The following is a 57516-nucleotide window of genomic DNA, read 5'->3' on the forward strand; positions in this document are numbered from 1 at the left end:
GGAAAAGCTGCACGTCGATCTCGGCGATAAAGTCGAAAAAGGCCAGCTGCTGGCGGAAATCGATGCCTCGGTGCAGGAGTCGCAGGTGCAGGCGGGCCTGGCGCAGCTGGACGCCCTGCGCGCGCAACTGGAACAGCAGCGCGCCGAGCTGGAACTGGCGCAGGTGCAGTTCGACCGCCAGGAGCGGCTGCGCCAGGCCGACGCCACCAGTGATGATGCCTGGCAGACCGCCAAGGCCACCCTGGCCACCGCCCGCGCCCAGATCAAAGTGCTGCAGGCACAGATCGACCAGACCCAGTCCGGCCTGGAGGGCGATCAGGCGACCCTCGGTTACGCCAAGATCTACGCCCCCCGCGACGGCACCGTGGTGACCCTGGACGCCCGCGAAGGGCAAACCCTCAACGCCAACCAGACCGCGCCGATTCTGATGCGCGTCGCCGATCTCTCCACCATGACCGTCTCCACGGAGGTCTCCGAGGCGGACGTGGATCGGCTCGAGGTCGGCATGCCGGTGTACTTCTCCACCCTGGGCAACAGCGGCGTGCGTTACGACAGCACGCTGCGCCAGGTGCTGCCGACCCCGGAAGTGGTCAACAACGTGGTGCTCTACACCGCCGAGTTCGATGTGGCCAACCCGGACAACGCCTTGATGTCGGGGATGACCGCCCAGGTGTTTTTCGTGGTGGAGTCCGCCGAGGGGGCGCTCAGCGTGCCCGCGTCGGCGGTGAAAAGCGGCGCCGGCGGCCAGTACGTGGAAGTGCCGGGCGCCAAGGGCCGGCTGGAAAGGCGCCCGGTGAAAACCGGCGTCACCGACCGGGTGCGCGTGCAGATCACCGACGGGCTCGCCGAAGGCGATACCGTGGTGATCGGTAAGGTGCAGGCGCAAACCGAGGACGAGCCGCGCCGCCGGGGTCTGTTCTGATGGCGGATCAGACGCCGCGGGCGCCGCTGATCGAGCTGCGCGACATTCGTAAACGCTTCCCCGGCGGTGATGAGGACGTGGAGGTGCTGCACGGCATTTCGCTGACCATCGAAGCCGGGGAATGCGTGGCGATCATGGGCAGCTCCGGTTCCGGCAAATCCACCCTGATGCATCTGCTCGGCTGCCTGGACCGGGCCAGCGAGGGCCAATACCGCTTCGCCGGCCAGGACGTGAACGCCATGGACCACCAGGAACTGGCCTGGCTGCGCCGGGAGATGTTCGGGTTCGTGTTCCAGAGCTATCACCTGATCGGCACCGCCAACGCCTGGGAAAACGTGGCGTTGCCGGCGATCTACGCGGGCATGCACCGCGACGAGCGCAAAGCCCGCGCCCAGGCCCTGCTCACCGATCTGGGCCTGGGCGAGCGCCTCGACCATCGCCCCAACCAGTTGTCCGGCGGACAGCAGCAGCGCGTATCCATTGCGCGGGCGTTGATGAACGGCGGCCGGGTGATCCTCGCCGACGAACCCACCGGCGCCCTTGACAGCCAGAGCGGCGAGGCGGTGATGGCCCACCTCACCGGGCTCGCCGACCGGGGCCACACGGTGATCCTGATCACCCACGATCCGGAAGTGGCGGCCCACGCGGACCGCATCATCGAGCTGCACGACGGCAACATCGTTGCCGACACCCGCCACCGGCCGGCCCGCGCCACCGCCGAGACCCCCACCGCCCTGGCGCCGCCGGCGGAGTCCGGCCTGCCGGAGCCCGGTGAGATCCCCGAGGCGGTGACCATGGCGCTGCGTTCGCTGCGCTCCAATTGGCTGCGCACCCTGCTGACGCTGCTCGGCATCGTGATCGGTGTGGGCGCGGTGGTGGTGATGCTGGCGATCGGCCAGGGCGCCAAACAGGATGTGGTGGCGCGCATCGGCGATATGGGCACCAACCTGCTGGTGATCCGCCCGGACCGGGGCCAGCAGCGTAGCGCCGACGGCGTGGTGGCGACCCTGGTGCCCGAGGACGCCAAAGCGCTGGAAAGTCTGCCCAATGTGCGGGTGGCGGTGCCGGAGATTTCCGGGTCCGCCACCGCCCGCGCCCTGGGCCGGGACGTCACCACCTCGGTGAAGGCGGTGTCTTCCGCGTACCCGACCCTGCGCGACTGGGAGCGCTCCGCGGGCATCTTCTTCAACGCCGACGACGAGGCGCGCTACGCGCCGGTGGCGGTGATCGGCGAAACCGTGCGCCAGAATCTGTTCCCGGACACCGACCCGCTGGGGCAGTTCGTGCTGCTCAACAGCATCCCGTTCCAGGTGATCGGGGTGATGGGCGAGCAGGGCGCCACCAACTGGGGCGACGACCAGGACGACGTGGTGTTCGTGCCGCTCTCCACCGGCACCCTGCGGCTGTTCGGCCAGAACTATCTGCGCTCGATCACCCTGGCCGTGGAGAACATGGACGCCATCGACGCCACCGAGCAGGCGGCGGTGGATCTGCTGGTACAGCGCCACGGCACCAAGGACGTGCGGGTGTTCAATATGGCGTCCTTGCTGGACATGATTTCCGACACCCAGAACACCCTTACCATGCTGCTCGGCTCGATCGCGGCGATCTCGCTGTTGGTGGGCGGCATCGGAGTGATGAACATCATGCTGGTGAGCGTCACCGAACGTATCCATGAAATCGGCATCCGCATGGCCACGGGCGCCCGCCAGCGCAATATTCTCCAGCAGTTCCTCACCGAGGCGGTGGTGGTGTCCGCGCTGGGCGGCATCATCGGCGTGCTCGGCGGCGTCGCCGTGGGCCTGCTGTTGAAGGTGCTCGGCCTGCCGATTCTGTTTTCCGCCACGGTGGCCGCGGCGGCCTTCCTGTGCGCCGCGGTGATCGGCCTGGTGTTCGGGTTCGCGCCGGCGTTGAAGGCGGCACGGCTCAATCCGGTGGAGGCGCTCTCCAATGAGTAAAACAGCCAGCAAGTTGAAAGTTGCCAGTTGCAAAGGGGCGGTCCTGGCGGTGGCCCTCGGCGCCCTGATGGTATCCGGGTGCGCGGTGCGGTCCGGGCTGGAGACCCCGGAACCGGAGGCGCCGGCGCAGTGGGAGAATCAGATTGCCGACAGCCGCGCGGCGGTGAGCAACCCGGCCTGGTGGCAGGGCTTCGGCAGCGATGAACTGAACCAGCTGGTGGCCCGCTCGCTGAGCGACAACACCGATCTGCGCGCCGCCGCCGCCCGCGTGCTGCAGGCCGAGGGCCGGTTGCAGCAGGCCGGTTCGTCGCTGTTCCCGAGCCTGTCCCTGGACGGCGGCGCGTCCACCTCCGGCACCTTCGGCGGCACCAGCAGCGACAGCTTCCAGCTGCGCGCCAACGCCAGCTACGAGCTGGACCTGTGGGGCCGGCTGCGCAACAACAAGGCGGTCGCCGAAGCCAACCTGGAGGCCAGCCGCTTCGACCGCGACAGCGTGCGCCTGACGGTGCTGGCCAGCGTCGCCAACACCTGGCTGCAGTGGCGCTATCTGGAGGAGCGCCTGGCCCTGGCCGAGGACAGCCTGGCGCTGGCCGAGCGGGTGCTGGAACTGGTCGAGGCCAAGGTGCGTTACGGCGCGGTGTCGCCCCAGGACCTGGCCCAGCAGCGCACCCTGGTGGCCAACCAGCGCGCCGCCCTGCCGGACCTGCGCCAGCAGGCGCGGGAAACCCGCTACGCGCTGGCGGTGCTGGTGGGCGACACGCCCCAGGGCTTTCTGCTGTCGGACGGCGGGCTGGATGAACTGACCGTGCCCGAGATCGAGCCGGGTCTGCCCGCCGAAGTGCTGGCGCAGCGCCCGGACGTGGGCCGGGCCCTGGCCAATCTGATGGCCGCCGACTACGGCGTGGCGGTGGCGCGCAGCGCCTACTGGCCGTCATTGAGCCTCACCGGCGGCGCCGGCTACGCCAGCAGCTCGTTGAGTGATCTGTTCGACGGCGACGCGGTCTACAGCCTGGCGGCCTCCCTCAGCCAGCTGTTGTTCGACGGCGGCCAGGTGCGCGGCGAGAACACCACCGCCCGCGCCGCCTGGCTGGAGCAGGTGGCCACCTACCGGGGCGTGCTGCTCACCGCGCTGTCCGAAGTGGACCAGAGCCTGGGCAGCATCAACGCCCTGGAACAACAGGACCAGTTCTTCCGCGAAGCGCTGGCCCAGGCGCGCCGCAGTTTTGAAATCGCCGAGGTGCGCTATCGCGAAGGCGACATCGAGCTGACCTCGGTACTGGATGCGCAGACCAGCCTGAACAGCGCGCGCCGGAACATGCTCGATCAGCGTTACAACGAACTGCTCGCAAGGGTGACCCTGTACCGGGTTCTGGGCCAGGGCCTGGCCGGCTTCCCCGAGGCGCCCTGAGGGGCGCCCGCCAACCGCCGCCGTTCCGCTATACTCCCGCCATGTCCGTACCGCTTGTCTATCATCCGTCCTACAGTTTTCCGTTTCCCGACCGGCACCGCTTTCCGATGGAAAAGTTCCGGCTGCTGCACGAACGGCTGCGCGACAGCGGCGTCGCCGGCGCGGCCAATCTGCACCGTCCGGGGCGGGCGCGTCCGGCGCTGCTGTCGCTGGCGCACTGCCCGGAGTATCTCGACCGCTTTCTCGGTAACCGGCTCGGCGAGCGGGAAGCCAAACGCATGGGCCTGCCCTGGAGTGAAGACCTGGTCCGGCGCACCTGCATCGCGCCCATGGGCACCCTGCTCACCGCCCAGCTGGCGTTGAAGCACGGCATCGCCTGCCACCTGGCCGGCGGCACCCACCACGCCCACTATGACTTCGGCTCCGGCTTCTGCATTCTTAATGATCTGGCGATCACCGCCCGGGCGTTGCGCGCCGGCGGGCTGGTAGAGCGGGTGCTGATTTTTGATTGCGACGTGCATCAGGGCGACGGCACCGCCGCCATCCTCGCCGGCGACCCGGACCTGTTCACCTGCTCGATCCACTGCGAGAAAAACTTCCCCACCCGCAAGAGCCGCAGCGATCTTGACGTCGGCTTGCCCGTGGGACTGGAAGATGACGGCTACCTGGCGGTGGTCGAGGAGACACTGTCCGACCTGCTGCGGCAGCTACAGCCGGACCTGGTGCTGTACGATGCGGGGGTGGACGTGTACGCCGGCGACCCGCTGGGCCGGCTCGCGGTCAGCCTGACCGGGCTGGCCGAGCGCGAACGCCGGGTGCTGACGCTGTGCCGGGAGCACGGCGTGCCCGTGGCCACGGTGATCGGCGGCGGCTACGACGACGACCGGCCGGCCCTGGCCCGGCGCCACGCCCTGGTCGTGGAAGCGGCCCACCAATTGTGGAGGCAGTAATGAGCAAAGCTCTGTTGATCATGGCCCACGGCAGCCGTGCCGAAGCCGCCAACGACGAATTCCGTTTGCTGGTGGAGCAGGTGGCCGAACAAAGCCACGACTATGTGGCGGTGCTGCCCTGTTTTCTGGAACTGGCGCGGCCGTCATTGATGGAAGCGCTGCAGCAGCTCGAACACCAACCGGTAGAGACCGTGCAGGTGTATCCGCTGTTCTTCAACAAGGGTAAGCACGTGGCCCGGGATATCCCCGATCAGGTGGAGGAGGCGCGCCAGCGTCATCCACACCTGCGTATCGAGCTGCTGGAATACTTCGGTAACGCCGGCGGGCTGGTGGCGCTGGTGCGCGACCACATCGACGCCCAGAGCTAGTGCGCTTCGGTTCAGAAGGTCCTGGCGATAATCAGGCCGCCCCAAAGCAGGTTGCGGTCCGCCGCCCCTTCGCGCACTTCCGACGTGTGGCCGCGCAGCACGTAGCTGAGCCGCCAGCCACTGGCGAACGACTGGGTATAGCCGAGCCAGGCCTCCACGATCATGTGGTTCAACTGATCGGAGTCGTAGGTCACTTCGCTGTCGCGGAACTGACCCTGAAGAAACACGTTGTAGCCCCGCGCCACCACGGCGGCGCCACCCCACAGATAGCTTTCCGCCCGCGCCGGTCCACCATTGCCGCGCGCCGCGCCGTCGCCGTAACTGGCCAGCTCCGGATTGAAACGCCACCAGGGGTCGGCGATGCGCCCGCCCCGGAAGCTCAGGCTCCAGCGCGCCTCGGTGAGATAGCCGGCGGACGCCTGCAGGGTGCTTTTCACTTCCAGGTTGGGTGAGGAGACCGCCAGGTATTTCTGCCGCGCCACCGTGTAGCGGGCGGTGGGTTCGCCGCCTTCGCTAACCTGATGCTTCCAGCCGTCGGCGTGTTCGCTGCCGATCACCTTGTGCACCGCGTTCTGGCCGTTACCGACGATTGCCAGGCCGAGGGCGCCGACGGTCAGGCTGCTGTGCCAGGCCACGTTTTCGCGCGGGTCGATGCGCACCCGCGATTGCGACAGGTAGATCAGGCTGGCGTAGGGGCGGTCGTTGTACACCGGCGTGGTCGCCGCCTTGTCTTCCGGGGTAAAGCCGAACAGCCCGAACTCGACGCTGTGGCCCTCGACGCGTTGCGCCGCGCGGCCATCCACGCCGAACAGACCGTCCAGGGCGCCCAGCACCGGGTTCAGTGAGTACCAGGCGTCGCGGGCGTCCCGGCCGGTGTAGGAGACGCTCAGGCCATAGGTGTAGTCCTGGTCCCGGTGCGAGGGCACCAGGGCGTCGTTGTCGAAGGCGAACGACCAGCTTTCCTTGTCCGCTTCGCGCTTCGGCTCGGGCCGGGGGCGGCGCGGCGTCCGTTCCTCGTGTTCCAGTAGCGCCAGTTGTATCCGGCCGGCGGGCTCCACGGCCGGGTCCGGGGAAGCCGTTTGGGGTTGCGCCAGGGCGGTGGGGGCCACGCCCAGGGCGATCAGGAAAACGGCCGTTCGCAGCAGGCCGTTGTCGGGGTGCGCGCCCCACCCTGGGGCGGCGTCATCAGATGCATTGTTCATCGTTCTCCGTTCCGCAGAAATTCGCCGTTATCGGGTCGCTACCCTAAGAGCGCGCCCCTTTTCAGCGGTAGGTCAAAACTGGCCCTTTCTTGCCTGTTTCTGCGGAACGGTTTTGTTTTTCTGCGTGGTTCTATCAACGCAGCCGATAGGTGATCGATACCATGCGCATCGATCACCCGAGCGGCTGGTTCCCGGAGGTTTAGCGGGGGGCCTGGTAGGTGCGGCTACGGTGGCCGGGCTTGCTGAACACCCACTGCCAGAGCTGGATGTTGCGGGCTCGGAAGGCACCGGCGCAGACGTTCAGGTAGTAGCGCCACATGCGGTAGAAGCGCTCGTCGTAGCGGTGTTGAAGCTGTGGCCAGCCGGTCTGGAAGTTGGCGTCCCAGGCTTTGAGGGTGCGCGCGTAGTCCGGACCGAAGTTGTGCAGGTCCTCGACCACCCAGCCGGGTTCGGCGGCGCGGGCGATCTGTTTTACCGACGGCAGTTCGCCGTTGGGGAAAATATACTTGTCGATCCAGGGGTCGTGGCTGTGGCTGCTCTCATTGGTGCCGATGGTGTGCAGCAGCATCAGCCCCCGGTCCTTCAGCAGGCCCAGGGTGGTGTCCATGAAGGTCTGGTAGTTGCGGCGGCCAACGTGCTCGAACATGCCCACGGAGACCACCCGGTCGTAGCGCCCGGTCACGGCGCGGTAGTCCTTGAGCAGCACTTCCACGGGCAGGCCCTGGCAGCGCTCGCGGGCCAGTTGCGCCTGTTCGCTGGAAACGGTGACGCCTTCCGCGCGGACGCCGTAGTGTCGGGTGGCGTATTCCAGCAGGCTGCCCCAGCCGCAGCCGATGTCGAGCAGGGTCATGCCCGGTTCCAGCTCCAGCTTGCGGCAGATCAAATCCAGTTTGGCGAGCTGGGCCTCGTGGAGGGTGGTCGCGTCTTTCCAGTAGCCGCAACTGTAGGCCATGGTGTCGTCGAGCATCAGCTCGAACAGATCGTTGCCCAGATCGTAGTGCTGCTCCGCCACCTGGCGGGAACGGCGCAGGCTTTGCCGGTTGCGCAGGGTGTGGGCGAGCACCTGAAGCGCCAGCATCCAGCGGTCCTTGCCCAGATTGTCGCCGCCGGCGCGCAACATACGGAACGCGAACTCATCCAGCGCATCGCAGTCCCACCAGCCGTCCATATAGGATTCGCCCAGCCCCAGGGAACGTTGCGCGGCGATGCGGGAAAGGGTTTCGGGATCATGGATCTGCATGTCCCAGGGGCGCCGCCCGTTGATCTGGATGTCCGCATCCGCGAGCACCCGGTTGATCAAGGCGTCGATAGAGGTCGATCCGCTGGACGCGGCGCGGTCCTCTCCATGGTCCTGGCTGTCTCGACTTCGTGAACCAAGCATACAGAGGCTCCTTTGCTGGAAGACTGCATGACTGTCACGGGCTACTTCGCCGCTGCCCGACGTTTCAAATCATTCTTTGCCGCTTACCTCACGGACGCAAGCGGCAAAGTGAGCCGGATCCACGCAAATCGCATGATAAGCCGCATTTTTACAATATTATTCAGAAGCTTGGGCGCTGGTAAGCGGCGGTATGGAAGCGTTCTATTAATGTTATTTGGTGCCGCTATGCTGGCGGCGGGGGCGAGAAAGTCCACTGGGTCGAGATGTTGTTGACTTTTTAGGAGCTTGAGCCTAGTCTCCGCAGCGACTTTGAATGATTTTCACGGGCAGATGTAACGAAAATGTTTGGTAGACGGAATACAAACATAGTGTTGCTGTTCTCCATGTTGCTTGTGGTTCAGAGTCTCTTTGCCGACCAAATGGTTCTTCCCTCGACCAACCATTCAGTTACTGCGGAATTGTCGGGCTGTGCCATGGTGGATGGGGTTGCCGCAATGGACGATTGCGAATCGACCGGCACGGAATGCCTGTTTCAAGCCATGGCTGGCGGTTGTGGTGTCTCTTACTGCCCCGCGCTGGTGTCCGAAGTTTGGGTTTCTGGTGATGAGGGCTCAGAACGCCTGAAGACGTCTTTTTCGAATAATTATCGAAGCGTTGTTCTTGACCTCCTAACGTATCCCCCGAATTCCTTTCTAGTGTAAGCCAATTTTTTAGTTCTTTTCTGGTTCCGTTCACTGCTGAGCCGGATTGATTTGGTTACCTATGAGGAATTTCGCATGTCTTTTTCTAAAGCCCCTTTGTATGCTCTGTTCTTGCTCGTGTTTGCGCCTTATCTGCACGCTGAAAGCGCTAACGGCGATTTGACCGAACTGTCCAGACAGGCGTCTGCTCGGCTCGCCGATAAGCCATTCCGGCCCCATCATGCCATGCATGGCGCGATGTCAAAGCTGGATGCTGAAGATAAGAAAGAAATGATGCGCGCTTGCGCTAGCATGATGCGTGAACATCACCAGTCTGGTAGTTGAGGCTCTTTGCTGCGGGTGCGTTCGCGTGCCCGCTCTATCCCCCAGTCCAGCCCTGATCTCAAGTTGCACGTCTCGGCCTTCAGTGATGCTTGGGTGTATCAAGTGCTGCGATTGAGTAGAGATATCTCGCAGAGGGTGCTTGGCGGCACATGAACTTGGCTTATTGCCATTAATTGGTAAATCGACATGTGTTTGGATCATGCAAGCTAAACGATTATGGCTGGTAGTATTCGCGGTGTTCCTCATAAGTGGCGGGCAGATGGCCTATGCTTGCGATACTGCGGAGCTAGCCTATCAACCTATTTGCTGTTGTGAGGATGGGATGACGGGTTGTGACCCGGCACCCCCTGCTTTCCCGGTGGACGGGTGTGAACATGATGCGTCGACCGCCTTTCCCGGTTCCTGCTGCGAGGCGGAGTACCGGTCGGTGGTTAAAGACGCGGCTCCTACGGTGTTCAGTGATGATCGAGCCTTGACGTGGCTACCCCTCGTTGTCTTGGTGTGCTGGCCCCTTCAGGAATCGCCTTCAACCCTATTTATAGCAAACGCTCCCCCCGACCCTGACTGGCTCCTTGCCCAGGCTGAAAGTGGTCGCACTGCCTACCTCGCCACCCTGCGTCTGCGTATCTGATTAATCCCCCGATTTGTCGTGAGGCTATGGCCTGTCCTGTTGGCGGGTCGAGGATTTTTCGTTATGCCGATTGAGGGTACTCCCCATGCGCAACGCAATTGGCGGCCTGATGGCCCTGGTGGTGTTCATTGCACCGCTGGCGGGTATCGCCGCGCCGCCGCCACAAGAACACAGTCAATCTCTACAGGAAGTAAAGACGCTGACCGCCGAACAATTGGTGGCTGCCGTTATGATCCGGAACCCGGGCCTTCAGGGGCTGGCGGCGGCTGCGGAGGCGGCAAATTACCGCATCGCCCCCGCCGGCGCTCTGGATGACCCCATGCTGACCTACGCGGGGGCGCCGAAAACCGCAGGCGGACCCCGTGGTTTTCAGGAGCGGGTGGAGCTGAGCCAAAGCCTGCCCTGGCCGGGCAAGCGTGGCCTGCGTGAAGACGCGGCCCGCGCCCGGGCCGAAGGCAGGGAGCAATCCCTTGCGGACGGCCGGCTGGCTCTCATGGCGGCCGCCAAGCGTTTATTTGCCGAATGGGCGTATATTCACCGCACTCTGAAGATAAAGCACGCTCACCGGGATCTGCTTACCGAGTTGCGGCGGGTTGCCGAGACCCAATACACGGTCGGGCGGGGCCGGCAGCAGGACGTGCTACAAGCCGAAGTGGAAGCCGCACGTATTGAGGCTGACATCGTCACTCATCAGCGACGCCGGAGCGAAGTGCAGGCAATGATCAACGGTTTGTTGAATCGTCCGCCTCAAAGCCCGTTGCCGCCGCCGGCGTCACTGCCTGCCCCTGCTGACCCTCCCACCTTGCGGATCTTGCATGAAGTTGCACTGGAGAAGCACCCGGAGCTGCGTCGTATCCAAGCACGCATTGCCGAAGCTAACGCCCAGCATAGCTTGGCCGAGAAAGAGTATTTCCCGGACTTCAAGTTGTCGGCCGGTTATAACGCGCTGTGGGATTCTCCCGACAAGCGTTGGGTGGTTGGCCTCAGCATCAATCTGCCGATTGATTTCTCCGGCAAGCGCAGCGCTCTCCGCGACGCTGCCGAAGCCGACGTCATGCGGTACCAGTGGCAATTGAGCGATCGGCAAGCGCAACTGCTTGCGCAACTGGAACAAGGGCGTGTCCGAGTACAAGAAAGGCAGGAGATCGTCGCTATTCATCAACAAAAGCTGGTGCCGCTGGCTGAGGAGAGCCTCAACGCTGCCGTCGCCGATTACCGGGCGGGTCAAGGCAGCTTCCTAACAATTATCGATGCCGAGCGGCAGCAGTTGCGGACTCAGGACAAGCTGGCTCGTGCCCATGCCGATTATATTCGGGCGCTGGCGGACTTGGAGCGCACCACTGGTAGGTCTTTGGGCGACGGCGACCGATTAACCGGAACCGGCCCAGCACCGACGAATATCCCCGTTCAGTCCTTTGGACAAGAGTAACGACTATGACTTCACGCACCACATTTATCTCACTTCTCGTTATCGGACTGCTGGTGGGTGCCGCCGGCGTATTGGGTCTTCAGAGGCTCTCCGGTGAGAAGGCAACCTCTGCCGTTCCCGATGAGGAGCCCTCCCTTAGCGCTTCCTACCAAAGCGGTCCCTTTCAATTGGGGGTCGAGATTGACCCGAAAACACCCCGGGTCGGTGAAAACGATCTGACCCTGGTATTGCTGGATGACTCTGGAGAGCCGGTCAGCGGTGCCGCCATCAAGGCGGTGGCGGAAATGCCCGCCATGGGCGCCATGCCCGCCATGCAGGCTCCGGCCGATATGCAGGAGATTGAGCCCGGTCTCTACCAGGGCACCTTTGAGCCCTCCATGGACGGTAGCTGGCCGCTGACCTTGCAAATCAGCAAGGAAGGCGTGGGATCCTCGCGGGCCAATTTTGATCTGGCCGTCGGACGAAAGGGCTTGCAGCCAGCCGGAGGCGTGACTGCTTTGAAGCGACAACAGGCGGGCGCCATGGGCAAGAACAGTGACGGCGAGTTGCCCTACCGCAGTGGCCCCTATCGCCTGGATGTGTCGATTGACCCTACCACGCCACGTGTGGGAGAGAACATCCTGAGCGTGGCTCTGCGCAATGCCGACGGTGCCCCACTGGACAACGCCGACATCAAAGCGGTGGCGGAGATGCCCGCCATGGGCGCCATGCCCGCCATGCAGGCTCCGGCCGATATGCAGGCGATCGAGCCCGGTCTCTACCGCGGCACCTTTGAACCCGCCATGGACGGTAGTTGGCCGCTGACTCTAAAGATTGAGGCGCCGGGTATGCCAGCTCGGCAAATCAGCTTTGATTTGGCCGTCGGTCGCGAAGGCCTCCAACTGGCCTCCGGTGCCAGCCGAACCGACGGTGGCGGCATGGCCGAGGAGGCACCACCGGGTACGGTGACCCTGGACAATCGTCGTCGCCAGTTGATCGGTGTGGAAACCGCCGAGGCACAAACCTTGGCTATGACCCGCGCCATCCGCGCGGAAGGGCGGATTGCCTACGACGATACCCAACTGGCGGACGTCAGCCTCAAGTTTGATGCCTGGGTCGGCGAGCTCTACGCCGATTACGTGGGGGTTTACGTGGAAAAGGGAGAGCCCCTGTTTACCGTTTATGGTCCGGCGCTGCTCGCCGCTCAGCAGGAGTATCTGCAGTTGAAGCGCCGCAGTGGCGCCTCACAAACTTTGGTGACCGCCGCTCGAAAACGGCTTGCACTGTGGGACATGACCGACGCGGAAATCACCACCCTGGAAAAACGAGGAGAGCCCCTCGATTACGTCACCATGCACGCGCCCATCAGTGGCACAGTGGTGGCCAAGAATGTGGTGGAAGGGACCGCCCACAAGGCCGGGATGACGCTTTTGCGTATTGCCGATCTCTCCCAGGTCTGGGTGGAGGCTGATATCTACGAGGGCGAACTGCCCCTGGTGACGGAGGGCATGCCCGTTACCGTGACGCTTCCTTATCTGCCCGGTGAACAGTTTGAGGGCCAAGTGGACTACATTTACCCCTATTTGGACGACGTCAGCCGTACGGGGCGAGTGCGCCTTAGCGTCGCCAACCCTGAAGGTCGTCTCAAGCCCAATATGTACGCCGAAGTGAAGCTTAAGGCCGATCTTGGGCAGCGAGTGGCCGTGCCGGAAGAGGCGGTAATTATCGCGGGTGAACTGCGTGTGGTGTTCGAGGACCTGGGAGAGGGTCGGCTGGCACCGCGCAAAGTGCAAACCGGTCAACGGGCCGGCGGTTACATCGAAATCATCGAGGGGGTCGAGGCGGGTGACCGCGTGGTCACCTCCGGTAACTTCCTGATCGCCTCCGAGAGCCGACTCAAAGGAGGCATGGAGCAATGGTAAACGACGTACATAAGCATCCGCCCGCTCATCCCCCGGCCGAAGGGGAGGGGATTGGCTGGTTGCAGCGAATTATTGGCTATTGTGCCCGCAAACCCCTGATTACCTTGGTGGCCGTGCTTGCCCTGACCTTTGGCGGCTGGCAGGCGTTACAGCGGGCACCGTTGGATGCTATCCCTGACCTGTCAGACGTGCAGGTGATTGTCTTCACCGACTGGCCCGGGCGCAGCCCGGACCTGGTGGAGGACCAGATCACCTATCCTCTGACCACCTCCTTGCTGTCTGCGCCGGGAGTAAACTATGTGCGCGGCCAGAGCATGTTCGGCCTGTCGTTTGTCTATGTGATTTTCGACGATGGCGTGGACATGTACTGGGCCCGCTCGCGGGTACTGGAGTACCTCAACGGTGCCGCCGCCGAGTTGCCGGAGGGGGTCACTCCGACTTTGGGGCCGGATGCTACGGGTGTCGGTTGGGTCTACCAATATGCACTGAGAGATACGTCTGGCAACCACAGCCTGGCGGATCTGCGCTCACTGCAGGATTTCAATTTACGCTATGCCCTGGAAGCGGTTGAAGGGGTCGCCGAGGTGGCCTCCATCGGTGGGTTCCAGCGTGAATACCAGATCAGTCTCGACCCGAACAAACTCGCCTCTTACGACATCCCCCTCAAACGGGTCACTGAGGCGGTTGGGGACTCCAACCAGGATGTAGGTGGACGCATTCTTGAGGTGGCAGGCCACGAGCAGTTTATTCGCGGGCGGGGTTATGTGAAGTCCGTAGCGGATCTGGAAACAGTGGTGTTAAAAACCACGGCTGAGGGTGTACCGATCACGGTAAAAGACGTCGGTCACGTGGCATTGGGACCGGCTATGCAGCGCGGTCAGGCGGAGCTGGACGGCGAGGGCGTAGCCGTGGGCGGTATTGCGGTAATGCGTTATGGCGAGAACGCCCTGGAAGTTATTGACAAGGTCAAGCAGCGCCTGGAAGAGATCAAGCCCGGGCTCCCTGAAGGTGTCGAAATTGTGCCGGTCTATGATCGCTCGATTTTGATCAACGAAGCCGTTGACACGCTGACCTCGACACTGATTAAGGAGATCCTGATTGTCTCCCTGATTATCGGCGTTTTTCTGTTACACGTGCGCTCTACGCTGGTGGCCGCGATTACTCTCCCGGTAGCGGTGCTGATGTCCTTCATCCCCATGTATTTTCAGGGGCTGACCGTCAACATCATGTCTTTGGGCGGCATTGCGGTGGCCATTGGCGCCATGCTGGATGCGGCGATTGTCATTATCGACAATATCCACAAACGGTTGGCCCGGTGGGAGAGTGACGACGCCGACCCCGAGGAAAAGGCCAAGTCCCGACGGGACGTGATTATTGAGGCCATGCAGCAGGTAGGCCCCAGCATCTTTTTCTCGCTGGCAATCATCACCATCTCCTTTATGCCGGTGTTCGTCCTGGAAGGCACAGAAGGGCGCATGTTCAAGCCTCTGGCTTTTACCAAGACCTATTCCATGGCATTTGCGGCGTTCCTGTCCATCACTCTGGTGCCGGCCCTCGCGGTATGGCTGATTCGCGGCAAGATCCGTGCTGATCGCAGTAAGTTGAACCAGTGGCTGGTGGCTGCGTACCGGCCTGTGGTGGCTTTCGCCGCGCGTTTTCGGTGGGGAGTCATCGTGGGAGCGGTGTTGCTATTGCTGATCACGATCATTCCCTTCCGGCAATTGGGCAACGAGTTTATGCCACCTCTGAACGAGGGCTCGGTTCTCTTTATGCCCACCGCGCTGCCGGGAATGTCCATTTCCGAGGCCACCCAGACCATGCAGACTATGGACCGGATCATTGCCGACATTCCCGAAGTGGAGCATGTTTTCGGCAAGGTTGGTCGCTCCACCAGCGCGACCGATCCCGCGCCGTTATCCATGGTGGAAACGGTCATTACCTTGAAGCCGGAGGACCAGTGGCGCGAGGGCATGACGTGGGACGGTCTGATTCAGGAGATGGACTCGAAACTCAAGTTTCCGGGAATGCCCAATATTTTTTGGATGCCCATACAGACTCGCACCGAAATGCTCGCGACCGGTATTCGTTCAGCGTTGGGCATCAAGGTGTTTGGTCCGGACCTGGCCACTATCGAAAAAACGGGCATCGCCATTGAAAAAGCGTTGCAGGAGGATGAGCGCACCGCCGATGCCACCCGCAGCGCCTTTGCCGAGCGCAGCACCGGTGGGTACTTTCTGGATTTCACCGTCAACCGAAGTGCTGCGGCTCGCTTTGGCCTCAACGTTGGCGATGTGGAACGGGTGATCATGGCGGCCATGGGGGGGACTGTGGTGTCGCAAACCGTGGAGGGGCGCGAGCGCTACAACATCCTGGTGCGCTACGCCCGGGATTACCGCGACAACGTGGAAGCGCTGGAGCGAGTACTGGTGCCCACTCCTTCCGGGGAGCAGATTCCCATCGCCCAGGTGGCGGACATTGAGTTTCAAACCGGGCCGCCTTCCATTCGCAGTGAGGACGGGCAACTTGTGGGATTCGTCTTTGTGGACGTCAAAAGCGAAGTCGGTATTGCCGATTATGTCGAACAGGCCAAGCAGGTGGTTGGCGACCAGGTCGATGTGCCGGACGGTTATCGGCTGGCTTGGGCGGGGCAGTTCCAGTATTTTGAGCGGGCCAAAGCCAAACTCCAATTGCTGGTTCCGATCACGCTGTTCCTGATTTTCTTCATGCTCTTTATGCACCGAGGCTCCCTCGTAGAGACCCTGCTGGTGATGCTGAGTGTGCCCATTTCGCTGAGCGGGGCCGTCTGGCTGATGTGGTGGCTGGACTTTAACCTCAGTGTCGCCGTCTGGGTGGGCATGATTGCCGTTGCGGGGCTCGCCGTGGAGCTCGGGTTGCTGATGATGGTGTATCTGGATATCGCCTGGCGGGACAGGGAGGCCGAGCGCCGACTCAATACCCGTGGAGATATGACCGAAGTCGTCCAGAGCGGCGCCGGCCAACGCATCCGGCCCATGCTGATGACCGGGCTGTCGACCTTTATCGGGTTGGTGCCGATCCTGTTCGCCAGCGGTACCGGCGCGGACGTGATGCAGCGCATCGCCGCGCCCATGGTCGGCGGGGTGATTTCTGCCCTGTTGATGGTGCTGGTGGTATACCCGGCAATCTTCATGCTATGGCGGGGACGCGGTCTGCCCAAGGGGGCACCGACACCACCGCTGAAAACTTAATGCGTCATCGCCGTCCGGTACCGATCCGTACTTTCGGTACCGGGCGGCGGTACTTTCGGTACTCTACTTACTTTAACTGGAGGCAACCCATGAAAAATTTGATGCGTTCATTTTTACTTTTAGCATTTACATTTCTGGCAAACACCGCCTTGGCTGCCGAACAAGCTTCGGCTGGGATGATGCAAGACTCCGGCATGATGGGCGCTGGTTTTATGTTGGCGTGTATCGTCTTGCTGATCCTGCTGTTCATTGCCTTGGTTCTGGCGATCCTGTCCATGATTAAGTACCTGTTCTTCAGTAAATCCAAAAAAGGAGACCGTTCATGACAACCTTTCTGCGTTGGAAAAGGCGATACACATCGATCCTCAGAGGGGCGTTGATGGTGACCGTTTACTTGGCCAGCTTGCCGTCGGTGCAGGCCGCCGAAACCGTTGATGCGACGCTGTACAAAAATCCGAGTTGCCGGTGCTGCGACCAATATGCTGCTTACTTGCGCCAGTACGACTATGAGATCAAGGTGACTGAAACCCCCAACTTGAGGCAGTTCAAAGCCGAGCATGGCGTACCGTCCCGCTTACAAAGTTGTCATACCATGCTGCTCGATGGGTACGTGATCGAGGGTCATGTTCCGGTGGGGGTTATTAACAAGCTCCTGGACGAACGGCCAGAGATCCGCGGTGTATCGCTTCCCGGCATGCCCCAGGGGTCGCCGGGAATGTCTGGGCAAAAGCGGGAGCCTTTTGTGATTTATGCGATTACGGATGACGAAATGTCGATCTACGCCACTGATTGAAACAGAGGTCACCGTCATGGCGAAGAGCGAGAAAGAGAACGGTCCGGGGCGAGGCGCCCGAGTGCGCAATTTGCGTCAGTGGTTCAGGCGCCGTCCCATTGCCGTCGCGGTCTGCCTGGTGGCATTGATAGGTCTCGCGCTCGGTTGGAACTGGCTGGCGGCGAGCGGGTTGCTCGTCGTGGCCCTGGTTGGCCTGGGGTGTCTGATGATGTGCGTTTTGGGCATGCACAGCGGGCACGATAAAGGAGACGAAAACTAAACGCTCCGAAAACCGGCGTTTCCCATGGAATGTCGGGAGAGCCCAACCACCGCACCTGTGAGGGTATCAAATTATGAATGAACTTATGGGCCATAGCTGGGCTATGGGGCATTGCACTGATTGTTATTGCATTGGTCTCCTGGATGTTTTATCGGTATTTTGCGCCGAAAAGCTGGCGTGAATGGGCGGGTGCCGGGTTGGTGCAAGCTTTCATCATCGCACTTTATGCCGAGATGTACGGCTTTCCACTGACGATTTATCTACTGGTGCGGTTCTTCGGGCTGGATAGCGATTACGTTAGCGCCAACCTGTGGGCCACCCTGATAGGGTTGGGTGAAACCGGCATGCTGATCTCCATGTTGCTTGGCTATGCACTCGCTTTCATCGGCATTGGCCTACATTGTTCTCGGTTGGGTTGTTTCCGCTTATTGTATTTGCCTACTACCGGCTGGCGCAGCGAGAGGAGCGGCAAGTGATGGAGCGGTTCGGTGACGCCTACAGGGCCTACCAGCGACGGGTTCCATGTTCCTGCCTGGTTGGCGTCAATGGCGGCAGCTCGCGGATGCCTCGCTGGACGAAACCGATCACAAAAATTCTGAATGATGTTTCGCGAGTCAGATTCCCCGGCTAGGGAAGATTTGCGACTCTGGCGAGAATGTCTAGACTTGAAACTAGCGTTTCGTCTAGGCATCCATGGCAGGGGGCCCGAAGCCCTTTGGCAATAGCAGATTAAAATTTCAGCCTCTGAGGCAGAGTAAACTTGAGAAGTTAGAAGTTATGAGCGCTACACAACAATACTTACTGCTGCTGGGATTGGCACTGGGTATCCTGGGCGCGGTGTTAAGCCTGTATGGTTTAGCCCGTAGTGTGGGTCCAACACGGCAGGAACCTGGCAAGGATGTGCCGGCAAGCGCCGGAGTGCTGTCGCGGGCTCCGGTCTGGGGACGTTATCATGCGCGCTATTACGGTTATGCATTGCTGTTTTTGGCGTTCGATATGGAGATGGCCTACATGTACCCTTGGGCGGTTGTGTTCAAGGAAGTAGGGCTGGTTGCTTTACTTGACATGGGCGTGTTTCTTGCGATTCTCTTTCTTGGGTTGCTTTACGGATGGAGTCAGGGCGCTCTGAGGCGGCAATGATGACCGAGGTCGCAACGACACTTGCAGGCGCACGCAAAGGGCGTCCATCTATCCTGCGAAGGTGGGTTGGGCAGGCTCTGGCGCGCAATTTGAGCTGCCTGGTAGTCCCTGGGCCGGAAGTGGCCCTGGCGCATGGGCTGAACCTGGCGGCCGCAGACATGCGCATCGCCGCCACGCCGCGCGATGCCACTGTGCTCCTGGTTGTCGGTGAGCTATCTCAGAAGTTGGACGAGGCCACCGCAGTGCTCTATGCCCAGATGCCTAGGCCGCGAGCTATTCTAGTGCTCGGTGGGTCAGAACCTTCGTCTTTGCCTAAAGCTGACGTTTCCGCGGATCTCTCACAAACCGAACTGATGGAGGCGGCCACTCGGCTGCAGCGGTTGCTGGCTGAAGACGCCTTCGCCGCCTCGCCTGACGATTTTGACTCATCAATCCTGCAAACCAAAACTGAGTACGTCTGCCCCATGCACCCGGAAGTGGTGGAGGACGAACCAGGTAGCTGTCCCAAATGCGGCATGGATTTGGTGGCGCGCGAAGCCGGCGGCGACGCGGATGCTGGGGAGCACGACCATTCCGGCCACGGTCACGGCGATCATGATCACGGAGACCACGACCACGGCAGCTCGGGATTCATGTCCATGGTCGAGGTTACCAAAGACCTGCCTCGCAGCGCTGACGGTTTGGCAATGGACTGGCTTGAGGTGCCCTTCGGCCCCTGCTTTCCCGGTTTGCCGGGAGGATTGAGACTGACCTTGACGCTCGACGGTGACGGGGTGACCGAGGGCCAAGCGACATCTCTGGTAGCTATGGGCACCCCCTCTGAAGAGGTGGCGGTCGAAACCTTCATCGAGCGCCTGGCGGCGGCCACGCCGTTGGCACCGGTAAGTTACCGCCTCTTGGCCTGCCGCGCTATCGAGCAGGCGGCTGGTCTGGAGCCAGATCCGGCCGTCGAGCGGGGCCGGGCGGCCGCTCTTGAGCGAGAGCGCATCGCCAGCCATCTGGGCTGGCTGGCCCAGTTGGGCCGCCAGCTCAGCTTTGTCTGGCTGACACGTCGTGCGGCGGCTTTGCAATTGGAAACCCAGCGCGCCGACGGGGAGCAGCTTGTTGTCCTGCGGCCGGCGCTGCAGGCGCTCATCGCACGGCTCGAGCATACGCCCCTTCTCAAAGCGCGCTTGAAAGGCATCGGCGCTTTGCCCCACGGCTCCCAGGATCTAAGAGGCCCGGTGGCACGCGCCTCCGGCCGGACCGAAGATGCCCGCCAGGCGGACGCAATGTATTGCGAGCTGGGTTTCGAGCTGTACATTGAGGGCGCTGGGGACGCCTGGGCGCGTTTCCGGCAGCGGCATGTTGAGATCGTGACCAGTCTCGATCTCGTAGAGGCCGCCGGAGACCCTGAGCTCCCCAAGCTGCGAGCCATCGACAGCCCTTCCGGAACGGGGGAGGCGACCGTGGAAACGCCGCGCGGCCGCTCCACATTGCAGCTGACCCTGGAGCGAGGGCAGGTGGTATCGGTCGAGCTGGACGGCGCCTGCCGCCAACATATCGGCCTGGCCGCCGACCTGGTCGAAGGTCAGGAATTGGGTGATGCCTTGGTGGCGGTCGGGTCACTGGATCTCTCGCCCTGGGAGGTGAGCTCATGACTGTCGCCATAGTGTTGCTCACACTGTTGGTTGGCGCTTGGTTACTGGCTGTGATTGAGGCCTGGCTCACGACCGGCCGCCTGCGACCGGTCGCCCCGCTGCTTGCGGGCCTGTCGCACCTGGGCCGCGAGTCCATCTTGGCGCGCAAGCCCGACCGGCTGTTTTTCGAGACCGCACCAGTGTTGTTGCTGGTGGTGGCGGTGCTCGGTGCTGCCGTACTTCCGCTGACGCCGGATCTGGTCATTGCTGATCTGGCCACCGGCGCCTTGTTTCTCAACGCGGTGCTTGCCTATGTGTTGGTATCGCTGATCATGGCGGGTTGGGGCCCGAACGGCGCCTACGCGATGATAGGTGGCTGGCGTTTTCTCGGCCAACTTATCGCCTACTCCATGCTTATCGTCATGCCCATTACGGCGACCGCCATGCGCGCCGAGTCCCTGTTGAACAGCGTCATCGTCGAGTCTCAGGCCGGTTTATGGAACATCGTTTACCAACCGCTGGGGTTTGTGTTGTTTTTCATCGCCGCTATGGCGTTGGCGTTCCGCTCACCCTTCGACCTGCCTACCGCACCCGGCGAGTTAGCCGGCGGGGTCGACGCCGAATACACCGGCGTGCGCCTGACAGTGTTGCGGCTAGCACGATTGGTGATGCTAATCACCCTGTCTGCCGCGACTACGGTGTTCTTTCTCGGTGGCTGGCAGGGGCCGCTTTTGCCGCCCTGGGCCTGGAGCCTGATCAAGACTCTGGCGGTAGCCGTATCGATGTTGCTGGTTGGCTACTATTTGCCGCGTATTCGCGAGGCGGATCTGCTGGGTTGGTGCTGGAAGTTTGGAATCCCCCTGGCGCTGCTCAATATTTTGATAGTCGGATTGCTCATCCTGGTGGTGCCCTAATGGTTGCACAGGCTTTTTTTGTCGGCGTATTCGGGCTGGCTGCGATCGGTTTCGGTGTGGCGGTGTTCCGTACCGCGTCTATGGTGCGTTCTGCGCTGGCGCTGCTGTTTTCACAGGCCGCCGTGGGCTGCATGTTTCTGGCCATGCAGGCCGAATTTCTGGGCGTGCTGCAGATTATGATGATGGCCACCGAAATGAGCATCATGGCCATCTTCATGGTGATGTTCATGATGGACCCCGGTGGGCTTGGCGGGATGGATATGAGCCACCAGAAGCGCTTTTCGATTGGTGCTGGAGCCATTGCCGCCACCACCGCCATCTCGGTAGCGCTGTTCTCTGATTGGGGGCCGATATTCGCCGAGGCGCCGGATGCTGCAATGCAAACGCGGGAGCTCGGTTTTGAAATGTTGGATCGCTCTATGCTGATTTTCGAGACCGCCGCTATCACCATCCTGACCGCAATGATCGCGGCTACGGCAGTAGCGATTCCGGTGCGCCAGCCCGGCGTCGACACAGGAAAGCTCGACAAGGAAAACGGTGATAAAGAACAGGAGGCTTCAAAATGACTCCGGTACTGATCCTGGCACTTCTGACCGGCGCCATTCTCTTTGGTGTCGGTATCTATGGCGCGCTCTCGCAGACTAACCTGGTCATGATAATGATGGGAGTGGAGCTGATTCTGGCGGGCGCGCTGGTGAACCTTGTGGCCTTCTGGCGCTTTCTGCATCCGGAGGTCTACGCCGGACAGATGTTTGTGCTGGTGGTAATGACGGTTATGGCAGTGGAGATGGCCGTCGGTTTCGGCGTCGCAATTGCACGCTTCCGGGCCAAGGGCTCGGTCGAGATGGAAGAGGCCGGAGACCTGCAGGGATGAGTGACCTGGTCTTGCCCATAGTGTTCCCTTTGCTTGCGGCCGCTGCCATTCTGCTGCTGCGCCGGGGAGCGGCTATTTTGGCGCTGGTCGGGGTCGCACTTAGTTTGGCGGCAAGCCTTAAGCTTTTGGGGGCGGTCGCCAGTGGTGACTCCGCAACCCTGCTGCTGCCAGGCTTGCCGGATCTACCCTTGCGGTTGACCGCCGAGCCGTTAACCGCGTTGCTCAGTGTAGTGGTTGCCGCCGTGGCGACTTGCGTGTTGATTTATTCGGTAGGCTATATGAAGCGGGAGTCCGGCCTACCCCGCTTTTTTGCCGTTATGTCCTTGTTTGTTGCCGCCATGCAGGCCCTGGTTCTGGCCGGCGACTGGGTTCTGGTGCTCGCCGCCTGGGAGCTGATTGGCTTGTGCAGTTACCTGCTGATCGGTTTCTGGTTTCAGCGGCCCGAAGCGGCGAACGCCGCGAGCCGTGCCTTTCTCTACACCCGCAGTGCCGATCTTGGTCTGTACATCGCGATATTCACCCTCATGGGGGCGGCGGGCACCAGCGAGATCGCCGCCACCCTGAATGTCGACGGAGACACCGCCGTGGCGGCCGGGCTTTTGTTGCTGCTCGCTATCATGGGCAAGTCTGCCCAGATCCCCCTCCAGGACTGGCTTATGCGTGCCATGGCGGGGCCCACACCGGTGTCGGCGTTGTTGCACTCGGCGACACTGGTGGCAGCAGGTGCCATTTTACTGATCCGTGTAGCGCCGCTGCTGACGCCGGAAGTTTTGCTCGCTATTGGGCTGGTGGGCGGTATTACTACCGTGGCGGCAGGTCTGATTGCGCTTGCCGAACGTGACCTCAAGCGCCTGCTGGCGGCCTCAACCGCCAGTCAGTATGGTCTGATGCTGATTGCGGTCGGCGCCGGGGTGCCGCTGGCGGCGTTGTTGCATCTGCTTGCCCATGCCGCCATCAAGAGTGGCCTGTTTTTAGCAGCCGGTGAATTTCAGCATGCGCGCGGCGGCACGGCTCTGGAGCGCTTGCGTGGTGTAGGGCGCGTCCGGCCCTGGACTTTCTTCGGCTTCGCATTGGCAGCGCTGGCCCTAGTGGGTGCTCCACCGCTGAGCGGCTTCTTCTCAAAGGACGCGGTGATCGCCGCCGCACTGTCCGCGCCAAGTGTCGCCTGGCTCGCTCCCCTGGCACTGGCGGGCACACTGCTGACCGGTGCCTACTTGGCTCGCGCGCTGCGGCTGCTATGGCACGAGCGCGAGGAGGGTGAAAACGAAAACCGTTCGGTGGCCGGCGCCCGCTGGATGGGGCTGGGAGTATGGGCCCTGGTAATCCCAGCCGTCTTCCTGGGTCTGACCTTCGGTCCCATTGAAGCCTTGTTGGGTTTGCCCGGCCCTGGAGACCATGGCACTACCGCCATGCTGTTCGGGCTTCTCGCGGCAGCGGCCGGTCTGGCGCTGGGCTGGCTGGTACCGGCATCTCGCTTGCTTGGCCCTTTCCACCCCTGGGCACAATCGGGGCTGGTCATCGCCGGAGGGCTCTCCTTCTGGATCGGCCGACCAGCCATGGCCATTGCCTACGGCTGCCAGCGCCTGGAGCGTGGCCTATACGCGACCGTCCTGAGTGTCGGCCGCGGAGGCTTCTTCATTGCTCGAGGTTGCGGGCGCGTGGAACGAGGTTTGTATGCGGTGGTGTTGGGTACTGGCCGTGCCAGCTTGGCCGTGGCGCACTTGGTTCGGGTAGGAGATGAGCGCCGAATCGACGGCCTGATCTTCGCCCTGGTGGCCAGCGTACGAGGCTGGGGAGACCGCGCCCGCGTCCTGCAAAGCGGTTGGATTCACCACAGTCTGGCTATCAGCGCCGTGGTTACCGCCGTAACACTGATCATACTGCTTTCAGCCTCGTTGAGTTTCTAGAGGATAGCCATACTCATGCTACCAATTGTATCCCTTACTCTGTTTTTGCCGCTCGCCGGTGCCGCCCTGATTCTGGCCCTTCCGGGGCCGACGGCGCGAACCGTACACAGCATTGGTATTGGCACCGCCAGTTTAACTCTGGTCGGGGCGCTGGCCATGTGGCTGGAGGGAGTGAGCGGCGCGGGCTTTTCCCAAGTCGAAGAGCTCGAATGGATTCCGGCTATCGGTGCCGCCTACCGGGTCGGTGTGGACGGCATCAGCCTGCCCCTGGTGCTGCTGAGTGCTATGCTGTTTTTGGGGGCATTCATCTATGCTTCGTCGCTGCGCGAGCGCCCGCGCGCCTACGTGGCTTTGGTTCTGCTTCTAGAAACTGCAGCAATCGGCACCTTTGCCGCCCTCGACGGAATTCTGTTCTATGTGTTCTTCGAAGTCTCCCTGGTGTCGATGTATTTCATGATTGCCGGTTGGGGCCATGAGGACCGGCAGCGGGCGGCTCTGATGTTTTTTATCTACACGCTTCTGGGCAGCCTGCCGTTATTGCTCGCCATCCTGGGGCTTTACCTCGGCAGTCCCGATCCCAGCTTCGACATGCGCGCCTGGATCGCTAATCCACCGCTGGAAGGGGCTGCGGCCATGTGGGCGCTGGTCGCCATGCTGGTTACTTTTGCGGTCAAGATCCCCGCCGTACCGTTGCACACTTGGTTACCTGCCGCCCACGTCCAGGCGCCGACTGTCGGCAGTGTCATCCTGGCCGGCATCATGCTGAAATTTGGAACCTACGGGCTGGTTCGCTTCGCCCTACAAATGACTCCCGAGGCGTTCCACGAAGCCGGCGTCGTTGTCCTGGTGTTCGGTGTCATCGGCGCGCTCTATGGCGCCTTCGCCGCTCTGGCGCAGACCGATCTCAAGCGTCTGGTGGCCTATACGTCGATTAACCACATGGGCTATGTGATCATCGGCGTCGCCGTGGCTGCACTGGCTCTGGACCCTTCAGTGCGTGCCACCGCACTCGATGGCGCCGTCCTGCAGATGTTCAGTCACGGTTTGGTTACCGGTGCATTGTTCTTCCTGGTGGGGATGATTCAGGAGCGCGCACATACTCGCGAGATGGGCGAATTTGGCGGCCTACTAAAAACGGTTCCGCTGTTGGGCTGGTCCTTTATGTTGGCGGCCTTTGCGTCGCTGGGCCTGCCTGGTCTGGCGCACTTTCCAGGGGAGTTCCAGATATTTCTGGGTACGCTTGGTAGTGTGCCCGCCGCCGTCGTGTCGATACTGGGCCTTGCTATCATTGCGGGTACCTTTCTCAAAGCGATTCGCGAAACCTTTCTTGGCGAGCCTCAGTCACGTTGGCATAGCATGCCCGACCTGAGTTTGCGCGAAGTGCTCGCGCTGGCGCCATTACTGGTTCTCACCGTAGCTACCGGGGTGGCACCATCCTGGGTGCTGGACACCATTCACCGGACTGCCTCGGCGTTGGTGCTATAATGGGGCGTGATCTGGCATTGTTAATTCCCGAGATCGCTGTGCTGCTAGCCGCAGTCAGCGCGCTGATTGCAGAAATACTGCGCAGGCCTCGAGCTTCGCTGGCTCTCGCCATGCTGGGCCTGTTCGTCGCCACGGGACTGACCATACGTTTGGTGGGTACAGACACCACCGTATTCGGTGGCAGTTTTCGGATAGACGCGCTCAGCATCTGGGCAAAGCTGATTTTATTGCCGGCGACGATGCTGTCTTTGCTGCTGGCGAGCGCGGAAGTGCGCGGCACCGTGCGTGAGGGCACGGTCTACAGTTTATTATGTTTAGCTACCGTTGGTGCTCTTATTCTAGCCGGCGCCGGCGATATGATGTTTCTGGTTCTGGGCCTGTTGCTCACCAGTTTGGCGACCTTTGCTCTGGTGGCCTACCCGGACGACGATCCTGCCACCGAAGCCGCCATGAAATACTTTGTGTTTGGTTCGGTGGCTGGCGCGGTGATGATCTTTGGTCTCACGTACTGGTTCGGTGCCGCCGGCTCCACAATGACTGCCGACCTTGAGGGTACGGAGGCCATCCCTTTGGCTGTCATATTCGGTTTGGTGGCGGTTATTGTCGGTCTTGGCTATAAAGCATCTCTGGTTCCATTTCATTTTTGGGTGCCGGATGCCTATGAAGGTGGGCCCTTATCGGTTGCAGCCTTCCTGTCTGTGGTGCCCAAGGTGGGCGCGTTGTTTGCGCTAACTCAAGTGTTTCGTGACCTGCCTTCCGAAAGCGGTGGGCCCGCTGTTATCGCGGGACTAGCCGTACTGAGTATGACCTACGGTTACCTTGCCGCGTTGGTGCAGGATAATGTTGTTCGACTGCTGGCTTACTCATCTATTGCCCAGTCCGGGTACTTCCTCCTGGGTATTGTGGCGCTGGGCGAAAGTTCTTTTGCTTTGCCATCAATCATTTTTTTCGCTGCCGCGTACGCCGCTATGAATCTGGGGGCTTTCGCCGTTATCGCTGCGGTTGGGCGTACGCTAAACGATTTCAACGGCCTGGGGCGCGCTCAACCACTGGTGGGAGTCGCCATGGTACTTTTCCTGCTCTCGCTGGTAGGCATTCCGCCACTCGCTGGTTTCGTTGGCAAATTCCTGCTCTTTGCCGCTGCTATCCATGCGCAGTTTACCTGGTTGGCTGTAGTGGCGATTCTCAACAGTGTGCTCGCTCTCGCAGTATATATGCGTATTATCGTGCCTATGTATAGGCAAGAAGAGGTGCCTCATGACGCTGCTAGTATTTGGATCGATATCGTGACGCTAACGGCGCTGTTAGCCACGGTTACTATTGGACTGGCCGCCCAGTTCTTCTTTGTGAAGTCGATGGCATAGCGCATTCTCGGCGTCGTTCCTAGACAGATACTTGTTGTGTTTACCGTTACTTCTGATATCTCGCTCATCATCTTTCCCAGAGAAGTCAGAAGCTTCAATGTTATTTGCTGCCGCTATGCCGGCGGCGGGGGCGAGAAAGTATGGATTCGATAACGCAGGCGGCCCTGGGGGGCGCCCTGGGCGGGGCGGTGCTGGGGCACCGGTTCGGGCGCGCCGCGGTGGTCGCCGGCGCGCTGCTCGGCACTCTGCCGGACATGGACGTGCTGATCGACTATGGCGATGCGGTGGCCAACTTTTCCCAGCACCGTGGTTTCAGCCATTCGCTGTTGGTGCTGGTGCCCCTGGCGGTGGTGCTGGCGGCGCTACTCAGTCGTTGGCAGCGCAGCGTATCGTTCCGCCGCTGGCTGACCTTCACCGGCGCCATCCTGATCACGCACCCGTTGCTGGACGCCTTCACCACCTACGGCACCCAACTGCTCTGGCCGCTGGGGCCGCCGGTGGCCTGGCACACCATTTTTATTATCGACCCGCTCTACACGCTGCCGCTGCTGGTGGCGGTGATCATCGTCCTGGTCCGGCCGCCGGCGATCCGCGCGTTGACGGTGGGGCTGGCGCTGTCGAGCCTGTACCTGGCCTGGAGCCTGGCGGCGCAGCAGTGGGTGGACCACCGGGTGCACCAGGCGCTGGCCGGCACCGGCTACCAGACGGCGCCGCGCATGGTGCAGCCGATGCCGTTCTCCACGCTGCTGTGGCGGGCCACGGTGCTGCACCGCGAAGAACGCCTGGAGATCGTCACCGGGCTGCTGGACGGCGATGTGCCGCTGCATATTGAAGGCTTTCCGCGGGACGCCAATCTGGTCGCCTCGGCCAAGCAGCTGGACGACGGCCGCCGTCTGGAATGGTTCACCGGCGGCTTTCTGGATTACCGGTTGGAGGACGGGCGGCTGGTGGCCACCGACATCCGCCTCGGCGTGCCCGGCGCCCACCCCTTCCAGTTCGTGATCGCCGAGGCCCAGGGCGGGCCCGACAACCTGGCTTGGCAGGCGGTGCGCAGCACGCGCCTGGCCCGGCCGATGGTCAACGAAGACGCCTGGCCGGCCCTGTTTCGCCGCACCCTGGGGCTTAGTCCGGTGCTGTGCCTGCGTGAACTCAAGCTGGCGTCGTCGGGCGCTGCCTGCGAGGGGACGCTGCCGCCGTTGGGCTCGCAGTGAGCCGGGTTACTCCCAGCCGGCCAGCACCAGCTTGCCGATGGTCTTGCCGGACTCGATGCGCCGGTGCGCCTCTTTGAGGTTGGCGGCGTTGATCGGCCCCAGGGACTCCGAGAGGGTGGTCTGCAGGACGCCTTCTTCCACCAGCCGGGCGGTGGCGCGCAGGATTCCGCCCTGGCGTTCCATGTCCACGCCGAACAGGGCGCGGGTGAACATGAACTCCCAGGCGAAGCGGGCGCTCTTCGGTTTCAGCGGGTTCACGTCCAGGGGGCCGCGGGCGTCGACGATGGTGACGATGCCGCCCAGCGGCGCGACCAGCTCGCAGACGTCGCTCCAGTAGGCGTCCGGTTCCTGGGCCAGCAGGATGGCGTCCACCTGCTCGATGCCCAGCCCTTTCATGGGCTCGCGCAGGCCGTTGCGGTAGTCGATGGTGTGGGTGGCGCCCATGGCGGTGCACCAGTCCGCCGAGGTCTGACGTCCGGCGGTGGCGATCACCGTCATGCCGAAGTGGCGGGCGGCCAGCTGGGTGGCGATGGAGCCGACACCGCCGGCGCCGCCCACCATCAGCAGGGTCTTGCCGGCGGCGTTTTCCGGAGTCAGGCCGAGCTGGTCGGTGAGGCTTTCCCAGGCGGTGAGCACGGTCAGCGGCAGGGCGGCGGCTTCCTGCATGCCGGTGCCTTCGGGCATCTTCGCCACCAGGCGCTCGTCCACGCACTGGTACTGGGCGTTGCTGCCCTGGCGCTGCATGGCCCCGGCGTACCAGACCCGGTCGCCGGGCAGGAAGTCGCGGACTTCGGCGCCTACCGCTTCCACCCGACCGGCGGCATCATAGCCGAGTACTTTATGGCCCTTCTCCGCCAGGGGGCGTTGGCGTACCTTGGTGTCCACCGGGTTGACCGATACCGCCTCCACCGCCACCAGCAGGTCGCGGGGGCCTGGTTTGGGCTGTTCCAGCTGGATGTCTTCCAGGGCGTGGACGTCTTCGATGGCGCGGGGTTGGTTAAAGCCGACGGCCTTCATAGGGTCTCCGTGGGAATACGAATGTCACTGGGGTTTTAAATAATAAGGATACCATCATGCGTTTTGACGAATACCGCAATCTCGACGGCGTGGCGCTGGCCAAACTGGTGGCGGACGGGGAAGTGACCGCCGCCGAACTGCTGGAGCTGGCCATCGCCCGTGCCGAGGCGGTGAACCCGGCCCTCAACGGCCTGATCATTCCGCTTTACGACCAGGCTCGGGAACAGGCGGCGGGCGCCTTGAGCGGCCCCCTGGCCGGGGTGCCCATGCTCACCAAGGACCTGTTCCAGGAGATCGGCGGCGCCCCCAACTATCAGGGTAACAAAGCCCTCAAGCGGGCCGGCCATAAGGCGCCGGTGGATTCCGAGCTGGTGCGCCGCTGGAAGGCGGCCGGGGTGGTGCTGTTCGGGCGCACCAATACGCCGGAATTCGGCGCCAAGGGCATCACCGAGCCGGAGGCGTTCGGCGCCACCCGCAACCCCTGGAACACCGACCACACGCCGGGTGGCTCCTCCGGCGGTTCCGCGGCCCTGGTGGCGGCGGGCGTGGTGCCGTTCGCCGGTGCCAACGACGGCGGCGGCAGCATCCGCATTCCCGCCGGCTGCTGTGGCCTGTTCGGCCTCAAGCCCGGGCGCGGGCGCACGCCCTGGGGGCCCAACTTCAGCGAGGCCATGCACGGCATTTCCATGAATCACGTGGTGACCCGCTCGGTGCGCGATTCCGCGCTGCTGCTGGACGCCACCCAGGGCGAGGAAGTGGGCAGCCTGTTCCGCATCGCGCCGCCGGAGCGCAGCTACCTGAGCGAGCTGGAGAGCGACCCCAAGCCGCTGCGCATTGCATTCTCCACCACCTCGCCGATCGGCACCGAGGTGGACCCGGAAGCGGTGGCCGCGGTGGAGGACGCCGCCCGCCTGCTGGAGTCCCTGGGCCACAAGGTGGAGCAGGCGTCGCCGAAAATGGACATGCTGGCCATGAGCATGGACTGGCTCTCCATGTGGTTCGCCAACTGCGCCGCCAGCGTGGACTGGGTGCGCGAAGAAACCGGCTGCGGCAACGACGGCTTCGAACTGGACACCCTGGCGATGGCGGCGTTCGGCCACGCCACCTCGGCGCCGGACTACGTGCGTGGTTACCAGCGCTGGCAGGGGTATTCCCGGGCGCTGGCGGAATTCCACCAGCAGTACGATCTGTGGCTGACGCCCACCCTGGCGTTGCAGCCGGCGCGCATCGGCGCCTCGGAAACGCCGGCCTGGCAGCAGCGCATGCTCAAGGTGATTCTCAAAGTGGGCGCCGAAAAACTGGTGATGAAAACCGGCCTGGTGGAGCAGATGGTGAAGGAGAACCTGAAGTACGTGCCTTTCACCCAGCTCGCCAACGTCACCGGGGTGCCGGCCATGTCGGTGCCGCTGCACTGGTGCGAAAGCGGCCTGCCGCTGGGGGTGCAGCTGGTCGGCGATCACGGCAGCGAGGGCCTGCTGTTCAAACTGGCCGGTCAGCTGGAGCGGGCGCGGCCCTGGTTCAACCGTATGCCGGATCTGTAACCGGGCTCAGGCCCCTTCGCCCTGGGGCAGAGGGGGCCACCAGGCCTGGATGCGGTGTTCGGACACCGCCGCCAGGTCGCCGAACTGCAGCAGCACGAACTCGCTCTGCGTGGGGCGGAAGAACAGCTGATCGCCGGGCACCAGCTCGGAGGCCGGCGAGCCGTTGTACATCATCTGATTGGTGCTGGCGCCGTACAGGTCATTGCGGCGGATGCCCGGCGGCGACACCGGCTCCGCTTTCCAGTAACCGCCGTAGATGAAATAAGTGCGTCGCCGGTTGGGGTCCCACAGGGCCCAGGCGTCGCCCAACGGCAGCGGGCCGGGCAGGGTGAGCCCGTCCAGCGCCTTGAGCACCGGCGCGGCGATAAAGGCGGCGGGCTCGAAGTCCTTCAGGCTGGGCACGTCGAAATCCGACGGCTTGACCAGGCAGGAGCCGGCCGCCAGCTCGTTGAGCGGCGTCTCGTCGCCGTGCAGCGTGAAGGTGGGGCTGCCGGCACCGTTGAACGTGAGCGGCTGCTCGCGCAGTTCAGGGGCGACCTGGTAAAGCCTGTCGATAAAGCTTTGATAGACCGCCTGGGCCTTGCGCAGGCTGGTGTCGCGGCTTTCCACCAGGTCCGGCAGCTTGCCCACATGGGCGTCGTAGCCCATGAAGCCGGCGAACGCCAGATGGCGGGGGTGGGCGGCGATGCGCTCAAGCAGTGCGTCCAGTTGCCCGGGCTCGGTGAGCCCGCCGCGGTGCAGACCCACGTCGATTTCCACATTGATGCGCAGCCGGCGGTCCAGCCGCCGGGCCAGTTCCAGGTACTCCTTCAGCCGCGCGTCGCTGTCGATCAGCCATTGCAACTGGCGGTCCGGGTCGAAGCCGGCGTCCTCCGGCAGTTCCTCATAGAAGCGGGCGGCGGCCCGCACCGGCATGGGTTTGCCGAGCAGCAGGTCGCAGCCCGGCTCCGCCTCGGCCATGGCGTTGATGAACGGCTGGTGGAACACCATCACCCGGTCGGTGCCGGTCTGCGCCATCACTTCGCGGATCAGCGGCACGCTGGGCAATGATTTGGCGACGATGCGGTAGGCGCGGCCCGGCGGCAGCGCCTGCTGCAGGCGGCGGCAGTTGGCCGCCAGCCGTTGCCGGTCGATGAACAGCAGCGGGCGCCCCGGCCCGCTGTCGCGGAACAGGGTGTTGTAGGGCTGGAAGTAGGCGCCGTGGGGGCCGCCCTGGTCGCCGGGTTTCAGCCACCAGGCCGCCGCCAGGCCGCCGCCCAGGGCGAGCAGGAAGGTGCGCCTTTTCATGCCGGTTGCCCCTTGGCGTCGATGCCGAACAGGTGTCTCAGGTGATCATTGAGCAAGCGTCCGCGCGGGTCCAGCTCGCGGCGCAGGGCGAGGAAGTCGTCGAAGCGCGGATAGAGTTCGCGCAGTTCGTCGGCGCCCAGGCTGTGCAGCTTGCCCCAGTGCGGACGGCCCCGGTGCCGGCGCAGCACCGGCTCGGTGGCGCGGAACAGCGGCGTGGCGTCCTGCTTGAAATACTGATGGATCGACAGGCTGGCCCCGGCGCGGCCGCTGAACATGGACAGCAGCGTGTCGTCGGCGGCGCTGTAGCGGAACTCAATCGGGAAGAACACATTGATGTCCTGCTCGCGGATTACCTCGCAGACTTCCTGCAGGCACTCGATGCCTTTCTCCGCCGGCACCGTGTATTCCATTTCGTTGAAGCGCACCGTGCGGCGGTTGGCGTAGATCTTGTGGGCCGGCCCTCGGCGGCGGTTTTCCTCGACGAAAAAGGTCACCAGCTTCTGCAGGGTGGAGGTCAGCCAGCCGGCGCGCATGCTCAGCTCGCAGACCGTCTCCAGCAGGTCGTTGCTGTCGTCCTGGGCCAGGTCGTCCTCCGGGTCGTCGGTGAGCGACATGGTTTTGACGATGGCGGTGCCGCCGAGGGGAAAGGCGAAAAACTCGATGTTGCGGAAGTTGTCCTTCTCCCGCTCCACGAAATCCATGGCTTCGTCCAGCGGCAGCGTCCAGGTGTGCTCTTCCAGCCGGTAGGCCGGGGCGCTGTCCAGGGTCACGGCGGTGATCAGACCCAGGGCCCCCAGGCCGCAGCGGGCCGCCTGGAAGCGGTCGCCGTCGTTGTGGTCGAGCCGGTGCAGGGTGCCTTCGGTGTCCATCAGTTCCAGGCCCACCACCTGGTCGGACAGGCACGGCAGGCCCAGGCCGGTGCCGTGGGTGCCGGTGGCGATGGCGCCGGCCAGCGACTGCAGGTTGATGTCCGGTTCGTTGATCAGGCTGCGGCCTTCGCTCCAGGCCTCGCTGCTGGCCTGGGCGATGCGGGTGCCGGCGCCGAAGCGCAGCGCGCCGGCGTCGACGCTGCGCAGCCCGTTGATGGCCTCCAGGGACACCAGGGTGTCGCCGGTGGGGACCACGGCGCTGAACGAGTGGCTGCCGCCGAACGGCCGCACCGTGCCCTCGGTGTTGGCGAGCAGCCGGGCCAGGGCGGCTTCGTCCGCCGGGTAAGCCAGGTTGCGCGGCCGCGCGGTCTGGTTGCCGGACCAGTTCTGCCAGCTGGCGCGCTCGCCCTGTGCGTTGCCGTCGGCTTGCCCGGCGCCGGCCAGGGTCGGTACGGCGGCGGCGCCGGCGGACGCGGCCAGCGCTTTCAGGAAGGCGCGGCGGGGAAGTCGTTGCAACATGACGGCGGAGTCCTTTCGGCTATTGTTGTACTAGGCACCGACCTGCGGCGCCTTATACCTTAATGGTACTGTCGTACCAGAAAAGTGCAATAGTCTATCGTGCGTCCCGTGCACGGGTCGTCAATGCCCGGGGCCGGCGCCTAGTCCAGCCCCAGTTCGCTCCACATTTCGTCGACCCGGGCTTTGACGTCGTCGTCCATGCTGATCGCCCGGCCCCACTCGCGGTTGGTTTCGCCGGGCCATTTGCTCGTCGCGTCGAGGCCCATCTTGGAGCCCAGCCCGGCCACCGGCGAGGCGAAATCCAGATAGTCGATGGGGGTGTTCTCCACCATCACGGTGTCGCGCACCGGGTCCATGCGGGTGGTGATCGCCCAGATCACGTCCTTCCAGTCGCGGGCGTTAACGTCATCGTCGCAGACGATAACGAATTTGGTGTACATGAACTGGCGCAGGAACGACCACACCCCCATCATCACGCGCTTGGCGTGGCCCGGGTACTGCTTCTTCATGGTCACCACCGCCATGCGGTAGGAGCAGCCCTCCGGCGGCAGATAGAAATCGACGATTTCCGGAAACTGCTTTTTCAGGATCGGCACGAAGATTTCGTTCATCGCCACGCCCAGCACCGCCGGTTCGTCCGGCGGTCGGCCGGTGTAGGTGCTGTGGTAGATCGGGTCGCGGCGGTGGGTGATGCGGTCCACGGTGAACACCGGGAAGCGTTCCACCTCGTTGTAGTAGCCGGTGTGGTCGCCGAACGGCCCCTCGTCGGCGTACTCGCCGGGCTGAAGATGGCCTTCCAGCACGAACTCGGCGCTGGCCGGCACCTGCAGGTTGGAGCCGATGCATTTCACCAGCTCGGTGCGCGAGCCGCGCAGCAGGCCGGCGAAGCCGTATTCACTGAGGGTGTCCGGCACCGGCGTCACCGCGCCCAGGATGGTGGCCGGGTCGGCGCCCAGCGCCACCGCCACCGGAAACGGCTCGCCGGGGTGGGCTTCCTGCCATTCCTGGAAATCGAGCGCGCCGCCACGGTGGCCGAGCCAACGCATAATCAGCTTGTTGCGGCCGATCAGCTGCTGGCGATAGATGCCCAGGTTCTGACGTTCCTTATTGGGCCCGCGGGTAATCACCAGCGGCCAGGTCACCAGCGGGCCGGCGTCGCCTGGCCAGCAGGTCTGAATCGGCAGCTGGGTGAGGTCCACGTCGTCGCCTTCGATGACGTGTTCCTGGCAGGGCCCCGAGCCGCCCACCTTGGGGTTCATGCTCAGCACCTTGCGGAAGATCGGCAGCTTCTCCCAGGCGTCGCGGAATCCCTTGGGCGGCTCAGGCTCCTTCAGGAAGGCCAGCAGCTCGCCGAGTTCGCGCAGCTCTTCCACCGACTCCCGGCCCATGCCCAGCGCCACGCGCCGCTCGGTGCCGAACAGATTCCCCAGCACCGGGATCGACGACCCCTTGGGGTTCTCAAACAAAATCGCCGGCCCGCCCGCCTTCAGCGTGCGGTCGCAGATCTCGGTCATCTCCAGGCGCGGGTCCACCTCGCGGGTCACCCGTTTCAGTTCGCCCAGCTTTTCCAGTTGCTGAATAAAGTCGCGCAGGTCGCGGTATTTCATCAATCCAATCTCGCCGGCTGCAAGGTGGCGGCAGTATAGCAGCCGACCCACCGTCTCCGGGGCTGCCCGCATGGACAGTATGATTGGCATCGGCAAACAAAGCGGTCACGCGAGCGGGTACGGGCCGCAAAACGATAGGTTTGTAACTTTATGAAATATCTGATTTATTCGGCTCTATATAAAAACCAGAGGTTGGGATGGGGCGAAGACGTGTTCATTGGATACTTGAGCCGGCGTCCTAGTACCTGTTAGTAATTTCGAAAGGTGATTGAGTGAAAGATGAGCTCGTAGCTTTAGTACCTTTTATCGGTATTCTTGGTGTGGTAGTTGGTGCTTTGCTACAAGGCTTCTTCAACCGGAAGAATCAGGTAGCAAGCAGTCTCTCTGAGCTGCAAAACAAAGCCTATTCTGATTTTCTAAATTCTGTATCGAAAATAGCTGTGGCTCAGCGTAAAGATCAACGAACTGCAGTAACCGGGGAGCTTTCAAACTTAGCTGACGCTAAATCGCGAATTTGTGTATACGGCCATGCAAGTGTGGTTCATCACCTAGCCGATTTCCTGAGAGCTGGGGGTACGCTGCAAACCGAACAAGAAATTCTATCATTCACAAGGTTATGTCTCCAGATTCGTGGGTCTGTAGGTATGCACGATAAGGAGCTTTACTCTTCGGACATCTCCCAACTTCTGTTTAGTATTGATGTCAAAGATGTCAAAACACCAGGCGCCTAATGATAACAAATGCATCAAATTCGTTCCGGCCCTATGGGCCCCCACCGGGCGCCCTAGTCGGACACCGTTTATGCAAGCGTTATCTGTAAAGTAGACACCGAAGATGATTGTAGACCGACCAGCTCCTAAAGACTTCGAACGTCAAAGTATTCAGTACTTAATCCAGTCTATAGATCTAATTACCTCAAACGATCATAAAGATGAGGATATCGAAGATTATGAAGTGGATATGGCAGAGTGCTGGAAATATCATCAAGGAATTTTAAATAATTCTTTAACTTTACTATTTTTAAGTCTAGAAAACTTAATCAAGAAAGAGATATGCAAAATCTCTCCTCTTATGCTTCTTGCGGACGAGCCCAAAAAGTGGGGAGGTCGCACATCTTCGAAGAAATTTAGTGAGCTTTTCATACTTCAATTTGATGATCTCTTAGCTCTCTATCAAGAACTAGGTTTGGGGAAAATATCAGATCAAACAGCTAGCAAACTCGAAGATCTCAGGAAAAAGAGAAATCAGATTACGCATGGAGTTATTGAAGATAACATCACTCCTCAATATATATTGGATATATTTTATACGCTTATGGTTCACATATGGGGTCCTGGTATATGGTGGACTCAACTTAAGGAACATATATTTAATGAACCATTGTTTGGGATCTACGACTCAGACCATGAAAAAGCCAGCGTTACTACATATATTGAATTTTTTGTTTCTTATTTAGGAAATAAACGTACGGGAGAAATGCTGGGTCACAACCTCAAGCAGAGAAACTATTTCTGCCCTGAATGTCATTACTGGCTTAATCACGAATGGGATGTAACAGATTCAAAGTATGCAATCCTTTCTCCAAATACACCTAGCTCGGAAACTTTATTCTGTGTCGTTTGTAGTGCATCACATAATGTCGAGCGAAAGAAGTGCCAAGAAGACGATTGCAAAGGAAACGTAATATGTATGGAGGGACGATGTTTGACATGCTTCTCCGAGCAAGATTACAGATAACAAATCGATTAACTGCGCGCCTGCGGCGCCGGACGCAGCAGAGCTGCGCCGGTTATTGAGGCGTTATCCAATAAAAAATAGGATTTAGGATTAAATGAGAACCAGAGAAATATTTACACCTGGACGATTCCCAACATGGACTTATGTCGATGATCACTTGAAGGACAAGGAAGATCAGCTGAGGGACACCATTGAAGATGGCTCAATGCTGGTATCAATATCTGGTCCCTCTAAATCAGGGAAGACAGTCTTCGTTGAGAACGTATTGGGAAGGGAGAATTTAATTCAGGTAACCGGGGCTGGCGTGAAAACGCCCTCTGATCTATGGCTGCGAGTTTTCGACATCATAGGGACCCCTATTGAAAGGAGCTCCAATACTAGCTCAACGAAGTCGGGAACAATCGGTGGTAAGGTTGGAGGCGAAGGCGGAATTCTGGTCGCTAAAGCGAAGGGAGAAGCGTCGGCTTCGGCAAGTTATGAAAGTGGCCAAGTTGAGTTGGAAACGGCTGCGATTGATTTCTTGCAGCTACTAATCAGAGAATTGGCGGACACAGATTTCGTAGTCTTCATTGACGACTTTCACTACATAGAGCATTCAATCCAATCTGATTTGGCTGAGCAAATTAAAGAAGCGATCAGGCAAGGTGTAAAGTTTATCTGTGCTTCTGTGCCATACCATTCTGACGACGTCATTCGCAGCAATCCTGATTTGAGGGGCCGCTTTTTCTCAATAGACTTTGACTACTGGAATAGCGATTTTCTTAAGAAAATTGCTTACAAGGGGTTCGATAAAGCAAATATAGTCTATAGAAATGGCCTTGTAGATCGTCTTGCCGAGGAAGCAGCTGGTTCGCCCCAGTTAATGCAATACCTATGTTTAAACGCTTGTCTTGAAAAAGGGATAAGGGACGTCCCAGATAGCCCTACCGACTTAATATACGAAAAGGAATTCTTCGACGAAATCTGCCGCAGGACTGTCGCCTCGACAGACTATAGTTCGATAGCTGAGAAAATGTTAGATGGACCTAAAACACGAGGTTCAGATAGGAAAATCTATATATCAAAATTTGGGTGGCAAGGAGATGTGTATCGGTTTCTCCTTAAAGCATTATCGGTCGACCCTCCTCGGCTAAATTTTAGGTATCAGCCACTGGTCGACAGGATTGGTTCGCTATGTGACGGTGTTTCTCCCAGTGGTTCCAGCATCACAAATGCCTGCTTCCATACAGCTAATATTGCAAACGATTCCGCTAACGACAATGTGGTCGAATGGGATGGGGAAAACGACGTTTTCGATATTCGGGACCCCTATCTGTTGTTCTACCTTCGGTGGTCGGAGATTGCGGATGGCTAACCAGGGGCTGCAGCCGACCGGTGCAGTTCCCCCAGTACAGTAGACACTGCTGGCCTATGATTGAAGCTGGGAGGAACGCCGTGAACAGCCAACGTTACACCCCGGAGTCCAAGGACGAGGCGGTTCGGGAGGTGCTGCAGCGGAAAAGCCATGATGCCGGCTGCTCATACAAGAACCAATGATGCCGCCTCGAGCAATCAGGAAGATGTGGCTGAAAATATGGCCTAAATTGGTGGTAAAGCTTAATGGAGTGTTCCGGGGGCGTGATGAAGCTTTGGCGGAGACGGATAGTTGGTGTTCTTACTCTTGGTGGAGGATCAATCGGCGTTACCGCTGCACTTCCTCTGCTTCTGGCTCGGAGCAATCCTATTGAGTGGCTATTTTGTACCGGGTTTATCGTCATCTATGCATGGGGTGTCTGGTGCGGAGTTCGATTGCTTGAGAATCGGCCTGGCGCCGAGCGATCCGCCGCCAAGTATTGGCTGATCCAGATCCCTGCGTTTGGATCCCCTATCCTGGGATACTTTCTATCCAACGGCTTCCACGCAACGGTGGTACTCCAGGCCTTTCCATTCAAGATCGATGGCAATGTCTTGCTTGGTAGTACCTTTAATTACTCACTCATGCAGACTGGGAAGCCGTGGTTTATCGGGATTAACTTGTTTGCGGCCGTAGTCGCGTGGTGGCTTACTCGCGAAGCTTCGCGGAACCGCCCCTAACACTTAATTCAACCCGGACCTTTAGTCTCTCCTGCTTTAATGGACACCTCTTCATAATGGGGAAGGTTGACTTTGTAATCCCCCCATTTTTAATCGCCAATTTGAGTAGAGGGTTAACCGGTTTGTAACAGCCGGGCCGGCGGCACGCCGCCGATAGCCGAGTTCGGTCGCTCGTGATTGTAATGCCAGAGCCATTGAGTCGCTAATAGCTGGGCGTGAGCAACGCTGGTGAACTCATGTAGATCCAACCATTCGTGCCGTGCGGTTCGGTTGAACCGCTCAATGTACGCGTTCTGGGTCGGTTTGCCTGGCTGGATGTAGATCAGTGTAATCCGCTGCCTGTTGGCCCACTCCACCAGCGCCTGCGAAATATATTCCGGGCCGTTATCACAGCGTAGGGCAGCGGGCTTTCCTCGCCATTCGATGATCTGGTCAAGCGCACGTATTACTCGTTGTGCAGGCAGTGACAGGTCAACTTCAATACCGAGCCCTTCGCGATTGTAGTCGTCGAGCACATTGAATGTTCTCAACGATTTGCCGCTGACCAGTTGGTCGCCCATGAAATCCATCGACCAGACCTGATTCGGCGCCGTCGGCACCGCCAATTCGCCCGGATAACCCCGCTTGATCCTCCGCCGGGGCTTGATCCGCAAGTTGAGTTCCAGCTCCCGATAGATCCGATACACCCGCTTGTGGTTCCAGGCATAGCCTTTCACGTTACGTAAATACAGGAAACATAACCCGAATCCCCAGCGCTTGTGGGCCTGCGTGAGCTTAAGCAGCCAGTCCGCAATCAGGGCGTTTTCGCCGCTAAGCTTTGCCTGGTAGCGGTAGCAGGTTTCACTAATGCCGTACACGACACAGGCGAGCCGGACACTGATACCGTGCTTGGCAACGCCCTTCATGGCCATCTCCCGGCGTTGAGACGGCCTTACAACTTTCCCTCCAGTGCTTCCTGGCGCAGTTCGGCTTTGAGGCGCTCCTCAGCATACATCTTCTTCAGACGGGCGTTCTCGGCCTCCAGTTCTTTCAGACGCTTCATCAGCGAGGCGTCCATGCCGCCAAACTTCGAACGCCACTGGTAGATCAGCGCTGTACTCACGTTGTGTTCGCGGGACAGTTCCGCCACCGGAACTCCGGCTTCGTGCTGCTTCAGAATCGCCAGGATCTGGCTGTCGGAAAATCGAGACTTCTTCATGTGTCGCTCCTCAATGCCATCAGTGTAAAAGTCTCTACTCAAAACCTCGATTACTTTTCGGGGGGATTACAACTTGACCAGACTCCAGTATCCAAGGAGGGTCTGGATGTATTCGGCCAAGTTCGCGCCATCTTCATCTCTCCTCCTGTAACCAAGACCCAAGAATGTTAAAAACAGACAGGGGTCCAAGGGATGCGTATTCAAAGGGTCGGGGCAGGCGCCGCCGTCATGGGGTTGCTCTGGGCGATGTCTTCGCCAGTGAGCGCCCATGAGCTGCAACCGGTTAACGTGACCGGCCAAACCCAGCAACAGCCGCCGCCGGTGGCGGCCTCGGAAGGCCGGGTGGACGGTGACGAATTGCGCACCCGTCCGATTCTGAGAACCGGGGAGGTAATGGAAACGGTGCCCGGGCTGATCGCCACCCAGCATTCGGGCAGCGGCAAGGCCAATCAGTACTTCCTGCGCGGTTTCAATCTGGATCACGGCACCGATTTCAATACGTCGGTGGACGGCATGCCGGTGAACATGCCCACCCACGGGCACGGCCAGGGCTACACCGATATCAATTTCCTGATTCCGGAAATGATCGATGACGTCTACTACCGGAAGGGGCCCTATTACGCCGGCGTGGGCGACTTCTCCGGTGCCGGTAGTGTGGATATCCGCACGCGCACCCGCGCCGAAGGGCAGCGTCTAAAGCTCACCGCCGGGGGCGACGACTATTACCGGGCGCTGCTGTACGGCGGCTCGGCGGTGGGCGACGGCGACCTGGTCTACGCGCTGGAGAGCCAGACCTACAACGGCCCCTGGGAGGACGTCAGCGAAGACGTGGAGAAGTATAACGGTCTGCTTCGCTATGGCTGGAACCAGGGCGATACCCGCTACACCACCACGGTGATGGGCTACAGCAACCGCTGGAACAGCGCCGATCAGATCCCCCGGCGGGCGGTGCGCTCCGGTCTGATCGATGAGCTCGGCTCCCTGGATGAGGACGCCGGCGGTGAAAGCGAGCGCTATTCTCTGTCGCTCTCCTGGAGTAACCCGCGCCAGCAGGGCACGATTTACGCCATCGACTACGGGCTCAATCTTTGGTCCAACTTCACCTACTTCCTGGACGATCCGGCCAACGGCGACGAGTTCGAGCAGGTGGATGAGCGTGGCGTCTATGGCGGTGAGGTGTCGTTCAATAACGATCTGCGTCTGGCCGGCATGCCGGTGACCGGCCGCTGGGGGCTCAGCCTGCGGTACGACGACATCCGCGATGTGGGCCTGTTCAGCAGCGCCGGGCGGCAACGTATCGGCACGGTGCGTCGCGACGAGGTGTCGCAAACCGCCGCCGGAGTGTTCGGCAGCCTGGAGTTTCAGCTCGCCGAGCGCTGGCGGGCCACCGCCGGGCTTCGCTATGACCACTATTACTTCGATGTGAACGACCGCGCCGGCATCAACGAAAACGGCGTCGACCTGTCCGCCAATTCCGGCAATGCGGACGACGGCATCGTCAGCCCCAAATTCAGTTTGGTGTGGCTGGCCAGCGAACAGGCCGAGTATTACCTCTCAAGTGGTTTCGGCTTCCACAGTAACGACGCCCGCGGCACCACCATTGAAGTGGACCCGCTGGACGGTTCGGCGGCGGAAAAGGTGGATCCGCTGGTGCGCTCGCGCGGCGAGGAGCTGGGCGCGCGTTTCTACCCGGCACGGAATCTGGAGATGTCGCTGGCGCTGTGGCAGCTGCGGCTGGATTCGGAGCTGCTGTTCGTGGGCGACGCCGGCAACACCGAGGCTGGGCGGCCGAGCCTGCGGCGCGGGGTGGAGTTCAATGTGTTCTATAACCCCACCGATTGGCTGTCCCTGGACCTGGAGCTGGCGGCCACCCGTGCCCGCTACCGGGATGATGAACCCGGAGAGGGGGACTATGTGGAAGGCGCGCCCGATCGGGTGATTGGCGCCGGCGCCCACTACCATAGCGGCCACTGGTTCGGCGGTTACCGTATTCGGCATCTGGGCCCGCGGCCGCTGGATTCATTCTCGGATCAGGAGTCGTCCAGCACCACCATTCAGAACGTCAAGGCGGGTTGGCGTGGCGGCGATTGGGAGCTGGCGGTGGAGGTGCTGAATCTGGCCGATTCCGGCGACCACGATATCGATTACTTCTACGCGTCCCGCCTGCAGGGCGAGCCGGCGGCGGGGGTGGAGGACCTGCACTACCACCCGATTCTGCCGCGCACCTGGCGGCTGAGCGTGCAGCGCGCGTTCTGAACCCCGGCCCTGAAACGAAAAACGCCCCGGCGATCACCGGGGCGTTTTTCGTAACGGGGCCTTGTGGAAAGACCGCCGCTGTTACTTGCGCTTCATGGAATCGAAGAATTCCGCATTGGTCTTGGTCTGCTTCATGCGGTCGATCAGGAATTCCATGGCGCCGATTTCGTCCATCGGATGGAGGACCTTGCGCAGAATCCACATCTTCTGCAGCTCGTCCTCGCTCACCAGCCGCTCTTCGCGGCGGGTGCCGGAGCGCTTGATGTTCATGGCCGGGAACACACGCTTTTCCGCCACCTTGCGGTCCAGGTGCAGTTCCATGTTGCCGGTGCCCTTGAACTCCTCGTAGATCACTTCGTCCATCTTGGAGCCGGTCTCCACCAGGGCGGTGGCGAGGATGGTCAGGCTGCCGCCTTCCTCGATGTTCCGCGCCGCGCCGAAGAAGCGCTTGGGCTTTTCCAGGGCGTGGGCGTCGACACCACCGGTGAGCACCTTGCCGGAGCTCGGCTGCACGGTGTTGTAGGCGCGCGCCAGACGGGTGATGGAGTCGAGCAGAATCACCACGTCCTGTTTGTGTTCCACCAGCCGCTTGGCTTTCTCGATCACCATCTCGGCGACCTGCACGTGGCGGGCCGGCGGTTCGTCGAAGGTGGAGGCCACCACTTCCCCGCGCACCGTGCGTGACATCTCGGTCACTTCCTCGGGCCGCTCGTCGATCAGCAGCACGATCATGTGCGTTTCGGGGTTGTTGCGGGCGATGGACTGGGCGATACCCTGGAGAAGCATGGTCTTACCGGCTTTGGGCGGCGCCACGATCAGGCCGCGCTGGCCTTTGCCGATCGGCGCCACCAGGTCGATCACCCGGGCGGTGATGTCCTCGGTGGAGCCGTTGCCGACTTCCATGACCATCCGCTCGGTGGGGAACAGCGGGGTCAGGTTCTCGAACAGGATCTTGGTTTTGGCGTTTTCCGGCCGGTCGGTGTTGATCTCACTGACCTTGAGCATGGCGAAGTAGCGTTCGCCATCCTTGGGGGGCCGGATCTTGCCGGCGATGGTGTCGCCGGTGCGCAGGTTGAAGCGACGTATCTGGCTGGGCGACACGTAAATGTCATCCGGGCCGGCCAGGTAAGAGCCTTCCGCGGAGCGCAGGAAGCCGAAGCCGTCCTGCAGAATTTCCAGCACCCCATCACCGTAGATGTCCGAGCCGTTCTTGGCGGCTCGCTTGAGGATGGAGAAGATAACGTCCTGTTTGCGGGTTCTCGCCAGGTTCTCCAGGCCGAGTTCCTTGGCAATATCCAGAAGTTCGCCGATCGGCTTCTGTTTCAGTTCGGAAAGATTCATTGGTGTTTTACAGGATGTCCAGAAATGAATTGACGGAATACACCTTGGATTGGTGTCTCTCGATGGTCGGATCCGGGCCGGAGAGCCTCGGAATTTCTTATTGATTCATTTGCATTCGCAGGGGCCGTTTCACGGTCTCCCAAGGTCGGGGACATCGTGGAGAACGGGGCCTGCTTGGCTAAGGCTGACGCATTCAGCGGGAGCGATAAACGATGAAACCCTTGCAAATCATCCGTCGGCGGGGCCTGAATGCCAGGGGCCGGACAGGATAACTATCTCGGAAAAAGGACGCTCAGAAACGTACGAATTAGAGATCCCTGCCAGAGGGTGCGAATACGTTGATTCGGGAATGTACCACCGGGCCGGAGGGCTGTCTAGTCCGGGACGCGCAGTCCGTGAGAGGCAAGGGCGGCCACGGGCCGGAGGGCCCGTGGCGCATTCACCGGCTGGATCAGAGCGTGCTGTCCAGGAACGCGGTGAGCTGGGACTTCGACAGAGCGCCGACCTTGGTGGCTTCCACGTCGCCGTTCTTGAACACGGTCAGCGTGGGGATGCCGCGCACGCCGTACTTCTTGGGCGTGTCCGGGTTCTCGTCGATGTTCAGCTTGGCAATGGTGAGCTTGCCGGCGTAATCCCCGGACAGGTCTTCCAGGATCGGCGCTACCATTTTGCAGGGGCCGCACCAGGGCGCCCAGTAGTCCACCAGAACCGGACCGTCGGCTTTCAGGACTTTCTCCTCGAAATCCGCGTCGGTCACGTTGATAATCTCGCCGCTCATTGAAATCTCCTGCTAGGCTTTCGCGGGATGATGACGCCGACACGCAGCCGACGCCGTCACAGGTCGATTAATATCGGGGTCTGGCGCGCGGATTTCAAGCGCGCCGAACAATGGTGCCGACAGAGCGCGCCTATCGGCGGCGCGCCGAAGCAGCGGGAACGCCCGCGTGGCGCCCGCTCGGGGCCGTTTCACGGCCGGCTCTGGACCGTCAAGGAGAGGGGTTTTGCGACAACCTGAACATCTGGCCGCCATCGATTTGGGGTCCAACAGTTTTCACATGGTGGTGGCCCGGCAGGCCCAGGGCGAGGTGCGGGTCCTGGAAAGTTTGTCCGAAAAGGTGCAGTTGGGCGCCGGCCTGGGGCCCGACAACCGCCTCGACGAAGACGCCCAGACCCAGGCGCTGGACTGCCTGAGCCGCTTCGCCCAGCGCATCAAGGGCATCCCCCGCGGCAATGTGCGCGTGGTGGGCACCAACACCCTGCGCATGGCGCGCAACGCCACCCAGTTCATCGCCCGCGCCGAACACGCTCTGGGGCACGACATCGAAGTGGTGGCGGGCCGCGAGGAGGCCCGGCTGATCTACCTGGGCGTGGCGCACAGCCTCGCCGATGACGCCGGCGCGCGGCTGGTGGTGGATATCGGCGGTGGCTCCACCGAGCTGATAATCGGCGAGCGCTTCGAGTCCACGGAAACCGAATCCCTGCACATGGGCTGTGTCAGCTATGGGCAGCGCTTTTTCGCCGACGGCAAGATCACCGAGGCGGCGTTCAAGAAGGCGGTCACCGCGGCCCGTCAGGAAGTGCTGTCCATCGAAACCAACTACCGCCGTTTGGGCTGGGCCCAGGCGGTGGGCGCCTCGGGCACCATCAAGGCGATTGCCCAGGTGTGCGAGGAGAACGGCTGGAGCACCGAAGGCATCAGCCTGGAGGGGCTCGACAAGGCGCGCCGCAAGGCGATCAAGGCGGGCAGCGCGGACGCCCTGTCGCTGAAAGGACTGCGCGACGACCGCAAGGCGATTTTCGCCTCCGGCCTGGCGATTCTGCTGGGCATTTTCGAGCAGATGGGGCTGGCCCACATGCAGGTGTCCAGCGGCGCCCTGCGCGAAGGCCTGCTGTACGACCTGTTGGGGCGCTTTGCCCATGAGGACGTCCGCGAGCGCAGTGTGCAGGCGCTGATGAATCGGCACCACGTGGAGCGCGCCCAGGCCGAGCGCGTCTGGGAAACCGCCCGGGGCCTGTACCGGCAGGCCGCCGGCGACTGGGATCTCGAGGACGAAGAAGCGCAGGCCACGCTGCGCTGGGCGGCCCTGCTGCATGAGGTGGGGCTGGCGGTGTCGCACAGCCAGTTTCACAAGCACGGCGCCTACCTGGTGTCCAATTCCGACCTGCCCGGCTTCTCGCGCCAGGCCCAGCAGGCGGTGGCGGTGCTGGTGCGCGGCCACCGCCGCAAGGTGCCGCTGTCCACGCTGGCGGAGTGCCCCGAGGATGAACAGGCCCGGCTGCTGCGGTTGTGTCTGCTGCTCAGGCTGGCCTGTCGCATGCACCACGCGCGCAACGGCGCGCCGGTGCCGCCGCTCACCCTGAACGCCGGCGAGCGCACCCTGGAGTTGGTGTTCCCGGCCGGCTGGCTGGCCGAGCACCCGCTCACCCTGGCCGACCTGGAGCAGGAGCAGGAGTTTTTCCAGGCCGCCGGCTACCAGCTCACGGTGACCGACGCCACCTGACGGAGGCGCCGCTCAGGCGCCGCCGGACAGAGCCTCAAGCAGCGCCTGCTGGGCCAGGAACGGGGCCTCGTGCTCGGCCCGCTGCACGCGGCGGTAGATGCCGTCGCCGTGCAGCTCCCAGGCCTGGCCGTTGTCGCGCAGGTAATACTCCAGACCCTGCTCCAGCACCTGCGCCTTGAGCGCCGGTTCGTTGACCGGGAAGGCGGTTTCCACCCGGTTGAACAGGTTGCGGTCCATCCAGTCGGCGCTGGAGCAGTACACCAGGTCCTCGCCGGCGTGGTGGAAATGGTAGATGCGCGTGTGCTCCAGGAAGCGGCCGATCACCGAGCGCACGCGGATGTTCTCCGACAGCCCGGGGATGCCCGGGCGCAGGCAGCAGATGCCGCGCACGATCAGGTCGATCTGCACGCCCGCCTGGCTGGCCCGGTACAGCGCCCGCATGATCTGCTCTTCGGTGAGCGAATTAAACTTGGCGATGATGCGCGCCGGCTTGCCGGCCAGGGCCTGTTCGGTTTCGAAATCGATCCACTGCACCAGGCTCGGATGCAGGGTGAACGGCGAGTGCTTCAGCTGCTTCAGGCGCGCCGCCTTGCCCATGCCGGTGAGCTCCTGAAAGATCTTGTGCACGTCCTGGCACAGGCCTTTTTCCGCCGTCATCAGGCCGTAATCGGTGTAAATCTTGGTGGTTTTGGTGTGGTAGTTGCCGGTGCCCACATGGGCATAGCGCTTGATGCCTTCGCCGTCGCGGCGCACCACCAGCAGCATCTTGGCGTGGGTTTTGTAGCCCACCACCCCGTACACCACCATGGCGCCGGCCTCCTGCAGGCGGCGCGCGCCCTCGATGTTGGACTCCTCGTCGAAGCGGGCGCGCAGCTCCACCACCGCGGTGACTTCCTTGCCGTTACGGGCGGCGGTCTCCAGGTGGTCCAGAATCTCCGAGTTGGTGCCGGTGCGATAGAGCGTCTGCTTGATCGCCAGCACCTTGGAGTCGCGGGCCGCTTCGGCGAGCAGATTGACCACCGGTGAAAAGCTTTCGAACGGGTGGTGCAGCAGGATGTCGCCCTGGTCGATGGCCTCGAAAATGCTCTCGTGCTTCTTCACCGCCGCCGGCAGTTTGGGGCTGAACGGCGGGTAGTGCAGGCGCGGCCGGTTGACGCTGGTGAACATGCGCGCCAGGTTCACCGGGCCGTTCACCTCGTAGGCGTCCTGCTCGGTCAGTTCGAACTGCTCCAGCAGATACTCGATCAGGTCGCGGGGGCAGTTGTCGGCCACTTCCAGGCGCACTTCGTCGCCGTAGCGACGGGACAACAGCTCGCCCTTCAGCGCGCTGGCCAGGTCCTCCACGTCTTCATCCACTTCCAGGTCGGCGTTGCGCGTTACCCGGAACTGATAGCAGCCGGTGGCCTTCATGCCGGGGAACAGGTCGCTGACGTGGGCGTGGATCATCGAGGACAGGAAAATAAAGTTGTCGTTGCCGTCCTCGCAGATCTCTTCCGGCAGCCGCATCAGGCGCGGCAGGGAGCGCGGCGCGGGCACGATGGCCAGGCCGGTGGAGCGGCCGAACGCGTCCTTGCCGTCCAGCGACACAATGAAATTCAGGCTTTTGTTCACCAGCCTCGGGAAGGGGTGCGCCGGGTCCAGGGCGATGGGCGTCAGTACCGGATAAATCTGGTCGCGGAAGTACTTTTTCACCCACTCGGTCTGCGCCGGCGTCCAGTCCTCGCGGCGCAAGAAGTGCACGCCTTCCTCGGCCAGCGCCGGCAGCAGGATGTTCTGCAGAATATGGTACTGACGCTGCACGGCGTCGTGGGTCACGCGGGCCACCTCGGCCAGCACTTCCTCGGCGAGCATGCCGTCCGGCCCCGGGCGCCCGGTGCCGGTTTCCAGACGGTTCTTCAGGCCCGCCACGCGAATCTCGAAGAACTCGTCCATGTTGGAAGAGAAGATCAGCAGGAAATTGAGACGCTCCATCAGCGGATGGTGCTCGTCCATGGCCTGCTCGAGTACCCGTAGGTTGAACTGCAGCAGGCTCAATTCCCGGTTGATGTAGAAGTCCTGATTGCTCAAATCGGGGCCCTGGATACCGGTGTTGGCGTTCATTGCGAGTCCTGAGCTTGGATGCGGAAGGACCTATTGGATGACATTAGCATGACAAGAGGATGACAAGGATCCCTCTTCACTTGCCGGGAATGATAAGTATAATGCGAACGATTATCGTTAGTGGCTTGTCAGCCAACTGTCATTCCTGGGGAAACATCATGCTCAATCAAGATTTCGCCGCCGCGGCGGCTCTGATCACGCTGCTGACCGCGCCGGCGCTGGCCGCCGCCCAGCAGGAGAACAACGCCGGTACCCTGGCGCCGGTGGAAGTGGGCGCCGAAGGCCCCGCCGATGACGGCTACATCAACGTCGACAAGCCGGCCTCCACCGGCAAGCTGGACGTACCGGTGGAGCGCCAGCCGTTCTCCATCGAGACCGTGGACCGGGAGCTGATGGAAGACACCGGCGCCAAGAATATCCAGGACTCCTTGTTGTATATGTCCGGGGTGTATGGCGCTAATTTCGGCTTCGATACCCGCGGCGATTCGGCCATGGTGCGGGGGCTGAGGCCCTCGCTTTACGTGGACGGCCTGCGTGCCAGTTACGGTTCCTACAACAGCGTGCGGCCCAACATCTATGGCCTGGAGCGCGTCGAAGTGCTCAAGGGGCCCTCGTCGGTGTTGTACGGTCAGGCGGAGCTGGGCGGCATCATCAACGGCGTGTCCAAGCTGCCCAAGGCGGAGAAGCAGGGCGAGCTTCGCGCGCAGGTCGGTTCCTACGATCGCAAGGTGCTGGCGGCGGACGTCACCGGGCCGCTGTCCGAAGACGGCAAGCTGTTGTACCGGCTGGTGGCGCTCAAGCGCGACAGCGGCACCCAGGTGGATTACGTGGACGACAACGGATACGTGTTTGCGCCCTCGCTGACCTGGCTGCCCTCCGACGACACCACCATCAGCCTGCTCTTCAACAGCCAGGAAAACACCGGTGCGGTGTCCGCCCAGTTCCTGCCCACCCAGGGCACCCTGGAGCCCGGTCCGCAGGGGGACATCGGTTCCGAGACGTTTGTCGGCGAGCCGGACTGGGACCGCTATGACCGCCGCAAGGACGAAGTCACCCTGTTCGTCGATCACCGCCTTAACGACACCTGGGGGATCGCCACCACTGCCCGCTATACCGAAACCGAGACCGAAACCCGGGAGCACTGGGCCAATATCGGGGCGGCACCGGCCGCCGACGGTACCATCGGCCGCACCATTTACATGGCGGACAAAGGCACCGAGATCTTCAATGTGGATGCGCGGCTGGAAGGCGACCTGCGCCTCGGTGCCACCCGGCATACCCTGGCCATCGGTGTGGATCGACAGAACGCACTGTGGACTGAAGACAACAGTTTCAGCGCGACCGGCGGCGGCACCGATCTGAACGTTTATGACCCGCAATACGGCAATGTGAATTACGCGGTGCTGGATCCGGAAGATAAAGACGACAACCGCATCAGACAAACCGGTGTGTACGTGATCGACCATATGGAGATCGACCGTGTGGTGGTATCCGGTGCGCTGCGTTACGACGATACCACCACTACGGTGCTGGGCACTGACGGCGTCGATACCGATACCGACGACACCGCCACCACTGGGCGGCTGGGCCTGATGTACCGGTTCGATTCCGGCCTGTCGCCGTACATCAGTTACTCGGAATCCTTCGTGCCCAACCTCGGCCTGGACGGTTTCGGCGAAAGCCTCGATCCGACCACCGGCGAGCAGCGCGAGGCCGGTGTGAAGTACCTGTCCCAGCGTCACGGACTCGCCGTCACGGCGGCCTGGTTTGATATCGAAGAAACCAATCGCGTTGTTGACGGTGCCAATCCGCAAAGCGTCGAGCAGACCGGCGCCGTGGTGGACGGCTGGGAGGTCTCGGTGAAAAAACGGCTGGGCAACGCCAGCGTTCTGGCCAACTACACCAAGCTGGACGCCCGAGAGGATGAGACCGGTGAGCGGCTGGCGTACGTCGCTGAAGAGAGCGCTTCGGTTTGGGGCAAATACGAACTGGAAAGCGGTTTCCGCTTCGGTGCCGGGGTGCGCTATGTCGGCGATACCGTGGGCAGCGACTACGGTAGTGGTGCCGGTCCGGAAGTACCGTCCGTGACGCTCTACGACGCCATGGTCGGCTACCGCACCGGCCCCTGGGACTTCACCGTGACCGGCAAGAACCTGGCGGACAAGGAGTATGTGTCCTGGTGCCGTGGTGAAGGTCTCGACTGTGGCTACGGCGAGCGCCGCGTGATCCTCGGCGAGGCAAGCTACAACTTCTGACTTGTAGGAGCGGGCCCCGCCCGCGAAAGGCCGGCAAAGCCGGCCGGCGAGATGCCAGAGAGCTCAGGTATCCCGCCGGGAGCTTCGCTCCCTTTCGCGGGCGGGGCCCGCTCCCACAAGGCCCGCACCTGCAATTATCTTTTCTGTTCGGCGAGCTTGATGGCGGCGGCCTTGGCGAAGTAGGTCAGAATGCCGTCCGCGCCGGCGCGCTTGAACGCCAGCAGCGATTCCAGCATCACCTTGTCCTGGTCCAGCCAGCCGTTCTGGAACGCCGCCATGTGCATGGCGTACTCGCCGCTCACCTGGTAGGCGTACACCGGCACCTTGAACTCGTCCTTCACCCGGCGCACCACGTCCAGGTAGGGCATGCCCGGCTTCACCATCACCACATCGGCGCCTTCCGCCAGGTCCAGCGCGATTTCGTGCAGCGCCTCGTCGGAATTGGCCGGGTCCATCTGGTAGGTGCTTTTGTCCGCCTTGCCCAGGTTCGCCGCCGAGCCCACCGCGTCGCGGAACGGGCCGTAATAGGCGGAGGCGTACTTGGCGGAGTAGGCCATGATGCGGGTGTTCGGAAAGCCGTGGCCTTCCAGGGCCTGGCGGATCTCGCCGATGCGGCCGTCCATCATGTCCGAGGGCGCCACCATGTCGGCGCCGGCCTCGGCGTGGGACACCGCCTGCTTGACCAGGGCGGTGACGGTGACGTCGTTAAGCACATAGCCGTCCTCGTCGAGGATGCCGTCCTGGCCGTGGGTGGTGAACGGGTCCAGGGCCACGTCGGTGATCACGCCCATCTCCGGCACCGCCTCTTTGATCGCCCGGGTGGCGCGCTGGGCCAGCCCGTCCGGGTTCCAGGCTTCGGCGCCGTCCAGGCTTTTCACCGCCACCGGCGTGACCGGAAACAGGGCCATGGCCGGGATCCCCAGGTCCGCCAGCTGGCGTGCTTCCTCGCACAGCAGGTCCACGGTCATGCGCTCGACGCCGGGCATCGAGGGCACCGCTTCGGTGTGGTTTTCGCCGTCGAGGACGAACACCGGGTAGATCAGGTCGTCCACGGTGAGGGTGTTTTCGCGCATCAGGCGGCGGGAGAAATCGTCCTTGCGCATGCGGCGCATGCGGCTGGCCGGCCAGGGGGCACGGTTGAAAGACATGGGCCGAACCTCTCGATGGGAAGGGATAACGAATGGGAAACGCAGTTTACCAAGCCGGCGCGGCAAGGGGAAAACGAGCCGGCGCCGCGCTCTATAATGGCGTTATTATGCCATAAAACAATTATTATGGCGTCCAATATGGTGATATAGTGCGGAAATGGATAATAAGTGTACAGCACAGATCTTTGTAGGCGGAGCGTGGCGGGACGCGGCGGTGATCAGCCTGGCCGGCCCCGAACACCAGGGTTGGCGCACGCCCACCTACACCACCTACTTGCCGGATTACGCTCTGGATTATCTGGGGCGTCGTGACGCCGCGGCCTGTGGGGTTCGTTTTCCCGTATCCCTGGAAATTGATGACCAGGACACCTGGCCGGCCTGGCTGTTGGACGTGTTGCCACAAGGCTACGGGCGACAGGAGTTACTGCGCCAGTTGGACCAGCCGGCCACCGTTGAAGCCAGTGGGGACTGGCCGTTGCTGAGGGCCGGCGCCGGCAATCCGATTGGCAACTTGCGCATCAAGGAAGCCTGGGACTGGCTGGCCGAGGGGCAGGCCGGTCCGGCACGCGGGTTCCGCTTTGACGAAGTGGCGGGCCGCCATGAAGATTTCGTGGAGCATCTGGCCGGGCACGGCCTGTTCGTGGCCGGTTCCTCCGGTGTCCAGGGTGAGTGGCCGAAGATTCTGCTTACCGAGGCCGACAACGGCCTGCTTTATTTGGATCATACCTTGGAGGACAGCCGTGCCCGGCGTCATTGGTTGGTCAAATTCCAGCGCGGCACGGACCGGGACCTGGAAGCCATCCTGCGCGCTGAGGCCCTTTATATGGCGTTGGCCCGGGCGTTGGGCCTGCGCGTTCACGGCGCTCTGGAGATGCACGGACGCACGCTGTTCATCCCGCGTTTCGACCGCGGCGTTGATGGTGGCGGCGTGCAGCGGATCGCCCAGGAGAGTCTCGCTTCGTTATGTGGCCGGGCAGGCTTCGGTCTCGGTTTGCAGCATGAAGACGCCTGCCGGGCTCTGGCCGAGGTGGTCACCGATCCGCAAACGGAAATCATTGAATACCTTAAGCGTGACGTCGCCAATCTGGCGTTGGGTAACAAAGACAACCACGCCCGCAATACGGCCATCGCCCGGTATCAGGATGGCCGTATCGCGTTGACCCCGGTGTTCGATTTCGCGCCCATGTTTCTGCACCCGGACGGGATCGCCCGGCAGAGCCGTTGGCACGCCGATAACGGCGGGCAGCCGGACTGGCAGGACGTCACGGAAGCGTTGGCGGCGGCGGGCAACCTGGAGGCCGGCCTGTTGCGACGCGCACTGCGGGACATGGCGCCCTGTCTGCGGGGGCTGCCACAACGCATGGGCCTGCTCGGCGTGGACGCGGACCTGGTGGCAAGGCTGCGACCGGGTATTCTGAAACTGGCGGACCAACTGGAGCGTCTGCATGGATAAGCGCTACGCCCAAATGAGCCCGGCGGAGCAGGTCGAACGGCGTCGCGAAGTGCTGAGCCACATCCAGGCCAGACCGGAGCTGTCGGTGGACCAGGTGGTCTCTCTGCTGCGCGGCGAGCTGCGCTTCACCTTGAGTGAATACAGTCGACTCACCGGCGTGTCCGCGCGAGTGATTCAGGATATTGAACAGGGCCGCGGCAACCCCACTCTGGGCACCGTGGAGAAATTACTGGCGCCGTTCGGGCTCAAGCTCGCGGTGGTGTCGTCCCGAGCGCCACGATTGATACAGGGAAGGGAGTAACCCATGGGCCGTTGGCGACCGAAAGGCAAACCCGCCTCCAAATACATCACGCCGGAGGGTTACCGGCGTCTTAACGAAGAGCTGCAGCGGCTCTGGAAGGAAGAGCGGCCGCCGATCACCAAGTCGGTGCAGGAGGCCGCCGCCCAGGGCGACCGCTCGGAGAATGCCGAGTATATTTACGGCAAGAAGCAGCTTCGCGAAATCGACCGGCGCATCCGTTTCCTGAGCAAGCGTCTGGACGGCATGAACGTGGTCGAGCGGGCGCCGGAGGATACCGGGAAGGTGTTCTTCGGCGCCTGGGTGGAAGTGGAGGACGACGACGGCAAGGTCGAGCGCTTCCGCCTGGTGGGCCCTGACGAGGCCGACGGCAGCCGTGGCGAGATCAGTGTCGACGCGCCACTGGCGCGGGCCTTGCTTGGTAAGCGGGTGGACGACGAGGCCTGGGTGCGAACCCCGAACGGCGAACGCTGTCTCTACGTCAACCGAATCTGGTATTCCTGAAACCCCGGCAACGGAGCCGCCGCGCGCCCATGGAAAACGATAACCGTATCTGGTTCTTTATCCGAAAGTCGCTGTTGGGCGGGCTGCTGATTCTGTTGCCCATCTCCATCATCGCGTTCTTCTTTAAATGGATTTACGACGCCGCCACCGGTTTGATCGCGCCGTTCACCGGCCTGGTGGTGCGTTTCTTCGGGCTGCCCAAGTTCGCCGCCGACTGGGTGGTGGTGGCGGTGCTGGTGGTGTTCTGCTTTCTGGTCGGCACCCTGGTGGCCACCAGCCTGGGCAGCTGGCTGTGGCAAAAACTGGAGAAGCGCGGCATGGAGCGCCTGCCGGGGTACCGGCTGGTCAAGGAAGTGACCATGCAACTGTTCGGTGGCAGCCAGGACAGCCTGATGCGCGGCGAAGTGGCGAGGGTGTGGCTGTACGGGCGTCAGGTGCCCGCCACGGTGCTGGGCTTGATCACTTCCCGTCACGAGGACGGCCATCTGTCCGTGTTCGTGCCCACCGGCCCCAACCCCACTTCCGGCTTTATCTATCACGTCCATGAGGACCTGGTGGAGCGGCGGCCGGACATTCCGGTGGAGCAGATGATGAAAACCGTGGTGGCCTGCGGCGCCGGCAGCGCCGCGCTGCTCAGCAAGGAATAGCTATTCGGTTTCGGCGTCTTCCAGGGCCTGCATGGCTTCCAGAAGCGCCATCTCCGACTCTTCGTGGCGGCTTTTCAGGTCGCCCTGACGGCTCAGTAACTCGCTGAGCTCGCCTTTGCGGGCCGGGTCGGTGTAGAGGGTTTCGTCGCCCAGCGCGGTTTCCACCTCGCTCAGTTCGGTGCCCAGCCGGTCCAGTTGCTTCTCCAGCTTGTCCACTTCCTTCTTCAGCGGTCTGAGCTGTTCGCGCAGGCGGGCGGCGTCCTGGCGGCGCTGCTTGGCGTCGTCCTTGCCGGCGGTCTTGTTGTCGCCGGCGGGGGCCTTGGCCTCGCGGCGCGACTGTTGCAGCCAGCGGGCGTAGTCGTCCAGGTCGCCGTCGAACGGGCGCACGCCGCCCTCGGCCACCAGCTGGAATTCGTCCACCGTGGTTTCCAGCAGATGGCGGTCGTGGGACACCAGCACCACCGCGCCCTCGAAGCTTTGCAGCGCCATGGTCAGCGCTTCGCGCATGTCCAGGTCCAGGTGGTTGGCGGGCTCGTCGAGCAGCAGCAGGCTGGGCTTCTGGTGCACGATCAGCGCCAGCCCCAGGCGCGCCTTTTCGCCGCCGGAAAAGCGGCCCACCGGGTCGAACACATTGTCGCCGTGGAAACCGAAGCGCCCCAGTTCGTTGCGCAACTGCTGCTCGCTCCAGTTGGGGTGCTGGCGGTGGAGCAGCTGATAGGGGCTTTCGTCGGCGGCCAGCCGGTCCACCTGCTGCTGGTGGAAGTAGCCGACCTTCAGGTCCGGGTCCCGCTGAACGTGGCCGGAGAGCGCCGGCAATTCGCCCATCAGGGTGCGGATCAACGTGGACTTGCCGGCGCCGTTGGGGCCCAGCAGGCCGACCCGCGATTCCGGGCGCAGGCTCATGGAGACCGCGCTCAGGATGGTGGTGTCCTGGTAGCCGCAGGCGGCGTTCTCCAGCAGCACCATGGGGTTGGGCAGTTTGAGAGGCGTCTTGAAGTCGAATTCGAAGCCGGAATCCACGTGGGCCGGGGCGATGCGCTCCAGCTTTTCCAGAGCCTTGATGCGGCTCTGCGCGGCTTTGGCCTTGGTGGCCTTGGCGCGGAAGCGGTCGATGAACTTCTGCATGTGCGCCACCTGCGCCTGCTGCTTGTCGTGCAGCTTCTGCTGCAGGGACAGCTGCTCGGCACGCTGACGCTCGAAATCCGAATAGTCGCCGGCGTAGCGTTTCAGGCGGCCGTGTTCGATATGCAGGATCTCCGACACGGTGGCGTCCAGGAAGGCGCGGTCATGGGAGATCAACATCAAGGCGCCGGGGTGCTGCACCAGCCACTGCTGCAGCCAGAGAATGGCGTCCAGATCCAGGTGGTTGGTGGGCTCATCGAGCAGCATCAGGTCGGCGTCGCTGATCAGCACCTGGGCCAGATTCAAACGCATGCGCCAGCCGCCGGAAAAGGCGCTCACCGGCTGTTGTTGCTGACTGTCCGAGAAGCCCAGGCCGGCCAGCAGCGTGGCGGCGCGGGCCGGCTGCTCCCAGGCGCGCAGCGCGTCCAGTTCGGCGTGGGCGCGGGCGATGCCGGTGTTGTCGTCGCTGTCCTGGGCCTTGGCCAGGGCCGCCTCCCAGTGCCGCAGCGCGCGGTTGCCGTCGAGCACGTAATCCAGCGCCGGCTGCGCCAGTGCCGGTACTTCCTGCACCATCATCGAGAAGCGCCAGTCGGCGGGACGCTGCACGGTGCCGCCGTCGCTTTCCAGTTCGCCCATGATCAGCTTGAACAGCGAACTCTTGCCGCTGCCGTTGCGCCCCACCACGCCCACGCGCGTGCCTTTATGCAGCACGAAACTGGCGTCTTCGAGCAGCAGCTCCGGGCCGCGGCGCAAATTGATGTGTTCCAGGGACAGCATGGTATAAGGGGCCTTGGGATCGGCGAATTCCGGACCGGCGCAGTGTATGGCAAGCGCCGGAATAACAGAAGGGCCGGCGGCGGAGATCGCCCGGGAGGACACCATGAAAGAGGCGCCATTGTGGCGTTTCGCGTTACGGCTGTGGCGCGACAAGCGTATCGAGCGGGTGTGTCTGCGCCTGCAGGACGAGCACGGCGTGCCGGTGGCGGTGCTGCTCACCGCGCTCTGGCTCAGCGACGCCGGGCGCCGGCCGGACCCGGCCCTGGGCCGTCGACTGCTGGCCTACGCGGAACAGTTCGAGGCCGACTATCTGCGGCCGCTGCGCGCGGTGCGCCGCCGCGCGGCGGACGGGCAGGGCACGGTGGAGCTGAAACGCCAGATTCAGGAAGCGGAACTGGAAGGCGAGCGTCTGTTGCTGGAGCAACTCAGCCGCCAGGCCCAGGCGCAGCCCGGCGGGCAGTCGGTGTCGGCGCTGAGCTGGTTGTTCGTGGTGGTGCCGGAAGCCGGGCAGTGCGAGAGCCTGCAGGCCGGGCTGGAAGAGCTGGCGGCGCTCAGCGAAAGCCTGGCAGTGTCTGAATAAGGTGCCGCTGCACCTCCAGCCATTCGCCGATCAGCCGCCAGTGCCGCTGGTCCACCTGATGCCGCGGGTCTTTCTGATCAAGCATGCTTTCCCCGTGGCTCATTGACTGCACGTACTGCTGGGCGTCGCGCAGCGTGATCAGGTAGGGAATCTTCAGGCTGGCGAGAAACTGGCGCAGGGTTTCGTAGGTGCGCGTGCGGGTACGCGCCCGGTTGGCAATCACCGCCAAGCGTCGGGGGCGGCGCTGATAGCTGGGCGCCAGCATCACGTTCTGCACGAAGCGGGTGGTGGCGCGGATGTCGATGGGGCTGGGCAGCACCGGGATCAGCACGATCTGCGACACGCGCAGCACATGGTCCAGGGTATGGCGGTCCATGCCCGCCGGGGAGTCGATCACCACCACGTCGCGGGCCTTCTGCATCTGGTCCTGCAGCCGGCCCAGCGACACCGGCTCGTCCGCCGGCCAGCCCAGCGCTTCCACGCGCGGGTCCTCGCGCAGCCGCACCCACTGGGTGGCGGACTGCTGCGGATCCAGATCCAGCAACGTCACGGCCTGCCCGGAGTGAGCGAAATACGCGGCCAGGTTGGTGGCCAGCGTGGTCTTGCCGCACCCGCCCTTGCTGTTGGCGACCAGGATCACCAGGCGCCGGTCGTCCTGACGCGCCACGCGACGCGCGGAAGCTGGAGCCAGAGTAGGGTCGATACTGTTATTTGGCAT

General features: G+C 62.3%; 48 protein-coding genes (1 of these 48 cut by a window edge). 35 read left to right on the forward strand and 13 right to left on the reverse strand.

The genetic code is table 11. The features are described from left to right. The 5 genes in view from ACMG4O_RS04325 to ACMG4O_RS04345 are tightly spaced (at most 41 nt apart) and all read left to right on the forward strand, a layout consistent with a single transcriptional unit that may run on beyond the window. Nucleotides 1-922 carry the 3' portion of an efflux RND transporter periplasmic adaptor subunit gene (locus ACMG4O_RS04325; protein WP_414434495.1) on the forward strand. It extends 218 nt beyond the left edge of the window, so the window shows 922 of its 1140 coding nt (coding positions 219-1140); the start codon falls outside the window, past its left edge; the stop codon is at nt 920-922. Then, complete coding sequence (locus ACMG4O_RS04330) at nt 922-2880, forward strand: MacB family efflux pump subunit (RefSeq protein ID WP_414434496.1); 1959 nt, start codon at nt 922-924, stop codon at nt 2878-2880. The genes ACMG4O_RS04325 and ACMG4O_RS04330 overlap by 1 nt, the downstream gene beginning before the upstream one ends. Then, nucleotides 2873-4288 (forward strand): efflux transporter outer membrane subunit, encoded by a 1416-nt coding sequence (locus ACMG4O_RS04335; protein WP_414434497.1) that lies wholly within the window; start codon nt 2873-2875, stop codon nt 4286-4288. Before ACMG4O_RS04330 ends, ACMG4O_RS04335 begins: the two co-directional genes overlap by 8 nt. A gap of 41 nt (nt 4289-4329) precedes the next feature. Continuing rightward, nucleotides 4330-5238 carry a histone deacetylase gene (locus tag ACMG4O_RS04340; protein ID WP_414434498.1) on the forward strand — a complete coding sequence of 303 codons (909 nt, stop codon included), beginning with the start codon at nt 4330-4332 and terminating at the stop codon, nt 5236-5238. Next, the gene (locus ACMG4O_RS04345) at nt 5238-5606 is read left to right on the forward strand and encodes a sirohydrochlorin chelatase (RefSeq protein WP_067606188.1); all 369 of its coding nucleotides are present in this window, start codon (nt 5238-5240) and stop codon (nt 5604-5606) included. The genes ACMG4O_RS04340 and ACMG4O_RS04345 overlap by 1 nt, the downstream gene beginning before the upstream one ends. Before the next feature lie 11 nt (nt 5607-5617). On the opposite strand, the gene ACMG4O_RS04350 is transcribed toward ACMG4O_RS04345, so the two are convergent. Together ACMG4O_RS04350 and cfa are read right to left on the reverse strand one after the other, a co-directional pair. Beyond that, nucleotides 5618-6808 (reverse strand): lipid A deacylase LpxR family protein, encoded by a 1191-nt coding sequence (locus ACMG4O_RS04350; RefSeq protein WP_414434499.1) that lies wholly within the window; start codon nt 6806-6808, stop codon nt 5618-5620. Between the two features lie 199 nt (nt 6809-7007). Next, nucleotides 7008-8189: a cyclopropane fatty acyl phospholipid synthase gene (cfa, locus tag ACMG4O_RS04355; protein ID WP_194854789.1), complete on the reverse strand. Its 1182-nt coding sequence runs from the start codon at nt 8187-8189 to the stop codon at nt 7008-7010. Between the two features lie 368 nt (nt 8190-8557). Here cfa and ACMG4O_RS04360 point away from each other — a divergent pair, with 368 nt between their 5' ends. The 18 genes from ACMG4O_RS04360 to ACMG4O_RS04445 all read left to right on the forward strand — a co-directional run bounded on the left by ACMG4O_RS04360 (nt 8558) and on the right by ACMG4O_RS04445 (nt 27968). Further along, entirely contained in the window at nt 8558-8890 is a 333-nt protein-coding gene (locus ACMG4O_RS04360) for a hypothetical protein (RefSeq protein ID WP_142947532.1), read from the forward strand. Nucleotides 8891-8965: 75 nt separating this feature from the next. After that, nucleotides 8966-9214, forward strand: a complete 249-nt coding sequence (locus ACMG4O_RS04365; protein ID WP_142947531.1) for a hypothetical protein — start codon at nt 8966-8968, stop codon at nt 9212-9214. Nucleotides 9215-9930: 716 nt separating this feature from the next. Then, nucleotides 9931-11274, forward strand: coding sequence for a TolC family protein (locus tag ACMG4O_RS04370; RefSeq protein WP_194854788.1), 1344 nt, complete (start codon nt 9931-9933; stop codon nt 11272-11274). Nucleotides 11275-11279: 5 nt separating this feature from the next. Continuing rightward, complete coding sequence (locus ACMG4O_RS04375) at nt 11280-13175, forward strand: efflux RND transporter periplasmic adaptor subunit (protein ID WP_348320315.1); 1896 nt, start codon at nt 11280-11282, stop codon at nt 13173-13175. Further along, on the forward strand, nt 13169-16402 hold the full coding sequence (locus ACMG4O_RS04380; RefSeq protein ID WP_194854786.1) for an efflux RND transporter permease subunit: 3234 nt from the start codon (nt 13169-13171) through the stop codon (nt 16400-16402). Before ACMG4O_RS04375 ends, ACMG4O_RS04380 begins: the two co-directional genes overlap by 7 nt. 89 nt (nt 16403-16491) lie before the next feature. Further along, the gene (locus ACMG4O_RS04385) at nt 16492-16728 is read left to right on the forward strand and encodes a hypothetical protein (RefSeq protein WP_142947527.1); all 237 of its coding nucleotides are present in this window, start codon (nt 16492-16494) and stop codon (nt 16726-16728) included. Beyond that, nucleotides 16725-17195, forward strand: coding sequence for a DUF411 domain-containing protein (locus ACMG4O_RS04390; RefSeq protein ID WP_221929718.1), 471 nt, complete (start codon nt 16725-16727; stop codon nt 17193-17195). The genes ACMG4O_RS04385 and ACMG4O_RS04390 overlap by 4 nt, the downstream gene beginning before the upstream one ends. A 16-nt stretch (nt 17196-17211) precedes the next feature. Further along, nucleotides 17212-17454 (forward strand): cytochrome d ubiquinol oxidase subunit II, encoded by a 243-nt coding sequence (locus ACMG4O_RS04395; RefSeq protein ID WP_142947526.1) that lies wholly within the window; start codon nt 17212-17214, stop codon nt 17452-17454. 77 nt (nt 17455-17531) lie between these two features. Then, a complete protein-coding gene (locus ACMG4O_RS04400) occupies nt 17532-17930 on the forward strand; it encodes a hypothetical protein (protein WP_370209690.1) in 399 nt (132 codons plus the stop codon). Between the two features lie 301 nt (nt 17931-18231). Next, nucleotides 18232-18594: an NADH-quinone oxidoreductase subunit A gene (locus ACMG4O_RS04405; protein WP_142947525.1), complete on the forward strand. Its 363-nt coding sequence runs from the start codon at nt 18232-18234 to the stop codon at nt 18592-18594. Between the two features lie 158 nt (nt 18595-18752). Beyond that, nucleotides 18753-20234: a heavy metal-binding domain-containing protein gene (locus tag ACMG4O_RS04410; RefSeq protein WP_221929716.1), complete on the forward strand. Its 1482-nt coding sequence runs from the start codon at nt 18753-18755 to the stop codon at nt 20232-20234. Beyond that, the gene (locus ACMG4O_RS04415; RefSeq protein WP_142947524.1) at nt 20231-21127 is read left to right on the forward strand and encodes a complex I subunit 1/NuoH family protein; all 897 of its coding nucleotides are present in this window, start codon (nt 20231-20233) and stop codon (nt 21125-21127) included. Before ACMG4O_RS04410 ends, ACMG4O_RS04415 begins: the two co-directional genes overlap by 4 nt. After that, nucleotides 21127-21693 carry an NADH-quinone oxidoreductase subunit J gene (locus ACMG4O_RS04420; protein WP_142947523.1) on the forward strand — a complete coding sequence of 189 codons (567 nt, stop codon included), beginning with the start codon at nt 21127-21129 and terminating at the stop codon, nt 21691-21693. Before ACMG4O_RS04415 ends, ACMG4O_RS04420 begins: the two co-directional genes overlap by 1 nt. Continuing rightward, complete coding sequence (nuoK, locus tag ACMG4O_RS04425; protein ID WP_142947522.1) at nt 21690-22001, forward strand: NADH-quinone oxidoreductase subunit NuoK; 312 nt, start codon at nt 21690-21692, stop codon at nt 21999-22001. Before ACMG4O_RS04420 ends, nuoK begins: the two co-directional genes overlap by 4 nt. Then, the gene (locus ACMG4O_RS04430; RefSeq protein WP_414434500.1) at nt 21998-23908 is read left to right on the forward strand and encodes an NADH-quinone oxidoreductase subunit L; all 1911 of its coding nucleotides are present in this window, start codon (nt 21998-22000) and stop codon (nt 23906-23908) included. The genes nuoK and ACMG4O_RS04430 overlap by 4 nt, the downstream gene beginning before the upstream one ends. Nucleotides 23909-23923: 15 nt before the next feature. Continuing rightward, nucleotides 23924-25393 (forward strand): complex I subunit 4 family protein, encoded by a 1470-nt coding sequence (locus ACMG4O_RS04435; RefSeq protein WP_348321488.1) that lies wholly within the window; start codon nt 23924-23926, stop codon nt 25391-25393. Next, nucleotides 25393-26757 carry an NADH-quinone oxidoreductase subunit N gene (locus ACMG4O_RS04440; protein ID WP_414434501.1) on the forward strand — a complete coding sequence of 455 codons (1365 nt, stop codon included), beginning with the start codon at nt 25393-25395 and terminating at the stop codon, nt 26755-26757. Before ACMG4O_RS04435 ends, ACMG4O_RS04440 begins: the two co-directional genes overlap by 1 nt. A 140-nt stretch (nt 26758-26897) precedes the next feature. Next, nucleotides 26898-27968, forward strand: a complete 1071-nt coding sequence (locus ACMG4O_RS04445; protein WP_414434502.1) for a metal-dependent hydrolase — start codon at nt 26898-26900, stop codon at nt 27966-27968. A gap of 6 nt (nt 27969-27974) precedes the next feature. Here ACMG4O_RS04445 and ACMG4O_RS04450 read toward each other — a convergent pair whose 3' ends face one another. Next, nucleotides 27975-28985, reverse strand: a complete 1011-nt coding sequence (locus tag ACMG4O_RS04450) for a zinc-binding alcohol dehydrogenase family protein (RefSeq protein ID WP_142947517.1) — start codon at nt 28983-28985, stop codon at nt 27975-27977. A 56-nt stretch (nt 28986-29041) separates the two neighbouring features. Between ACMG4O_RS04450 and ACMG4O_RS04455 the strand changes: the two genes are divergently transcribed. Then, entirely contained in the window at nt 29042-30526 is a 1485-nt protein-coding gene (locus tag ACMG4O_RS04455; protein WP_142947516.1) for an amidase, read from the forward strand. A 6-nt stretch (nt 30527-30532) separates the two neighbouring features. Here the strand turns inward: ACMG4O_RS04455 and ACMG4O_RS04460 are convergent, their stop codons facing one another. From ACMG4O_RS04460 to ubiD, 3 genes are all read right to left on the reverse strand, one after another. Next, nucleotides 30533-31813 (reverse strand): alanine racemase, encoded by a 1281-nt coding sequence (locus tag ACMG4O_RS04460; RefSeq protein WP_370233616.1) that lies wholly within the window; start codon nt 31811-31813, stop codon nt 30533-30535. After that, nucleotides 31810-33201, reverse strand: a complete 1392-nt coding sequence (locus ACMG4O_RS04465; protein WP_335628125.1) for a D-arabinono-1,4-lactone oxidase — start codon at nt 33199-33201, stop codon at nt 31810-31812. Before ACMG4O_RS04465 ends, ACMG4O_RS04460 begins: the two co-directional genes overlap by 4 nt. A 140-nt stretch (nt 33202-33341) precedes the next feature. Then, on the reverse strand, nt 33342-34808 hold the full coding sequence (gene ubiD / locus ACMG4O_RS04470) for a 4-hydroxy-3-polyprenylbenzoate decarboxylase (RefSeq protein WP_414434503.1): 1467 nt from the start codon (nt 34806-34808) through the stop codon (nt 33342-33344). A gap of 272 nt (nt 34809-35080) precedes the next feature. On the opposite strand from ubiD, the gene ACMG4O_RS04475 reads away from it, so the two are divergent. From ACMG4O_RS04475 to ACMG4O_RS04485, 3 genes are all read left to right on the forward strand, one after another. Beyond that, nucleotides 35081-35539: a hypothetical protein gene (locus tag ACMG4O_RS04475; protein ID WP_370233350.1), complete on the forward strand. Its 459-nt coding sequence runs from the start codon at nt 35081-35083 to the stop codon at nt 35537-35539. 103 nt (nt 35540-35642) lie between these two features. Continuing rightward, nucleotides 35643-36545, forward strand: coding sequence for a hypothetical protein (locus ACMG4O_RS04480; RefSeq protein ID WP_370233351.1), 903 nt, complete (start codon nt 35643-35645; stop codon nt 36543-36545). A gap of 94 nt (nt 36546-36639) precedes the next feature. Next, nucleotides 36640-37899 (forward strand): hypothetical protein, encoded by a 1260-nt coding sequence (locus ACMG4O_RS04485; protein ID WP_370233352.1) that lies wholly within the window; start codon nt 36640-36642, stop codon nt 37897-37899. 832 nt (nt 37900-38731) lie between these two features. Here the strand turns inward: ACMG4O_RS04485 and ACMG4O_RS04490 are convergent. Continuing rightward, nucleotides 38732-39816 (reverse strand): IS3 family transposase gene (locus tag ACMG4O_RS04490; protein ID WP_145912252.1). Its coding sequence is split into 2 segments (ribosomal slippage): nt 38732-39567 and nt 39567-39816, totalling 1086 coding nucleotides; the frame shifts between segments, so codons are not numbered across the junction. Nucleotides 39817-40044: 228 nt separating this feature from the next. Between ACMG4O_RS04490 and ACMG4O_RS04495 the strand changes: the two genes are divergently transcribed. Next, on the forward strand, nt 40045-42072 hold the full coding sequence (locus tag ACMG4O_RS04495) for a TonB-dependent receptor (protein WP_370233353.1): 2028 nt from the start codon (nt 40045-40047) through the stop codon (nt 42070-42072). An 81-nt stretch (nt 42073-42153) separates the two neighbouring features. Here the strand turns inward: ACMG4O_RS04495 and rho are convergent, their stop codons facing one another. Then, nucleotides 42154-43413 (reverse strand): transcription termination factor Rho, encoded by a 1260-nt coding sequence (rho, locus tag ACMG4O_RS04500; protein WP_067608624.1) that lies wholly within the window; start codon nt 43411-43413, stop codon nt 42154-42156. Between the two features lie 451 nt (nt 43414-43864). Next, nucleotides 43865-44191: a thioredoxin TrxA gene (gene trxA, locus ACMG4O_RS04505; RefSeq protein WP_067608627.1), complete on the reverse strand. Its 327-nt coding sequence runs from the start codon at nt 44189-44191 to the stop codon at nt 43865-43867. Nucleotides 44192-44414: 223 nt separating this feature from the next. On the opposite strand from trxA, the gene ppx reads away from it, so the two are divergent. Then, nucleotides 44415-45914, forward strand: coding sequence for an exopolyphosphatase (gene ppx, locus ACMG4O_RS04510; RefSeq protein WP_414434504.1), 1500 nt, complete (start codon nt 44415-44417; stop codon nt 45912-45914). Between the two features lie 12 nt (nt 45915-45926). On the opposite strand, the gene ppk1 is transcribed toward ppx, so the two are convergent. After that, complete coding sequence (gene ppk1 / locus ACMG4O_RS04515; protein ID WP_414434505.1) at nt 45927-48014, reverse strand: polyphosphate kinase 1; 2088 nt, start codon at nt 48012-48014, stop codon at nt 45927-45929. A gap of 158 nt (nt 48015-48172) precedes the next feature. Here ppk1 and ACMG4O_RS04520 point away from each other — a divergent pair, with 158 nt between their 5' ends. Then, nucleotides 48173-50269, forward strand: a complete 2097-nt coding sequence (locus tag ACMG4O_RS04520) for a TonB-dependent siderophore receptor (protein WP_414434506.1) — start codon at nt 48173-48175, stop codon at nt 50267-50269. 134 nt (nt 50270-50403) lie between these two features. Here ACMG4O_RS04520 and hemB read toward each other — a convergent pair whose 3' ends face one another. Beyond that, on the reverse strand, nt 50404-51417 hold the full coding sequence (hemB, locus tag ACMG4O_RS04525; protein ID WP_142947507.1) for a porphobilinogen synthase: 1014 nt from the start codon (nt 51415-51417) through the stop codon (nt 50404-50406). Nucleotides 51418-51631: 214 nt separating this feature from the next. Between hemB and ACMG4O_RS04530 the strand changes: the two genes are divergently transcribed. From ACMG4O_RS04530 to ACMG4O_RS04545, 4 genes are read left to right on the forward strand one after another with little or no spacing between them, the layout of a single operon-like run. After that, nucleotides 51632-52870: a type II toxin-antitoxin system HipA family toxin gene (locus ACMG4O_RS04530; RefSeq protein WP_414434507.1), complete on the forward strand. Its 1239-nt coding sequence runs from the start codon at nt 51632-51634 to the stop codon at nt 52868-52870. Beyond that, nucleotides 52863-53171 carry a helix-turn-helix domain-containing protein gene (locus tag ACMG4O_RS04535; RefSeq protein WP_414434508.1) on the forward strand — a complete coding sequence of 103 codons (309 nt, stop codon included), beginning with the start codon at nt 52863-52865 and terminating at the stop codon, nt 53169-53171. Before ACMG4O_RS04530 ends, ACMG4O_RS04535 begins: the two co-directional genes overlap by 8 nt. Nucleotides 53172-53174: 3 nt before the next feature. Next, nucleotides 53175-53672, forward strand: a complete 498-nt coding sequence (greB, locus tag ACMG4O_RS04540) for a transcription elongation factor GreB (RefSeq protein ID WP_142947504.1) — start codon at nt 53175-53177, stop codon at nt 53670-53672. 29 nt (nt 53673-53701) lie between these two features. Further along, nucleotides 53702-54319 carry a DUF502 domain-containing protein gene (locus ACMG4O_RS04545; protein ID WP_142947503.1) on the forward strand — a complete coding sequence of 206 codons (618 nt, stop codon included), beginning with the start codon at nt 53702-53704 and terminating at the stop codon, nt 54317-54319. Here the strand turns inward: ACMG4O_RS04545 and ACMG4O_RS04550 are convergent, their stop codons facing one another. Continuing rightward, nucleotides 54320-56218: an ATP-binding cassette domain-containing protein gene (locus tag ACMG4O_RS04550; RefSeq protein WP_414434509.1), complete on the reverse strand. Its 1899-nt coding sequence runs from the start codon at nt 56216-56218 to the stop codon at nt 54320-54322. Nucleotides 56219-56321: 103 nt separating this feature from the next. On the opposite strand from ACMG4O_RS04550, the gene ACMG4O_RS04555 reads away from it, so the two are divergent. After that, entirely contained in the window at nt 56322-56798 is a 477-nt protein-coding gene (locus ACMG4O_RS04555) for a TIGR02444 family protein (protein ID WP_142947501.1), read from the forward strand. Here ACMG4O_RS04555 and ACMG4O_RS04560 read toward each other — a convergent pair. Further along, nucleotides 56770-57516 (reverse strand): ParA family protein, encoded by a 747-nt coding sequence (locus ACMG4O_RS04560; protein ID WP_194854769.1) that lies wholly within the window; start codon nt 57514-57516, stop codon nt 56770-56772. The two genes, ACMG4O_RS04555 and ACMG4O_RS04560, sit on opposite strands and share 29 nt — an antisense overlap.

The organism is Alloalcanivorax venustensis (assembly GCF_047495515.1).
Classification (GTDB): Bacteria; Pseudomonadota; Gammaproteobacteria; order Pseudomonadales; family Alcanivoracaceae; genus Alloalcanivorax; species Alloalcanivorax venustensis.

What these genes read in the sequence shown, in the direction of transcription:
- ACMG4O_RS04330 (WP_414434496.1), top strand. Translation starts at nt 922, where the DNA reads ATGGCGGATCAGACGCCGCGGGCGCCGCTGATCGAGCTGCGCGACATT.
- ACMG4O_RS04335 (WP_414434497.1), top strand. Translation starts at nt 2,873, where the DNA reads ATGAGTAAAACAGCCAGCAAGTTGAAAGTTGCCAGTTGCAAAGGGGCG.
- ACMG4O_RS04340 (WP_414434498.1), top strand. Translation starts at nt 4,330, where the DNA reads ATGTCCGTACCGCTTGTCTATCATCCGTCCTACAGTTTTCCGTTTCCC.
- ACMG4O_RS04345 (WP_067606188.1), top strand. Translation starts at nt 5,238, where the DNA reads ATGAGCAAAGCTCTGTTGATCATGGCCCACGGCAGCCGTGCCGAAGCC.
- ACMG4O_RS04350 (WP_414434499.1), bottom strand. Translation starts at nt 6,808, where the DNA reads ATGAACAATGCATCTGATGACGCCGCCCCAGGGTGGGGCGCGCACCCC.
- cfa (WP_194854789.1), bottom strand. Translation starts at nt 8,189, where the DNA reads ATGCTTGGTTCACGAAGTCGAGACAGCCAGGACCATGGAGAGGACCGC.
- ACMG4O_RS04365 (WP_142947531.1), top strand. Translation starts at nt 8,966, where the DNA reads ATGTCTTTTTCTAAAGCCCCTTTGTATGCTCTGTTCTTGCTCGTGTTT.
- ACMG4O_RS04370 (WP_194854788.1), top strand. Translation starts at nt 9,931, where the DNA reads ATGCGCAACGCAATTGGCGGCCTGATGGCCCTGGTGGTGTTCATTGCA.
- ACMG4O_RS04375 (WP_348320315.1), top strand. Translation starts at nt 11,280, where the DNA reads ATGACTTCACGCACCACATTTATCTCACTTCTCGTTATCGGACTGCTG.
- ACMG4O_RS04380 (WP_194854786.1), top strand. Translation starts at nt 13,169, where the DNA reads ATGGTAAACGACGTACATAAGCATCCGCCCGCTCATCCCCCGGCCGAA.
- ACMG4O_RS04385 (WP_142947527.1), top strand. Translation starts at nt 16,492, where the DNA reads ATGAAAAATTTGATGCGTTCATTTTTACTTTTAGCATTTACATTTCTG.
- ACMG4O_RS04390 (WP_221929718.1), top strand. Translation starts at nt 16,725, where the DNA reads ATGACAACCTTTCTGCGTTGGAAAAGGCGATACACATCGATCCTCAGA.
- ACMG4O_RS04395 (WP_142947526.1), top strand. Translation starts at nt 17,212, where the DNA reads ATGGCGAAGAGCGAGAAAGAGAACGGTCCGGGGCGAGGCGCCCGAGTG.
- ACMG4O_RS04400 (WP_370209690.1), top strand. Translation starts at nt 17,532, where the DNA reads ATGAACTTATGGGCCATAGCTGGGCTATGGGGCATTGCACTGATTGTT.
- ACMG4O_RS04405 (WP_142947525.1), top strand. Translation starts at nt 18,232, where the DNA reads ATGAGCGCTACACAACAATACTTACTGCTGCTGGGATTGGCACTGGGT.
- ACMG4O_RS04410 (WP_221929716.1), top strand. Translation starts at nt 18,753, where the DNA reads ATGCGCATCGCCGCCACGCCGCGCGATGCCACTGTGCTCCTGGTTGTC.
- ACMG4O_RS04415 (WP_142947524.1), top strand. Translation starts at nt 20,231, where the DNA reads ATGACTGTCGCCATAGTGTTGCTCACACTGTTGGTTGGCGCTTGGTTA.
- ACMG4O_RS04420 (WP_142947523.1), top strand. Translation starts at nt 21,127, where the DNA reads ATGGTTGCACAGGCTTTTTTTGTCGGCGTATTCGGGCTGGCTGCGATC.
- nuoK (WP_142947522.1), top strand. Translation starts at nt 21,690, where the DNA reads ATGACTCCGGTACTGATCCTGGCACTTCTGACCGGCGCCATTCTCTTT.
- ACMG4O_RS04430 (WP_414434500.1), top strand. Translation starts at nt 21,998, where the DNA reads ATGAGTGACCTGGTCTTGCCCATAGTGTTCCCTTTGCTTGCGGCCGCT.
- ACMG4O_RS04435 (WP_348321488.1), top strand. Translation starts at nt 23,924, where the DNA reads ATGCTACCAATTGTATCCCTTACTCTGTTTTTGCCGCTCGCCGGTGCC.
- ACMG4O_RS04440 (WP_414434501.1), top strand. Translation starts at nt 25,393, where the DNA reads ATGGGGCGTGATCTGGCATTGTTAATTCCCGAGATCGCTGTGCTGCTA.
- ACMG4O_RS04445 (WP_414434502.1), top strand. Translation starts at nt 26,898, where the DNA reads ATGGATTCGATAACGCAGGCGGCCCTGGGGGGCGCCCTGGGCGGGGCG.
- ACMG4O_RS04450 (WP_142947517.1), bottom strand. Translation starts at nt 28,985, where the DNA reads ATGAAGGCCGTCGGCTTTAACCAACCCCGCGCCATCGAAGACGTCCAC.
- ACMG4O_RS04455 (WP_142947516.1), top strand. Translation starts at nt 29,042, where the DNA reads ATGCGTTTTGACGAATACCGCAATCTCGACGGCGTGGCGCTGGCCAAA.
- ACMG4O_RS04460 (WP_370233616.1), bottom strand. Translation starts at nt 31,813, where the DNA reads ATGAAAAGGCGCACCTTCCTGCTCGCCCTGGGCGGCGGCCTGGCGGCG.
- ACMG4O_RS04465 (WP_335628125.1), bottom strand. Translation starts at nt 33,201, where the DNA reads ATGTTGCAACGACTTCCCCGCCGCGCCTTCCTGAAAGCGCTGGCCGCG.
- ubiD (WP_414434503.1), bottom strand. Translation starts at nt 34,808, where the DNA reads ATGAAATACCGCGACCTGCGCGACTTTATTCAGCAACTGGAAAAGCTG.
- ACMG4O_RS04480 (WP_370233351.1), top strand. Translation starts at nt 35,643, where the DNA reads ATGATTGTAGACCGACCAGCTCCTAAAGACTTCGAACGTCAAAGTATT.
- ACMG4O_RS04485 (WP_370233352.1), top strand. Translation starts at nt 36,640, where the DNA reads ATGAGAACCAGAGAAATATTTACACCTGGACGATTCCCAACATGGACT.
- ACMG4O_RS04495 (WP_370233353.1), top strand. Translation starts at nt 40,045, where the DNA reads ATGGGGTTGCTCTGGGCGATGTCTTCGCCAGTGAGCGCCCATGAGCTG.
- rho (WP_067608624.1), bottom strand. Translation starts at nt 43,413, where the DNA reads ATGAATCTTTCCGAACTGAAACAGAAGCCGATCGGCGAACTTCTGGAT.
- trxA (WP_067608627.1), bottom strand. Translation starts at nt 44,191, where the DNA reads ATGAGCGGCGAGATTATCAACGTGACCGACGCGGATTTCGAGGAGAAA.
- ppk1 (WP_414434505.1), bottom strand. Translation starts at nt 48,014, where the DNA reads ATGAACGCCAACACCGGTATCCAGGGCCCCGATTTGAGCAATCAGGAC.
- ACMG4O_RS04520 (WP_414434506.1), top strand. Translation starts at nt 48,173, where the DNA reads ATGCTCAATCAAGATTTCGCCGCCGCGGCGGCTCTGATCACGCTGCTG.
- hemB (WP_142947507.1), bottom strand. Translation starts at nt 51,417, where the DNA reads ATGTCTTTCAACCGTGCCCCCTGGCCGGCCAGCCGCATGCGCCGCATG.
- ACMG4O_RS04535 (WP_414434508.1), top strand. Translation starts at nt 52,863, where the DNA reads ATGGATAAGCGCTACGCCCAAATGAGCCCGGCGGAGCAGGTCGAACGG.
- greB (WP_142947504.1), top strand. Translation starts at nt 53,175, where the DNA reads ATGGGCCGTTGGCGACCGAAAGGCAAACCCGCCTCCAAATACATCACG.
- ACMG4O_RS04545 (WP_142947503.1), top strand. Translation starts at nt 53,702, where the DNA reads ATGGAAAACGATAACCGTATCTGGTTCTTTATCCGAAAGTCGCTGTTG.
- ACMG4O_RS04550 (WP_414434509.1), bottom strand. Translation starts at nt 56,218, where the DNA reads ATGCTGTCCCTGGAACACATCAATTTGCGCCGCGGCCCGGAGCTGCTG.
- ACMG4O_RS04555 (WP_142947501.1), top strand. Translation starts at nt 56,322, where the DNA reads ATGAAAGAGGCGCCATTGTGGCGTTTCGCGTTACGGCTGTGGCGCGAC.
- ACMG4O_RS04560 (WP_194854769.1), bottom strand. Translation starts at nt 57,516, where the DNA reads ATGCCAAATAACAGTATCGACCCTACTCTGGCTCCAGCTTCCGCGCGT.